The sequence below is a fragment of the Burkholderia sp. HI2500 genome (genome assembly GCF_002223055.1).
GTDB lineage: Bacteria > Pseudomonadota > Gammaproteobacteria > Burkholderiales > Burkholderiaceae > Burkholderia.
The window spans coordinates 2,572,446-2,626,542 of sequence record NZ_NKFL01000006.1; the positions used below are offsets into that span (position 1 = coordinate 2,572,446).

Here is a 54,097-nt window from a genome sequence, read left to right on the forward strand (position 1 = left end):
AGATACGCGTGCGCGCGCCGGTCGGCGTCGGCCAGCAATGCAAGTTCGTCCATGTCGGTTGCCTCGGTGTGAGTCAGAGTTGCAAAAGATCGCGGCCGAGCTGCTGCAGCGCGCCGTCGATCCGCTTGTAGTACGTGAACTTGCCGACGCGGGTCGCCTGCACGAGCCCGGCATCCGCGAGGATGCGCATGTGGCGCGTGGTCGTAGCCGGCGCGATGCCGAGCTTCTCGGTGATGTACGTGCAGCACACGCCGAGTTCGTCGACATCGCCGTGCGGCTGCGGCGGGAAATGCTTGCGCGGCTGCTTGAGCCAGCGCATCACGGCCAGACGGCTTTCGTTGGCCAGTGCGCTGATGCGGGTGACGTCGTCCATGGGAATGCGGAGCGCGATTAACGTTTCGAATATTAGCTAAATGACGAAATGTGTGCAATTGGTTCGAAGGGCGACTTGAGCTGACGCTGGGGTGTATTTGCCCGCCGTATCGGCACCGGATGCGATCGCGGCAAGCGCGCCGCTGCAACGCGTTGCACACAGCGCCGGGAACACGCTTCAGCTCGCCGTCAATGCCGAGCGGCCATTCCGCATACAAGTCGGGCCCGAAACGCATTGCGATCCGTCATGTGCGGCAGGATCGTCCCGACGCGCCTGCCTGCCGTGTGCGGCGCGCACACCACGCGCCGCGCACGGCCGAGCGAGCGGCCGCGCAATGCACTATCCGTTGGCCCGGCCCATCCGCCAGTGCGGGGGATGCAAGGGGTGCGCGGAAGCGTTACCGTGAAATGCATGCGCGGTCTGTCAACGAACCCGCGCCCGTTTCATTGTTCGAGAGGGAGGGTTCGCTAGCTCAATCCCACGGATTAACGATAGGAACGCCGGTTTCAACAAAATCGGCGACATTGCGCGTCACGACGGTCATGCCATGCACGAGCGCCGTTGCGGCAATGAGTGCGTCCCGCTCCGACCGCCGATCCGGTACATGGAGTCGTGCGCATCGTTGCGCGACCGCAGTATCAACCGGCAGCACGCGACCCGCGAACTCCGGCAGGACATGCCCGTCAAGCCATGCCCGCAGAAGCGCACCTTGAGCCGTGTCCCGGCGTTCGATTTGCAAGACGCCTGTCTCCAGCTCCATGATCGTGATTGCCGAGACAAAAAGCGTGGGTGCGTCGACGGTTGAACTCCATGCCACCAGGCCTTTGTCCGCCTTGCCGGTTCGCACCTTCCTGAGTTCCGAAACAACGTTGGTATCGAGGACGAACATCATCAAAAATCAACCTTTTTGATGCCGATCTCCGCGCGCGGAGGCTCAAACTCGATGTCCTCGACACCGGGCATGGCCAACGCGTCGGCAATGTTGCGCCGTTGCTGCGTGAGACGCTGGTATTCCTCGAAACTCAGCAGCACATGGGCAGGCCTGCCACGATCCGTAATGAACACCGGGCCATCCTTTGCTGCCTTCTTCGCTTTGGTCACATCCTGGTTAAGTTCGCGACTCGAGAGCGTTGTGATGGTCATCATGGGCTCCTCAAACCAATCAATGTAGGTATGTTACTACAATAAATGAGATTGCGCGGCCTTGCCCGCCCCGGTTGATCCGGCCCCGTGCGCGTCTTCTTCGTCGATGACTCTTGCGCCTACGTACGAGTTACGTTTCCGGCGGCAAAGTCCTCTGGCCGGAAGCGCGATACGCACCGCTACGAATCGTTTCCGTTCAATCACGCGCATCCGATTCTGAGGACAACCCATGCCGAGTTTCGCCGTTGCCGAAGCGAACTCGCCACAATGACCACCCGAAGGGCACGAAATTGGCGTCGTCACGTCGAGTCCGACGCAATTACATCCAACACGTTCACGCCGCCAGCGCCTGCGCCAGCCGTTCGATCAGCGCCCGCACGCGCCGCGGCTGCACGGCGTTGCCCGCATAGACGATCTGCAGATCGACGTCGCCCGGCGAGAACGCGCGCAGGACTTCCACGAGCGCGCCGGACGCCAGATCCTGCTCGACGTCGACCAGCGACTTCAGTGCGACGCCGTGCCCCGCGACGCACCACGCGCGCACGAGTGCGCCGTCGTTGGCCACCCGCCGGCCGCGCACCGTCACGCGCCGGGGTTCGCCGTCGATGCTGAACGGCCATTCGGCATACAGGTCCTGCCCGAAGCGCATCACGATGCAGTCGTGTGCGGCAAGATCGTCCGGATGCCGCGGCGTGCCGTGCGCCGCGAGATACGCGGGCGACGCGCACACGACGCGCCGCGCGCGGCCGAGCGACCGGCTGCGCAGCGAACTGTCGGCGAGCACCCCGCGACGGATCGCGAAATCGAGCCCCTGCCCGACGACATCCACGTAGCCGTCACCGAGATGCAGGTCGACCGTGACGCCCGGATGCTCGGCCAGAAACGCGTCGACGACGGGCACCACGCGCTCGCGCCCGAGGTCGGCCGGCGCGCTCAGGCGCACCGGCCCCGACAAGGTCTGCACGCCGAGCCGCACTCGGCCTTCGAGTTCATCGGCCTCCGCCAGCAGGCGTCGCGCACCGTCGACGAGCGTGCGGCCCTCGTCGGTCAGGCTGATCGCGCGGGTCGTGCGCGTGAGCAGCGCCGCGCCGTAGTGGCGCTCGAGCGCAGCCAGTCGCTCGGACACGGTGGCCGGCGACAGCCCGAACTCGCGGCCCGCCGCGGCCAGTCCGCCCTTCTCCACGATGCGCAGGAACAGCGCGAGATTGTCGAGCAGCATTATTCGCCCCTTCCGAACGATATTTTCGAAGTCAGCCCAATTATCCGAAATATCCGCAAGCGATACAGTGTGCCAATGCGTCGCCTCGCGGCCGCCCCTCGACCCGTCGATCACCCCAAAGGAAACCCGCCATGGAATACCGCACCCTCGGCCGCTCCGGCCTCAAGGTTCCTGCCCTGAGCTTCGGCGCCGGCACGTTCGGCGGCACCGGCCCGCTGTTTAGCGCCTGGGGCAACACGGGCGTCGATGAAGCGCGCCGCCTGATCGACATCTGCCTCGAAGCCGGCGTGAACCTGTTCGACACGGCCGACGTGTATTCGGACGGCGAATCCGAGCGCGTGCTCGGCGCCGCGATCAACGGACGTCGCGACCAGGTGCTGATCTCGACGAAAACGGGCCTGCCGACCGGAAGCGGCCCGAACGACGCGGGCACGTCGCGCGCGCGGCTCGTCCGCGCCGTCGACGATGCGCTGCGCCGCCTCGACACCGACTACATCGACCTGCTGCAACTCCACGCGTTCGATGCGAGCACGCCGGTCGAGGAAGTGATGTCGACGCTCGACGATCTCGTGCGCGCGGGCAAGCTGCGCTACATCGGCGTATCGAACTTCGCCGGGTGGCAGATCATGAAGTCGCTGGCGGTGGCCGATCGGCACGGCTGGTCGCGTTACGTGGCGAACCAGGTCTACTACTCGCTCGTCGGCCGCGATTACGAGTGGGACCTGATGCCGCTCGGCGCCGACCAGGGGCTTGGCGCGCTCGTCTGGAGCCCGCTCGGCTGGGGCCGGCTCACCGGCAAGATCCGGCGCAACGCGCCGCTGCCGGAAGGCAGCCGCCTGCATGAAACGGCCGGCTTCGGGCCGCCGGTCGACGATGCGCGCCTGTACGACGTGGTCGATGCGCTCGACGCGATCGCCGAGGAAACGGGCAAGACCGTGCCGCAGATCGCGCTGAACTGGCTGCTGCAGCGCCCGACGGTGTCGTCGGTGATCATCGGCGCGCGCAATGAGGCACAGCTGCGGCAGAACCTCGGCGCGGTCGGCTGGACGCTGACCGATGCGCAGGTCGCGAAGCTCGATGCGGCGAGCGCGGTGGTAGCACCTTATCCGTACTTCCCGTATCGCCGCCAGCAGGCGTTCGCGCAACTCAATCCGCCGCTGCGCGGGTGAGCGCCGACGGCCGGCGGAGCCTGCGAATGGGGTCATGCAGCGCTACGCCGGCACACGCGCGTCGCCGAGCCGCACGACCTTGTCGGCCGGCCCGATGACCGAGCGACGATGCGTGATCGCCACGACCGTGACGTCGCGGGCCAGCAGCCGCACGTGTTCCATGATGTCGCGCTCGGTGGCTTCGTCGAGCGCGGAACTCGCTTCGTCGAGGAACAACACGGTCGGCTCGCCATACAGCGCACGGGCAATCGCGATGCGCTGGCGCTCGCCGCCGGACAGCTTCAGCCCGCGCTCGCCCACCGTCGTGCGGAAGCCGTCCGGCAGGCTCTCGATGAACGTCAGGATCGTCGCCTTCGCCGCCGCTTCACGCAGACGCTGCGCATCGCGCGGCCGGCCGAGCAGGATGTTGTCTTCCAGGCTTTCGTTCAGCAGCACGACATCCTGCGGCACGACGGCCACCGCGCCGTACCAGTCGGCGCGATCGATCGCCGCGAGATCGACGCCGTCGACGAGAATGCGCCCGCCGGTCGGCTCGATCGACTTCAGCGCGAGCTTGAAGACGGTGGATTTCCCCGCGCCGGTTTCGCCGACGAGGAACGTGATCGCCCCCCGTTCAGCGACGAAGTCGACGTCGGTCACGCCGCGGCCGTTGTCGTACGCATAGGCGACGCGCTCGAACACGATGCGCCCGTCGCGCGGCGCGAACGCCGACGCATGCGACACCTGCCGTTCCTCGGGCGCCGTCCACAGCGCCGCGAACGGCACGAGCGCCGCGCGGGAGCGTGCGCACTCGTCGACCGCGCGCGCGATCATTTCGAACGGCTGGTTCAGTTGCAGCAGCAACGTGTTGAACAACACGATGTCGCCGATCGACAGCGCGCCCGCCGCATGGCGCGGCAGCAGCAACCAGAACGTCACCGCGAACTGGATCGCGAGGCCGAGCCCCAGCACCGCGAGATAGCGGACGTGCTGCAGCACATACGCGCGCCAGCTGTCGCGCACGACGCGCGCCTTCTCCGAGAAACGTTCGTTCATCCAGCGATGGCTGCCGAAATGCCGAAGCGTCTCCATCGCATTGATCGCGCCGCCGACGAAGCGCGCATTCTCCTGCCCGGCCTCGATCGCGCGATCGAGGAACGCGCGCGAGCGCCGCGCGCCGACGATCGCGATCGTCACCGCGACCGCACCGTAGGCGGCGGTGATCACCACGACCTCGACATTGATCAGTGCGCCGAGCGTGACGAGCGTCAGCACGATCTGCAGCGTGCCGGGGATCAGCTCCATCAGGCTCAGCAGCACGAGCACCGACAGCGCCCGGCTGCCACGCTGGTTCGCGGTCTGGATTTCGGCGGGATTGTGCTCGACGAAGAACGCCGTGGTCTTCTTCAGGATGCGCTCGAAAAAGCGCGTGCTGGTGATGAAGCCCAGGTTCTCCGAGCTCATGAACGCCAGGTACTGCACCACGCGTTGCAGCGCGCTGGACAGGCCCAGCAGCACCGCATAAAGCACGAAGCCCGGGATCAGCGCGTGGAGCACGCCGCGGTGCGACAGCGCGTCGATCAGGCGCGAGAACAGATAGGGGGCGGCAACCGCGCTCGCGCTCGACAGGATGACGACCGCCACGACCGTCAGCAACATCAGCCGATCGGCCTTCCAGTAGGCCCGCAGGACCTCGGTGATCGGATGCGACGCACGGGTGTCGTTCATGGCGGGATGACCCGGGCGCGGCGCAGCCCGGATGGCGGCGATGGGCGAAAAAGTCTAACAGAGTGAAAGGCGTGGCGTGGTGGCGTTCGGGTGGGATGGCGGCACGTGTTGGTTGCGCGGTTCCCGGAGACCCGTTCCGTTCAAAAAAACCCGTGAGCGGTTGACGACTTTCGTTCCAGAAGGCGCTTGCCATGCCGAGTGTCGTGCCTGAACCGTGCCGGCTCGACAGAACGGCGGTCGGCGCTCACATTGACATATCGGTAATTCTCGATATACTCGCTGCCCATGGAATTGCTCGACATCTTCAAAGCCCTCTCGAACCGGACTCGCCTTGAAATCCTGCAGGGTTTGAAGGACCCCGTGAAGAACTTCCCGCCGCAGGATGAAGGGGACGTTCATACGGTGGGCGTCTGCGTCAGCAGTATTCAGGAAGGTGTCGGGCTGTCGCAGTCGACGGTGTCCGATTATCTTGCGACGCTGCAACGAGCCGGCCTGGTGGAAGTCAGGCGCATCGGCCAGTGGACCTACTACAAGCGTAACGAAGCAGCCATCAGTGCGCTGGCCAAGGCCATCGGGAAAGACCTGTAATTTTTTCCCCATAATATCGACAATTCTCGATATCCCTATTTACCGAAACGAGGATGTGCAATGAAAGCGCTGTTGCTCAAGTCATTTGGCGGCCCGGAATCGTTCGAGCTACGTGACGTACCCAAGCCGGTGCCGCACGCCGGACAAGTCCTGGTTCGCGTCCATGCCACCTCCATCAATCCATTGGATTACCAGGTTCGACGGGGAGACTATCCGGACCTGGTACCCCTTCCGGCCATTACCGGACACGACGTATCGGGCGTGGTCGAAGCCGTCGGGCCCGGTGTGAAGGCCTTCTCGCCGGGGGACGAAGTCTGGTACACCCCGCAAATCTTCGACGGGCCAGGCAGTTACGCCGAGTACCACGTGGCGGCCGACAGCATCGTCGGGAAGAAGCCGCCGTCGTTGAGCCATCTCGAGGCGGCCAGCCTGACCCTGGTGGGCGGAACGGTTTGGGAAGCACTGGTCGTGCGTGCGGCGCTTCGTGTCGGGGAAAGCATTCTGGTACACGGCGGCGCAGGAGGCGTCGGCCATGTGGCGATCCAGCTCGCCAAGGCCATCGGCGCAAGGGTGTTCACGACCGTGCGCGAAGCAAACGTCGAGTTCGCCCGCAGCCTGGGGGCCGATGTGGTCATCGACTACGAACAGGACGATTACGTCGACGCAGTCATGCGGGACACCGGCGGCCGCGGCGTCGATGTCGTGTTCGACACCATCGGCGGCAACACCCTGTCGCGCAGCCCCGATGCGCTCGCCCAGCTTGGTCGCGTCGTCACGATCGTGGACATCGCCCAGCCACAAAACGTCATTCAGGCGTGGGGCAAGAACGCGAGTTATCACTTCGTCTTCACGCGACAAAACCGCGGCAAGCTGGATGAGTTGAGCGCGTTGATCGAACGCGGACAGCTGCGGCCACACGTTGGCGCCGTCTATTCCCTTGCCGACGTTCCGCTCGCGCATGCCCTGCTGGAGCGTCCCAACAACGGGGTTCGAGGAAAGATCGCGATTGCGGTCGCGCCGTCGGCGTATCCCGAACGTGTTGCCGGTACTCGAGCGGCGTGATCTTTTTCTCGCATGTGGGCCGGAGCAAGCTGTGCGTGATTCGCCGTGCGTCGCGAGCATCGGGGTTGCGCGGGGGCCGAACCTGACAGCCCGAAGCACAGCCGGCGGGATCGCAGCAGGTTCTGACGGACAGTCGACCTCGTGAGCATGATGCGGCCCGTGGCACCATGAAATGCCGTCGTCATGGGCCTACCCATGGGGCCGCGAACTTCCTATCGTAGAGACCTGCGACGCGCCTGCCGAATCGGCGGCGCGCCCTCTTCTCCTCGACAGGTCCGCCAATATGAACGCCAACGACACCGGACTGACCGTACGCGCGGTCACGGAACACGACTACGACCAGTGGCTGCCGCTGTGGGACGGCTATAACCGTTTCTACGGCCGCTTCGACGATAAGGCCCTGCCGCTGCACATCACGCAGCTCACGTGGTCGCGCTTCTTCGACGGCTACGAACCGGTGCATGCGCTCGTCGCCGAGCGCGCCGGCCGGCTCGTCGGGCTCGTGCATTTCCTGTATCACCGCAGCACGACGCATATCGGGCCGACCTGCTACCTGCAGGACCTGTTCACGCTCGACAGCGAACGCGGCAAGGGTGTCGGCCGTGCGCTGATCGAAGCCGTGTACGACGCCGCGCGTGCGCATCGCGCCGAGCGCGTGTACTGGCAGACGCACGAGACGAACCACACGGCGATGCGGCTCTACGACACCGTTGCGGCAAAGCCGGGGGCCGTGCTCTATCGGAAGGAGCTGTCGCGCTGAGCGGAGCGGCGAAACGCGAACCAATGCCCTCTCCTGAGTCGCCTCACTTGATTGCATGCCGTGGTCCCTCCTCGGAACGGCCGTCTCGGTAATTTGGTAGCCCAAGGGACACAACATTACCCTTATGATCATTTTTTGTATCCATGGGGCTACAGATGACGACATTGGCCGACGTTGGAGAGATGCTGAAACATGCTCGCCACTCAGCGGGGCTTTCACAGAAAGAGCTGGCCGAGTGCGCCGGCGTCGCACGTACCACACTCGCTCGCATGGAAACGCTTGCGCGAGGCGACATGAGCGTATCCGCGCTCGTTCGTCTCCTTGAGGCCGCCGGCTATGACCTGCGGGCGGTGACGTGCGGACACGCGCGCACGCTCGACGACGTGCTGGCCGAGCAGCGCACGATGGGAGATGCGTGACATGCGCCTTCACGTCTCTGTCAAAGGCAAGCGCGTCGCTCACCTCTATCGCCAGGCGCACGACTATGCGTTGCGCTACATCGAAGCTGCCGGATTCTCGGACGCAGATCGGGCCGATACCGCGAGACAGGTCATCGGTCGCTCGGAATTGCTGGCAGATCCCGACAAGGGGAATTGAGCCCGGCGAAATTCACACGATCGGCCGCGCCTTCATCCACAGAAACAGCGGCACGCGCGCCCACTGCTTCAACTGATCCGTATCGGCGTGGTCGGGCGGCGGCTCGCGCAGCGACACGATCGCGAACCCGGCCGCTTCCAGCGCCTCCATGTACGCCTGCAGCGGCAGCGACCAGCCGGCGAAGTGCATCGACAGCCCGTCGCGCGTTTCCACGCCATCGAAATGCTCCCGCCCGAAATAGCTGCCCTTCAGCACGAACGGCGCATCCGGTTGCGGCCCCGCGAAGCCGCCACGATCGCGGAACGGATGCACGAGCGAGATGAACAGCGTCCCGCCCGGCTTCAGCACGCGGCGCGCTTCGTTCAACGCGCGCTGCATGTCATCGAGATCCATCAGCACGTTGTACGCCATCACGAGATCGAAGCTGGCCGCGTCGAACGGCAGCGACGCCGCGTCGGCCAGCTTGTAGCGATGCGCGGAATCCGCGTGACGCGCGGCGTCGAGCATCGCGGGCACCACGTCGGTCGCCGTCACGTCGTAGCCGAGCGCCTTCAGCTCGCGGCTCACGCGGCCTTCGCCGCAGCCGATCTCCAGCGCGCGGCCGGTATCGCGGCCAATATAGGCCGCGAGCCCCGCACGGTATTTCCAGAACGCGTCGTGCCCCGGCTTGCCGGCCCAGTCGATCCATTGGTCGGCGACCTGCGTCCAGTGTTCGGTGATGGCTGTCGTGTCGGTCATGTGCGCTCCCGCCCGGTGTGCGTCGTTGGCTCAGGATGCGCATGGTAAGCCGAAGCGGCGGAACGCGTCGGCGGGGTGCGCCGCGCAACCGGATTCCGTTTCCGGCTGCGACGTTCTACAGTGACATAAAAGAATCTGCGCCGTTGCACGTCGCCGCCGCCCGACGATGCGCACCCGATTCCGAGGACATCCCATGCCGAGCATCCTGGCCGCGCCCGCCAATCTCCCCCCGAGCCCCGTCGCGGCGGAAACGCGCATGGTGCACGACGTCGCGACGCTCAAGCCGTCCGACTACCGTGGGGCGGACGGTGCGTCGTGGGTCATCGCCACCGTCACGCCGGCCGCGGACAGCGGCACGAACGTGACCGGCACGAGCTACTTCGACACCGCGAAAGGCCAGACCGTCCCGGTACCCGACGCGCGGCGCCGCTATGCGAATCGCGGCACGTGGCAGGTCGTCGCGAGTTCGAGCCCTTCCGTGCCCGCCACCGGCCGCTACGACTGGCTGACGCTCGCGTGGCTGCCGATCAACCGGCGGCCGCTGCCGCAAACGCCCGAGCACCTGTATTCGCCGTTCATTCGCGGCGGCACGATCGTGTATCGATGGAATCCGGCCGCCGAAGGCGGCGAGCAATTCGGCAACGTGCGGATGATCTTTCCGGAATGGACGCAGCAGGTGGCCGATGCGTTGCGGGCCGCTTCGGCAGCGTCGCCGGACGGGGCGAGCGCGTCGGCCGCACCGCCGCCGCTCGATCGCCTGCAAGCGGACACGAATCCGATGACCGCCGTGCTCGACTTCAGCGATGCGCTGCGCGACGAGCCGGTCGAGAAGGTCGTCGCGCGGCTGCCGGGCCTGCTACGCGTGAAGGATCTGCACGAACTGTCGGCGATCGTGTTCCTGTGCCTGTCCGGATCACGCGCAGAAGACCGGCCGCGCTTCGCGGCAATGATCAACGGCTCGATCGCGTCGACCGACGACAGCGCGCGGCTGCTCGCGATCGCCTATGGCGCGTTCGCAGCCGGCCGGGCGCGGCCTTATCCGTTCAACGATGCAGGGCAGACGGCACGTATCAACGACGTGTTCGGCGCGTTGAAGCGGCGGACGACGGCGCTCAACGTGCCGGTCGGGGAAGGGTCACCTTGGTATGAGTTCTTCACGGCATATCGGCTCGGCGACGCGGTGTCCGGCACGGGGCAATGAGTGACCGCGGCGACCCGCGCCGCGACGGCAAGACCCGATCACGGGTGTGAGAAATCTTTCGCCGCGCAGTCGCCGGCTCATTCACGCATGCCAAACGCGGCAATGAAGCCATGCCGACTCGATTTTCGATCTTTTCGACCTTTTGAATCGAATCGTCCGGTGTTAAATTCCCGCCCGGCCACAGAGCCACCTCAAATAACCCGAACTAAAAAAGACCAAATCATGAAATCTGTATTCCGTCATGCCGCTCTGGCACTGGTAACGATCGGCTTCCTGTCGGGCTGCGCGAGCAGCGTGACACGCGACGCCAGCGATCAGGCGGGGGCCATCGCAACGGCATCGACGCCCAAATTCGGCTCGAAGCCCGTGATCGTGCAAGTCACGCTCGACAATGCCGCGCAGGAAGCGCTGAAAGACAACCTGAAATTCAGCCCCGAGAACCTGAAAGGGAAAATCGAAAGTGCGCTGGCCGCACGCAAGCTGCTGGCGACGGCCGGCTCGACCGATGCGATGCACCTTAACGTGGAAGTCACCGGCATTCGCACGCGCTCGAGTTTCTCGGCCGTCATGTTCGGCTTCATGGCCGGCAACGATCATGTCGACGGGACCGTGACGCTCACCGATGCCGACAACCATCCTCTCGATCGCTTCAAGGTGTCGGCATCGTATGCGCTCGGCGGTATCGCCGGCATCGACAGCATGCGCATGGACTGGCTGTACGAGAAATTCACCGAGAAGACGCTCGCGACGCTCGATCCGGCGACCGCGGCCACGCAGGCCGACACGGCACCGGCAGCATCGAAGAAGCTGTAAGACCCGACGCCCGACGGAGCGCGGATGCGCAGCCCGTCGGGCGACGGCGGTGAATCACATGCCACCGCCAACGAATCGTTTCGCCGGTCGCGAACCGACCATCATGCAATACGCCAGTGAATGCCCGGTGCTCGCATGTGGCAGTGGTCCTATTCCGTTTGATCAGCCGACAGGAGTCGGATTGCGGCCGCGCCCACCGGCCGCCACCAGGCATTCGCGCCCGCATGCATGACAATAAAAAATCGGCCGCCCGGGGGAGAGCGGCCGTCAAGGAGAGATCCCTGTTCGGGATGCCGGCGGACACCACTCCGGACCGGCCTGCGTATTGTTGATGAACGCGATTCCGCTGACCATCAGACCGGTCTGATTTGCAACCTGACTGCGCGAAAATCACGGCGTCCTGAGCCTGCCGCCTCCATCGAATCCGCAACGCGCCATTACGTTCTCGATGGGAACCCCCATACGCGGCGACCTGTCGAATCGCCGCACGACCGTCGACGGCTTCATCGCCATGGCGGACAATCCCCTCTCCAGCCCCGCTCGATCACGTCCCGCCCTTTCATGCTGAGCATTGGTCCCTTCTCGATCCGCGTCATCGCGGTAGCCGTCGCCGCGCTGCTCGCGTGGCTCGTCGCCCGTTTCATCCAGCGTCGCCCGCCGGACGGACATCACAAGACCGCATCGAGCCTGATCCTCGATGCGTTGCTGTTCGGCCTGCTCGCCGCACGCATCGGCTACGTCGCGCAGTGGTGGCACGAATACGCCGCCGCGCCGCGCTCGATCATCGCGCTCGGCGACGGCGGCTTCGACTGGCGCATCGGCCTCGCGGCGGGAATCGTGTTCGCGGGCTGGCGCCTGCGCCGCCTGACCACGCTGCGTCGCCCGGTGATGGCCGGCATGCTCGCCGGTGTTGCCGCATGGGGCATCGCGCAGGGCACGTTCGCCACGTTGCAGCACGGCGCGCCGCCGCTTGCCGCGTTGCAGCTCGAAGCGCTCGATGCCACGCCGGTGCCGGTGCAACGCTTCGCGGGCAAGCCCGTCGTCGTGAACCTGTGGGCCACGTGGTGCCCGCCGTGCCAGCGCGAAATGCCGATCCTCGCGCAAGCGCAGCAGGAGCATCCGGGGATGACGGTGCTGATGGTCAACCAGGGCGAAGACGCGCAGGCGGTGCGCGCGTTCCTCGAACAGAAAGGGCTGCGGTTCGATCACGTGCTGCTCGATCGCACGCTGCACGCGATGAAAGCCTACGGTTCGCGCGGGCTGCCGACGACGCTCTTCTTCGACGCGAAAGGCAATCTCGTCGAATCGCATATGGGCGAGATCACCGCCGCGCGGCTGAAGGATGCCGTGGCGGACCGCTTCGGCCAGTAACGCGCGTCTCGTCCAAAGAACCGCGGCAACCGCTTCGTCACATCCGCGCCTCGACCGCGGCCAGCCGCGCCGGCAGATGTTCCAGCAGCGCATCGACGGCGGCCCGGACTTTCAGCGGAAGATGCAGCGTGTAGGGCCACACTGCGTGAATCGGAAAGATCACGCCCGGCCGATCGGGCAGCAGCTCCCGCAACCTGCCGCTGCGCAACGCGTCACGCACCAGCCAGTACGGCAACCACGCGACGCCCAGATCCGCAATGGCCGCATCCATCAGCGCGCTCAAGTCGTCGGACAGCAAACGAACGGCGGGCTGCAATTCCGCGAGCTGACCGTCGACGATGACGCGCCAGCGATGCACCTGGCCGAAACGCGTGTAGGCCAGCGCCTTGTGCCGTTCGAGCGCTTCATAGGTCGTGGGTTCGCCGCAGCGGCTCAGGTACGCCGGCGATGCGCAGAACGCCATCCGGTGCTCGCCGAGCGGACGCGCCACCAGCTCGCTGCTGTTCGGCAACGTGCCGACGCGAACCGCCAGGTCGAAACGCTCTTCGACCAGGTCGACGGAACGATCGCTGAACGACAGGTCGAGATCGAGCTCCGGATGCGCCTTCGCCAGTTCGATCAGGATCGGCGCCACACACAGATGACCGAAGAGCGTCGGCATCGACACGCGCAGGCGCCCCTTCATCTGCCATTTGCCGGTTTCCAGCAGCGCTTCGCCCGCCTGGATCTGCTCCATCGCGCGCAGGCAATGGTCGTAGAACAACGCGCCTTCGTCGGTCAGGCTCTGGCTGCGCGTCGTCCGCTGAAACAGCACGACGCCCAGCCGCTCCTCGAGGCGCGCGATGCTCTTGCCGACCGCGGACCGCGTGATGTGCAGCCTCTCCGCGGCTTCCGCAAAGCTGCTCGCTTCCGCCGCGGCGACGAACACATCGATGCCCTTCAGGTTGTTTCGCATGCGATTGGGGATAAATACGCTACACAGTGCGTCGATCTTATCGCTTTTGGAGATAAAAGGTGGCTGATAGGATCGATTCCAGTCCTCACCTTCGCAACGGAGCCCCCGCATGGCACGCATCCTCGTCCTTAAATCGAGCATCAACGGCAGCCAGTCGCAAACCGGTGCGCTGATCGACACGTTCCTGGCCGAGCGCCAGGCCAACGGCCATGCCGACGATGTGATCGTGCGCCATCTCCTCGACGCCGACCTGCCGATGCTCGACAGCGAGCTGTTTCACGCGCTGCGCGGTGCGGCCTATCCGAGCGAGCGCGCGCAACGCGCGATCGTGCTGTCCGATGAGCTGATTGCCGAGCTCAAGGGCAGCGACCTGCTGCTGATCGGCGCGCCGATGTACAACCTCAACGTGCCGACCCAGTTGAAGAACTGGTTCGACCTCGTCGCGCGGGCACGCGTGACGTTCCGGTACACGGAGACCTATCCGGTGGGACTCGTCGAAGGCATCAGCGCGATCGTGTTCAGCTCCCGCGGCGGCGTGCACGTCGGGCAGGACACGGATGCGGTCACGCCTTACCTGCGTGCCGTGCTCGGCCTGATGGGTATCTCGGACGTGGAATTCGTCTATGCCGAAGGGCTCGACATGAAGCCGCACGGCGTCGAGGCCGGGCTGGCGAATGCACGCCGGCAGATGGATGCGCTGCACGCGTAAGGCCGGATCGCGCGCGGCGGAACGTGCGACGCCGAAATCAGACTCGTCCGATTGGCCGTGCCGGATGCGATCCGTAAACTCCGGCGCATGATTTCCGCACTCCAGTCCACCTTCGACGCGCTGCGCGACACCGTCGCGCGTTGCACCCGGCGCCCCGCGTTCCTCCGCAACCTCGACATCGTGGTGCTCGCACTGATCGTCGCGAGCGTGCTCGTCGTGATGGCCGACAGCGTGCACGACCTGCACGAACGGTACGGCCACGCACTCTATGCGGCCGAATGGGCATTCACGCTGCTGTTCACGGTCGAATACGTGGTGCGACTGCTATCCGCACCCAAGCCGCTGCACTACGCGCGCAGCTTCTTCGGCATCGTCGATCTCGTGTCGATCCTGCCCACCTATCTCGCGTTCTTCTTCCCCGGCCTGCATGCGCTGATCGACGTGCTGCTGCTCCGGCTGCTGCGCGTGTTCCGCATCCTCGGGCTGTCGATCTACCTCGAGGAAGGGCAGATGCTGATGCGGGCGCTGACCCGCGCGCGGCGCAAGATCTTCGTGTTCATCGGCGGGATGTTCGTGCTGACGGTGATTCTCGGCACCGTGATCTTTCTCGTCGAAGGGCCCGAGAACGGCATCACGAGCATTCCGGTGGGCGTGTACTGGGCGGCCGTGACGATGAGCACGACCGGCTACGGCGACCTGACGCCGCATACGCCGCTCGGCCGGCTCATCACGTCGTGCGCGATCCTGCTCGGCTACGGGATCATCGCGTTTCCGACCGGGATCATGGGCGCGGAGCTGGTGGCGTCGGCGCTGGAGCGCACGCGTGCCAACGCACGGCCGGCCACGGGCGATGAACCGTGCTGCCCGCATTGCGGCGTCGCGCTGCCGGAGCGCGGTGCGAGCGACACGCCGCATCCAAAATAGGCCCCGTCCTATTCAGCTTCACCTCCTCTTGTTCGAAACTGGGTTCATCGAGCGGTTCGGTCGCTGCATCGCCGGCCATCACGACACGCGATGCGCATCTTGGATACGCCGCTCGTCTTCCAGCCATTTCGATAAGGAGTTCACATGATCATTCGATCGACCCTGGCGACGCTCGCCGCCGCTACGCTGACCACCGCCGCTTCCGCACAAGTCCTTCAGGAAAGGAATCTTTCACTGGCCCTCGCGACCGAAATCGCGCAGCAAACCATCCAGGCCTGCTCGACCAGCGGCTACAACGTGGCCGTCACCGTCGTCGACCGCAGCGGCATCGCACGCGCGATGCTGCGTGCCGACCATGCCGGCCTGCATACGGTGGATGCGTCGCAACGCAAGGCCTATACGGCGCTGTCGACGAAGACACCGACCGGCACGCTCGCCGCGAACCTGCAGAAGAACCCGGCCGCCGCGCAGATGACGGCCATCGACGGTTTCCTGGTGCTCGGCGGCGGCGTGCCGATCAAGGCAGGCGAAGAAGTGATCGGCGCGGTGGGGGTGGGCGGTGCGCCGGGCGGGCATCTCGATGAAGCCTGTGCGCAGCAGGGGATCGCGCGCGTTCAGGCGAAATTGCTGTAACGGCTATGCCCGGATCCCGGCAAGTCGAACCGACAAGGTAACGTTACGGCGTGACGACTCCGGTTCCGGGCGCCGCCGTGGAATGTCTGCCATGCCGGACCATGTGCCGCCCAGCGCCGCCAGACGTCTGGCGGCCTGGACACGCACCAGCGTGTTGATGACCTCCCGCAACAAGTCTGCTTCGTTCCCCCCTGGTCCGGTCATCTGCACCGCCTTCGCGAAGAGATCGTCGTCGATCGTCACCGTGAGCCGCATGGCCTGCCCCTCACCCCGCCTGCCCGCCCAGCGTCTGCGCGAACGCCGCCAGCCCCGTCAGCATGATCTGCACCCCCACGCACAGCAGCAGGAACGCCGACACCCGCATCGCCACTTTCGTCCCCTCGCTGCCGAGATAGCGCGCGAGCGTCGTCGCGCGGCTGTAGATCTGCCAGATCGCGAACGCCACGAGCGCCGCGACTGCAACCGACACCACGCCGGATGTCAGATAGTCAACGGCCGTACGAGCCCGGTTCGCATGCAGCGCGATGCCGGCCGCGATCGAGCCGGGGCCGATCGTCAGCGGCACCGTGAGCGGGAAGAATGCACGCGCCATCAGCTTCGGCAGATCGTCGCCATGCACGGCGCTGTCGCCGCCCGGCACGTCGGGCGCGTTGAGCATCGACCACCCGGCCACAGCCACCGCGAAGCTGCCGCCGATCCGCAGCGCTTCCATCGAAATCCCGAAGAAATTCAGCACCGGCGCACCGATGAAAAAGATCACGAGCAGCGTGAAGAACACGTTCGTCGCGAGCTGTTTCGACAGCGTCGCGCGCTCGGCCTCCGTCAGCGATTGCGTGCGCTCGAGAAACACGAACGCCATGCCGAACGGATTGATGATGCCGATCAGGCCGGTGAAGCCGAACAAGATTTCAGAGATCAGGCGGTCGACCGGCATCGCGATCGTGCTCCTCGGTAACGGACTGGAAATAAAAAAGGCGACCGGTCGAAATGACCGGCCGCCAGGAGGACACGCCTCAAAGTCCGGCGCGCGCGGGGGGCGCGCCGACCCGCAGAACCCCGATTGTCGATGAAGCGCGGTGAGCGGGAAATCAGTCAGGTCTGATTTTGCGGGACGATGTTCGATGCGATTCCCTCATGCGAATGGCGCGAAGGGTCGCACTGCATTTCGGGCGCACGCCGAAGAACACCAATCAAAAAAGCGGCGGCCAGTCGTGACGAGCAGCCGCCCAAGAAATTAGAAAATTCCACGAATCGTCGCGGCGCGTGGAGTGAACGCACCACGTGTCGGCAGCAACGTAGCGGCACCGACGTACCCCGGCGCAGCGACGGTCGCGCTTTCCGCGTCGGCATCGGCGGTCGATGCGACGCCGGTGACGATCCGCGTCAGCAATTCGGGAATCGGGACGACACCCGACCAGCTCGCGCACATATTCGAACCCTTCGCGCAAGCCGACAGGTCGATCGCGCGACGATTCGGCGGCACCGGCATCGGGCTGGCGCTGAGCCACAAGCTCGTCGAATCGATGGGCGGCAACATCGTGGTGGACAGCGTGTCGGGCGTCGGCTCGACTTTCGTCATTACGCTGCCGCTCGGTCACCGTCCGGGCGCCGCGTGCGCCGATGTGAACGCGGATGCCCCCAATGCCCGCGTGATGTTCGTCGACGCCAACCCGGTGAACCGTCCGCTGACTCACGACCAGCTCGACGTCCTAGGCTATCCGGCCGACGTCGCGTCAGCGTCGCGGCGGCGCTCGACCTCGTCGATCGACATGACTATGCGCTCGTGATGACCGACCTCAACATGCCGGGGCTCGACGGCTATGCGTTTACGCGGGTGTTGCGTGAGCGCGGCCGATTCTCGCGGTGACGGCCCATGCCGAGCCGGATGAATTGCGTTTCGCGCGGGAAGCGGGGATCGACGAGATTGTCGCGAAACCGACGTCGTTGAAGTCCCTGGAGCTGGCGATCACGAAGCACACGGGTCCATCACAGGCGCCGCATTCCTCACCGCCATCGCGCCGGTATGGGCCGCTGCCTCATGATCTGCACAAGGTGCTTCCCGACACCGCGTACCGGTCGAATGGCGCAATCGCACGGGCGCTCCAGGACGGTGACTTGAAGGCTGCCCGAGCGGAGATTCACAGCATGCGCGGCGCTTTCGCGACGATCGGCGAGCATGAGATCTCCGGTCTGCGCGCATCGATGGAAGCGTTGGCGCTGGCGGGCGACGCCGCGGCGTTCGCGCGTGAGTTCGAGCGATATCGGCACGACGCGAAAGAGATCCTCGTGCGACGTGCGGCTGGCGAGTCGCAACAGTCGGCTGACACGTTTTCTGACATATCGGCGATGAGGTGACGAAGCGGTTCGCCAGCGCAACTGCCCCGGAATCGTTGGACTTCAAGCGCGCAAGACATCGGCCGAACGGCCCATGTCGATAAAACCGTACAAGACCGATATCAGCCAGCAGTCAATCTCGGTAGAGTGGTTACACGTTCTCGCGTGGAAGGTTCATTCACTTCGACATGCCAATCATGTAACGGAATGGCGAACGAAATCCACTGTGTAAACGAGCGCGGCCCGCAGGTGACAACAACACCTGCGGGCCGCTGACCACAACCAACTTCAAAGGAGTTGACCATGGCTGGCGCGAATCATAACGCACCGACGTATTTCCGCGATTGTTTTTTCTCCCCGCAATCGTCCTCTCAATCTGGCCGGCTCGTTCCGCACGTCAGGCTGACCGACATGGCGCCGCCTGTCATGTATCTGTGGACGAAATTGTCCGGCCGGTGGATCGAAGCGGCGGGTTTCGATCCGGAGCAACGCTTGCAGATCGAGGTATCGCACAAGCGGCTGGTGATTACCCCGATCGACGATGCGGGCAGCGATTGTCGCGTAACGCACGAACGCCCCGATGGCGATCCCGCGACGGGGCAGCAACTGGAATCGGTGATGGCAGGAGAAGCACAATGAATCACGACGCCCCGAACCAATACACCGACGGCGTGCCGGCCGATTTCGACTTCTACGACGTCGGAGAACTGGCGGCTAAGTCCACGCTCGTGCTGAAGCTCAATGCGCTGATCGCGTCCCGCGGCCTGAGTGAGGAAGAGGCTGCTGCGCTGGCCGAGATGACCCGGCCGGTGGTCACCCCCGAGCAGCGCGACAGGCTTCGAAACGTTTCGCTGGAAACGCTGATGGTGACGCTCGCATCGCTCGGCCAGCATGTGGAAATCGTGGTGCGGCCCGCGACGGAATCGGGGCCGGTGGGTATCACGGTTTCGGTCTGACGGTTGGTGAAGTAGACGGAAAGTAGTGTGTGCGGTGGCCGGTTCCGGCCGCCGCCATAACAGTTTCGGCACCACACTCTTTGGATAGGTCAGTGATGAATCGCGACGAATGTCCTCAGTGCACCGACAACGTGCTTGTCGACCTGGATTTCGATGATGCCCAGGCACTGACGGCCAAGGCCGCACTCGCCCTCAAGCTCAACGAACTGATCGACTCGCGCGGCCTGACTCAAATCGAGACGACATCCATCATCAGCATGACGCAACCGAAGGTGTCCCAAGTACGTCGCTACCAACTCCGGAACATTTCTCTGGAGCGGCTGATGCAAGCGCTGGTGTCGCTGGGCCAGCATGTGGAAATCGTGGTGCAGCCTGCAAGCCGCTCGTGTTCGGCTGCTATCACTGTCGCAGCGTGACCAAGACCCCGTCCTGGAAAGGAAGTGTTTAGTACCGGAATATCCTCGGCGCTCGCATAGGGCAGCGTTAGGAGTAGCGCCATCAATGGATAGCATGACTGCGACCGGGCCCAACGGTCGCCGCCGAAGCCCCTCCGATACCACGCGTATTCAATTTAACGTGAACGATCGTTACAACCAATCGGACCAGCCTGATTCTGCAACGCTCCCCCTCCCGAACCAATCGATCCTCCGCGAGCTTGCGCGCGCAGCGCGCGTGTTGCCCACGGAATCTGATCGTCTCGCCAGCCTGCGTGACACCTTCCAGCTCGCGGTCGAATTGTTCGAATGCGAAGTGCTGGCCGCCCAATGGATAGAGTTGCCACACACTGAGCTTGCCGGGCAGAAACCGCTTGAATGTTTGGATACGGATCAGGGTCACGACCGCATACGGACGCTTCTGATACGAGCCATTCACGGAGTCTGCGCATAACCCGCGTCAGACTCACATCTGCTCGAACAGACCGAGCGGGGAATTCCACGTGAACGAAAGGCGGGCTGCCATCCTGTCTGACGGACGTCGCCAGACACACCAGGCAGCCCTTCACACACCACCAACTTACTGCTGAATCGTCGCCTGCGCCGCCAGCTTCTCGACCAGCGCAGCCATCGCCCGCTGATCCGCCTGCGCTTCGAGCTGCTGTCGCAGCACGTTCTTCGCCGCGTCGATCGTGCGCGCGGACAGGTCGTCCGTGTTCATGCGGATGCGCCCGTCGGCTTCGCGCAGGTTCTTCGTCGCAACATCGAACATCGTCTGTCCTCTCGATCGAGTCGAGGCCGACCGTCCGGCCCTGAATGTCTCGCATTAAAAACGCAGACGACATCGATCTCCATCAGACGGGTCTTACATCGCCCCCGCGATACGCCTGAATCAGACTCGGCCTACGCGCACGCGTCCAACGGGCTTCCCGGCGACTTTCGTACGAGTTACGTACCAATCAGACTACTAAATGAATCCGTTTAGGACTTGTCCGATTCAATTGCCGACGGTACCTGCATAAAGTGGAGTGCATCACGGCACCGAGCCTTCCGCCACGACCGGAACGACAGCCCGCGACGCCATCCGGCGCCATGCTTCGAATCGCGAAGTATGGCCAGCCCTCCCCGATTCACGATGCAGCCGATCGCCCCCCGACGCGCGAACGGCTTCCCGGAGAGAACTCACATGCAGATCACCCCGCACGACATGCCCACGCTTGCCGACATCCCCCGACTTCCGCTCGATTTCGCCGATCCGACGCAAACCGCTCCGATCGAAGCGAAGGCCGCGCCCGGCATGCTCGACGAATCCGTCGCCGCCGCCACGCAAACGCTAATCGAGCGCGGCGATCTCGCGCGCGCTGCCGAGCTCGCGGTCATGCACTGGCAGCAGCATCCCGCGTCGCCGGCGGCGGCGTTCAATTGCGGCTATGCACTTCAGATCGCCGGGCGGCACGCGGAAGCGATCGTTCCGTATCGCAGGACGCTCGCGCTCGCCCCCACGTGGCCGTCGCTGAAGAACAATCTCGCGCTCGCGATTCGACTGTCGGGCGACGACCCCGACCTGGAACATGCATTCATCGAAGGTGCGCTCGACGACGATCCGAACCACGCGCAGGCGTGGACCAACGCGGTCATTACGCGCCTCAACCGCTTCGACCTGGACGGCGCGCTGCGCGCGGCCACCCGTGCCGTGACGCTTGCGCCCGACAGCGCGCTCGCGGCCAACAACGCGGCAGCGGTGCTCAAGGAAGCACAACGGTGGAGCGACGCCGAGCAGTACGTGCAGCACGCGTGCGCGCTCGATCCGGACGACCTGACGCACCGCCACAACCTGTCGCTGTTACGGCTCGCGCGTGGCGACTTCGCATCGGGATGGGCCGACTACGAGGCGCGCTGGCACGGCGCAGAGGAACTGCGCGGCACGCTGCCCGGGTTTGCTCGGCCGCGCTGGTGCGGCGAATCGCCTGCCGGAAAGACGCTGCTCGTGTGGGGCGAACAAGGCATCGGCGACGTACTGCAGTTCAGCCGCTATGTGCCGCTGCTCGCGGAGCGCGTGCATCGCGAAGGTGGGCGGCTCGTGTGGAATGCGTTTCCGCAGATGGGCGCGCTGATCGAACGCAGCCTCGGCGATCACGCCGACGTGTTCGATACCCGCACCCGCGTCGAGCACCTGCCCCACTTCGACTACGAACTGCCGCTGATGAGCATTCCTTGGATGCTCGGCCTCGACGCGGACACCCTCTTCACGTCGGTGCCGTACCTCCATGCTGACGCCGGCGCCACCGACGCGTGGCGCCACGCGTTGTCCGGCGAGAAGCGACTGAAGGTCGGTCTTGCGTGGACAGGCAGCCTCAACCATCAACGCAACCGCTTCCGCCGCGTCGGGCTCGAACGCTACGCCGATGCGTTCGCCGGCCTGCAGAAGGACGTCGCGTTCTATTCGCTGCAACCGGGCGCGCAGCATGACGTCGAAGCCGCGAAAGCGGCCGGGTTCGACGTGACCGACATGACGCGCGAATGGAAGACCCTCGACGACACCGCCGCGTTCGTCGGTGCGCTCGACCTGGTGATCACCGTCTGCACGTCGGTCGCGCACCTGAGCGGCGCGCTCGGTCAGCCCACTTGGGTGCTGCTCGATGCGAACCCGCATTGGATCTGGCAGCACGACCGGCGTGACAGCCCGTTCTATCCGAGTGCGGCGCTTTATCGCCAGCGGAATTTTGCCGATTGGCAGCCCGTGCTCGACGAGCTGGCCGCGGATCTGCGGGGTCTCGTCGGCTGATAGGCGAGCACGGGCGCTGGCGTTGCCGATTTGCGGCCGACGGACATCCTACGGCTGCGAAAACACCATCACACGCCCTTGCACACGCTGGAGCTTCAGCCAGCCCATGTCGGCGGTGAAACGCAGTTGCTGCAACGGGAAGTCGAACTGCGCCTCTCCGGCGGCGCTCACGACCGCCTGGGCGATCCAGCGGATCAGCGCCTTCCCTTCGTCGGTCGTCACGCTGCCGTTCTGCACGCCGTAAAAATAGCGATTCCCGGCGTTGACCTCGTTCTGCAGTTGCATCCAGTGCCCCGGCAACCCCTGCAGGGTCCGGAACAGGTCGGCGACCCGTTGCGTCGTGAGGCCGCGCGCCCACAGCGCGCCGTTCGCAGCCGGCCGCGCCAGATTGTGGCGATCCGCTGCCTGGGCCTGCTCCTTGATCTGTCCCCGCAGGGAATCATCCTTCGACATGCCGCACTCCTCATGGTGATAGGCGCGGGAGAACAGCCTCGCGCGCGCCGCATGCACGATACGCCCATTGCGAGAAGTCATCGCCTGTCAGGTATGTCAGGCGTCAATATGGGACATCCGTCCCCATCATGCTGTCCCCTTCCCTTCAGCACGAACGCCGTTGCCGTACACCCCGCCATCGCGAACCGCATCGTGATTCCATTACCGGGCGGAAGAGGTTTCGGAGTATCCGTCGCTCAAGCATCTCGACGCGAAGACCCGCGCGTGGGTGGATTTCATGAAAGCGGAACTACGTGCCGCGCTCTCAGGATCGTGCGGCAGCAACCGCACGCACGACGATGCAGCCGCGCCGGACACCCCCGGCGCGGCCACCGTGCCCCCGCTTACGCGACAGCCTTCACCGCGGGCTGCGCAGCAAAAAACGTCGCCTGCACCGCGTCGTCCGCGCGCGCATACGCGCGGTTGATGCCGCTGATCACCGCGCGGATCGACGCGGTCGTCAGGTTCGCGTCGATGCCGACGCCGAACGCGCTGCCGCGCACGCCCGTGCCGGCCAGTTCCGCGATCGCGATCGCCTTCGCATCGGCGCCTTGCGACAACGCACGCTCCTCGTAGTGCTGGATCCGCAGCGGCGTGCGCAACGCATGCATCAGCGCATCGAGCGGGCCGTTGCCTTCACCCCGCAGCACGCGGCGCTCGCCGTGCACGTCGGCGGTCAGCACGATCGTCTCGCGGCCGTCGCGCTCGGTCAGCTCATGGCCGACATAACGCAGCGGCGCGTCGCCTTCCACGTATTCCTGCTGGAACAGCGACCAGATCTGCGCGCTCGTCACTTCGAGCCCGCTGTCGTCGGTCAGGCGCTGCACGGCCGCGCTGAAGTCGACCTGCAGGCGGCGCGGCAGCGCGACGCCGTAGCTCTGCTCGAGCAGGTACGCGATACCGCCCTTGCCCGACTGGCTGTTCACGCGAATGATCGAGTCGTACGTGCGGCCGACGTCGCTCGGATCGATCGGCAGGTACGGCATTTCCCATACGGCATCGGGGCGCTGCACCGCAAAGCCCTTCTTGATCGCGTCCTGGTGCGAGCCGGAGAACGCGGTGAACACCAGGTCGCCGACGTACGGATGGCGCGGGTGGATCGGCAGCTGCGTGCATTCCTCGGCCGTGCGCGCGACTTCGTTGATCTGCGAGAAATCGAGGCCCGGATCGACGCCCTGCGAGTACAGGTTCAGCGCGAGCGTGACGAGATCGACGTTACCGGTGCGCTCGCCGTTGCCGAACAGGCAGCCCTCGATCCGGTCCGCGCCGGCCATCACCGCGAGTTCGGCCGCCGCGACCGCGGTGCCGCGGTCGTTGTGCGGATGCACGGACACGATCAGCGCGTCACGGCGCGCGAGGTTGCGGTGCATCCATTCGATCTGGTCCGCGTAGAAGTTCGGCGTGCCGACTTCGACGGTGGCCGGCAGGTTCACGATCGCCTTGTGCTCCGGCGTCGGCTGCCACACGTCGAACACGGCGTCACAGACTTCCTTCGCGAAATCGAGCTCGGTCGCCGTGAAGGTTTCCGGGCTGTATTGCAGCGTGAAATGCGTGTCGGTCGCGGCGTCGGCGAAGCGCTTGATCGTGCGCGCGGCGTTCACCGCGAGCGTCTTCACGCCGTCGCGGTCGAGGCCGAACACGATCTTGCGGAATTCCGGCGCGGTCGCGTTGTACAGGTGCACGATCGCGCGCTTCGCGCCGCGCAGCGAGTCGAACGTGCGCTCGATCAGGTCGTCGCGCGCCTGCGTGAGCACCTCGATCGTCACGTCGTCGGGAATGTGGCCGCCTTCGATCAGCTCGCGCACGAAATTGAAATCGGTCTCGGACGCCGACGGGAACGCAACCTCGATCTCCTTGAAGCCGATCGCGACCAGCATCTTGAACATCCGCATCTTGCGCGCGGCGTCCATCGGCTCGAACAGCGACTGGTTGCCGTCGCGCAGGTCGGTGCTCATCCAGATCGGCGCCTGCGTGATCGTGCGCGTCGGCCACATCCGGTTCGGCAGGTTGACGGGCGTGAACGGTCGGTACTTCGTCGCGGGGTTCTTCAGCATCATGATGTTCGGTCCTCGGTCGGTGGGTCGGGAACCCGCGGCGCGCTGGCCATCCGTCAGGGTGGCAGGCTGCGCGCACAGCGGTGAAAACGGGTGAAAGCGGCAAGCAAACGGCACAACGGCAAAGCGGTACGGCGAGCGACAGCCTTGGCGGTTGAGCGACCGGGACGGAGCGGAGCGATTCGGAAGAAGGACGAACTCAGGCGCCGGTCGACAACCGGGGCCAGGTCGGTGATGCGGGGGAAATCTGGCGCTTCAGGAAAGAAGCAGATGGAAAGCGCGCAGCCGCAGACCCAGCCCGGAGAAACGGGCTAGTAGTCGTAGCGAGAAGAGGGGCTGGGCAGCTTGCATGGCCGAAATCAAATCACAGGGGGATGGGGGCTGTCAACGGGCTGGGCGCACATGGCGCGGAATTTGATGGCTCAGAATCAGTCCTGTCCGATAGGCGGCGCGCCGCCCCGTCGCTATGCTTCATGGGTGCGGCGCCGGTGAGGCCCCTGTTCACGTTCGGAGTGAGTTGGTCTACGTACTTCGCCGGTTGCCGCACCCCCTCCTGTTGCAAACAATCGGGTTTCGGTGTGGGCGTTCGGTGGTGGCCGGTGGGCGCGGCCACGACCGAGATGCTGATGTTGAAACCAACGCTGCCATATGCGAACGCCGAGCGTCCGCGCCGAAGCCCGATTGCCCCCGCCTCCCCAGCCCGCCCCGCCCGCGCAACCGCGCATCGTTCAGGAAATCGATACGCTAGTCGATATAGTTTCTCGAATATATCGAAATACCTTCGATTAAACGCAGTTCATTAAATCGATTAACCGCCATTTTCGGTTTGCTGAACAATGGCCATTCCCCGGCGATTATTTTTTTATTTATTTTTCGGCATGCTCGGAACGTCGCATTTCAAAGGGCAAACGTTTGCTCGACACAGCTGGAAGCCTTATCCATCATTCCTCAGGAGGAAAGCATGGCCGATTCTCAAACGTCATCCAATCGCGCCGGCGAGTTTTCGATTCCGCCGAATACCGATTTCCGCGCGATTTTCTTCGCGAATGCCGCCGAGCAGCAGCACATCAAGCTGTTTATCGGCGACAGCAAGGAGCCCGCCGCGTATCACAAGCTGACGACGCGCGACGGCACGCGCGAAGCGACGCTGAATTCCGGCAACGGCAAGATCCGCTTCGAAGTGTCGGTGAACGGCAAGCCGTCGGCCACCGACGCGCGCCTCGCACCGATCAACGGCAAGAAATCGGACGGCTCGCCGTACACGGTCAACTTCGGGATCGTCGTGTCGGAAGACGGCCACGACAGCGACTACAACGACGGCATCGTCGTGCTCCAGTGGCCGATCGGCTGACCTGACCCGCGTCTGACGACGCACCTGACGCGTCACCCCCGCCGGCCGTCTCCGGGCCGGCCGGCGGTTGCGCGCCGCCTTCAGCGGCACCGCCCCCCCTTTTGCATCGAAACCCGCCCAACCAACGGAGACATCCATGCCCCTCCTTTCGGCTTCGATCGTCAGCGCCCCCGTGGCGACCTCGGAAACCTACGTCGACATCCCGGGCCTGTACATCGACATCGCCAAGGCAGAGATTCGAGACGGGAAACTGCAGGTCATCCTCAACGTGCCGACGCCGTACGCGACCGGCAACAATTTCCCCGGCATCTATTTCGCGATCGCGACCAACAAGGGCGTCGTCGCGGACGGCTGCTTCACCTATTCGTCGAAAGTGCCCGAGGCCACCGGGCGCATGCCGTTCACGCTCGTCGCGACGATCGACGTCGGCACCGGCGTCACGTTCGTGAAGGGCCAGTGGAAAAGCGTGCGCGGCAGCGCGATGCACATCGATTCGTACGCGAGCCTGTCCGCGATCGGCGATACGGCCGCGCAATCGTCGTCGTCCGGCAGCGGAAGCGGCGAAACCGGCGCGGGCGGCAATCCGGGCGACTCGGGTAGCACGGGTAGCACGGGTAGCGGCACGATCGGCGGCAGCGGCGAGCGCGACGGCACGTTCAACCTGCCGCCGAACATCAAGTTCGGTGTCACCGCGCTCACCAATGCGGCGAACGACCAGACGATCGACATCTACATCGACGACAACCCGAAACCGGCCGCCACGTTCAAGGGCGCCGGCGTGCAGGACCAGAACCTCGGCACCAAGGTGCTCGACTCCGGCAAGGGGCGTGTGCGCGTGATCGTGATGGCGAACGGCAAGCCGTCGCGGCTCGGCTCGCGGCAGGTCGACATTTTCAAGAAGTCGTACTTCGGGATCGTCGGCTCGGAAGACGGCACCGACGACGACTACAACGACGGCATCGTGTTCCTGAACTGGCCGCTCGGCTAAGCGGTGTCACGCTGCAACCCCTCATCGCCACGCCGCCCGGCGTGGCGATCCGCGTGGACGCCCCTGCCTGCCCCCGCCCCGCAAGAACGATCAAACGCCCCCGCCGCCGATACCATATAGTCCGCCCGACACGCTCATTGGAAAGCCATGAATCCGGTAGGACAAGCACTCTGGTTTATCGAAACCAAACTGGACCGCGAACTGACGCTCGACAGGATCTCCGCCAATTGCGACATGTCGCGCTTCGGCTTCTCGCGCCTGTTCTCGATGAACACCGGCTGGCCGGTGATGCGCTATGTGCGGGCGAGGCGGCTGACGCGTGCGGCACGCACGCTGGCGCAAGGCGCGCCGGACATCCTGCAAGTGGCGCTCGATGCTGGTTATGGCTCCCATGAGGCGTTCACGCGCGCCTTCCGCGATTGCTTCGGCATCACGCCCGAAGACGTGCGGGCACGGCGCACCCTTGACGGGTTGTCTCTAGTGGAGCCGCTTCGCATGAAAGAACTGAAGATCATCGACGTCGTACCGTCACGCTTCGAAACCACCGGCAAGCGGCTGATCGCCGGCATGAGCGACCGCTACACCTTCGAAACCAACGAAGGCATTCCGGCGCTGTGGCAAGCGTTCATCCCATACATCGGTACCCTTCCAGGCCAGGTCGACGACGTGACCTACGGCGTGTGCTGCAACCCCGATGCGGATGGCAGTTTCGAATACATCGCGGGCGTGGAAGTGACGAGCCGCGAACGGTTGCCCGCACCCTTTCGCTGGATCGAACTCGAACCGCAGCGGTATGCGGTCTTCGAACACGTCGGGCATATCTCCACGCTGCACCAGACGTTCTACAGCATCTGGAACGGCTGGCTGCCGACGTCAGGGTTCAAGGCGGTCGACGCGCCCGAGTTCGAGCGCTACAGCGCGGACTACGATCCGGTGACGGGCGCCGGCGTGCTGGAAATCTGGTTGCCTGTCGAACCTGCTGCGTAAGCGGTTTGCCTTGATCGGCCGCGGCGTGGCTCGCCACGGCCGGCGGCACCTCGCCAACCATCAACCGGCCCGCGATCCGGCAGGCTCCGACATCGCCACCGGCTGCGACCACCCGGCCGAAGCCAGGCGCGTGCGTGCATCGACTACCACGCGATTGAACGCAACACGCCGTTCGCCCTTCAGCTTCGCTGCCTTGCCCGCCTGCACCAGCGCGACCGGGTCGACGAGACGGGCATGCCGCCGAACCTCGAAGTGCAGATGCGGCCCCGTGGCCGTCCCCGTGCTGCCGACCGCGCCGACACGCTGGCCGCGCGCAACCCGCATGCCGGTTCGCAGCGTCGGCTCGAATGCCGACAGGTGCGCGTAGTACGACGCATAACCGCCGTCGTGACGAATCACCACGTACTTGCCGTAGCCGCGCGGCTCGGTGCCGATGAACGAGACGACGCCGCGCTCCGACGCATGAACCGCACGCCCGGCCGGCGCCGCGAGATCGACGCCGGAATGCACGTGACGTGCGCCGGTGACCGGATGCACGCGCGTACCGAAATGCGAGCTGATCCGGTTTGCGCTGACCGGCATCGCAAACCGCGCGCCGGCAAGGGGCATGCCGTCGAGGTCGTAATAGGCGCCCGGCGAGCCGGCATCGGGCGCAAACCACACGGCCGCGACGTGCTGGCCGTGCAAGCGAAGCTCGAGCGCCATCACGCGCACGCCGCCCGGCAGTTTGGCCTCACTGTCCGGTTCGTAGGCGACGCGGAACGTATCGCCCAGCGCACCGTGCTGTTTCAGGTCGATGCGACCGGCGAGCAGGCGGGTGATCTGCGCGGCAACGCCGGCCGGCAGATCGGCGCGCGCCAGCGACGCCTGCAGGCTGCCGACGATCGCGCCGGCCCGCGCGCCGCGTTCGGCTTGCTCGAACATGAACGGCTCGGCGCCGGCAAGATCGACCGGGCGCCGTTCGAACGCGGCGGGCTCGCCCGTCGCGGGCAACGCCGACGCAAGACCGTAATCGAACCTCGACGCGTACGCGCGTTCGACCGCGCCGCGCGCCGCGTCGCACAGCACGCGGTAAGCCACGCAGGCACCGAAGCGCGCCACCGGGTCGTCGCGTTCGCCGGCCGTCGGCGCGGTCGACGCATGCGACGTGTAGGCAACGTCGAGCGGCGCGGCCGTCGATGCGTGCAAGCCGCCCCACGTCGTGCGCGCGGCATTGAAAAAGGGCACGTCGACAAGGTCGGCCGTCACGGGCGAAAACGGCGCGGCGTCGTGCGACGCATCTGCCACCGCACCCGGTGCGCCGGCCACACAGGCCGCCGCGATGACACCGCGCAGCAGCGCGCGGCGCATCGGGAAACCCTGAACGCCGCGCTGTGCGGGTTGACCTTGTTCGCGTGCGAGACGGAAACGCAGGTCTAACCGCATGACGTCGTCACTCGCTGTCTGTCAATGAATCAGTGAAAAATCGGGAAAGAACCGGGTATCGCGGAGGAACGATCGTCGCGACCCGGCAACGTGAAAACGAGTGTATCGGTGCGATCGAATCGGCTAAATAGGACTAGTCTCATTTGATGGAAAAGCCTCTTAGTACAAAAACGAAACCTCGATTTCGCGACCTGACGGCACGGCCATGCGGCATTCGACCCCACCCGTTCGGGCGAACCATTGTGTGCCGCGTACAGTCGAACGCTGCCCGGCGCGTGAGCGCAAGCCTGCCCGATTACGGCGGGCACGCCACGCGTCACGCATCGTTTCTTCAACCCGGAATCCCGTTAATGTTTCTCGATCAACTACATCCGGAACGCTGGACGTTCCTGTGGAACGCGCTGTCCACTCTTTCTCTCAAGTTGTGCGCCGGCCTGGCACTGCTCGTCGCCGGCTGGTGGCTGTCGAAACGCATCGGCAACTGGCTGAACCGCCTGCTCTCGAACAAGGAGCGCGTCGACGACACGCTGCGGCCGATCCTCTGCGACGTCGCCGTGTGGGGCATCCGCATCGTCGCGATCGTCGGCGCGCTGTCGCAACTCGGGATCGAAACCGCGAGCATCGTCGCAGTGCTCGGCGCGGCCGGCCTCGCGATCGGGCTCGCGCTGCAGGGCACGATGCAGAACATCGCGGCCGGCATCATGCTTCTGCTGCTGCGACCGTTCAAGGTCGGCGACTACATCGACGGCGGCACGGGCGTCGCGGGCACCGTCGACGAGGTCGGGCTCTTCATGACGCGGCTGACGAAGCCGGACGGCATCTGCGAATACGTGCCGAACAGCGCGCTGTGGGGCAGCTCGATCCGCAACTACACGCGCAACCCGACGCGCCGCCTCGATCTCGAAGTGGAAGTGTCGGTGCATGACGATATCGATCGCGCGCTCGACGCGCTGCGCAAGCTGGCGCTCGCCGACCCGGACGTGCTGCAGGATCCGGAGCCGAACGTGATGGTGATGCGCTTCGACGACAGCACGGTCGTCGCAAACGTTCGCGTGTGGACGCACACCGACAAGTTCTGGGACATGCGCTGGCGTCTGGCGCGGCAGGCTCGCAAGGCACTCGCGGACGCGCACTGCGCGCTGCCGATCCGCACGCGCGAGCTGCACATCGTGCATGACGCGGAGCGTCGCGCCGAACGCGCGCAAACGCACGCGCTGTAAACGGCGAAGGCCGCGACGCACTGCCTGCTTCGCGGCCTTCGCAACGTCAATGCAACTTCAACGCCGCATCACATCTTCACGATATCGAGCAGCGCCTTCTTACCGCTCCTGTACGTGAACACCGAGATCGCGCCGTGCCTCAGGTCGCCCTGCGGCGTGAAGCTCGTCTCGCCGATCACGCCCTTGTAGTCGGTCGCGGGCATCGCGGCCAGCACCTTCGCCGGATCGGTCGAGTTCGCGCGCTTCATCGCGTCGACGATGATGTACACGGCGTCGTACGAGAACGGCGCATACACCTGCATCGGCTGGTGATAACGCGCTTCGTAGCGCTTCGCGAACGCCGCGCCGCCCGGCATCTTCTCGAGCGCGATGCCGGCCTCGGAGCACACGACGTTGTCGGACGCGGGGCCCGCGAGCTTCGGCAGGTCGGTCGAGCACACGCCGTCGCCGGCGAGGATCTTCGCGCGCATGCCGAGCTGGCGCGCCTGCTTCGCGAGCGGCCCGCCCGTCGAGTCCATGCCGCCGTACATGATCGCGTCCGGGTTCGCGCCCTTGATCTTCGTGAGGATCGCGCGGAAGTCGATCGCCTTGTCGTTGGTCGCATCGCGCGACACGACCTTCATTCCGGCGGCCTTCGCGGCCTTCTCGAACTCGGTCGCGAGGCCCTGGCCGTATGCGGTCGAATCGTCGACCACCGCTACCGTCTTGATGCCCAGGTTCTTCGCCGCATACATCGCGAGCGCCGGCCCCTGCTGCGCGTCGGTCGCCACCACGCGATAGGTCGTCTTGAAGCCCTGCTGCGTGTAGGTCGGGTTGGTCGCGGCCTGCGAGATCTGCACGACGCCGCCGTCGCGATAGACGCGCGACGCCGGAATCGACGTGCCCGAGTTGTGATGGCCGACGACGCCGATGACCTTGTCGTCGACGAGCCGCTGCGCGACCTGCGTCGCCGTGCGCGGATCGCCCGCGTCGTCCTGCGCGTCGAGTTGCAGCGTGACCTTCTTGCCGCCGATCGTCAGGCCCTTCGCATTGATTTCCTCGACCGCGAGGCGCGCGCCGTTCTCGCTGTCCTTGCCGAGGTGCGCGATCGCGCCGGTCAGCGGTGCGACGTGGCCGATGCGCACGATCTCGTCCGCGTGTGCGGACAGCGCGCACGTGAGCGCCGCCGCTGCCGCGAATGCCGTCATGGAATGTCGAAGCATGTCTGTCTCCTGGTCAGTCTTGTGGGCCCCGTTCAACGCGGGACGTGTTGTGGTTCGGATGACGAATCGGTTTCGGTCAGTGATGCAGCGCGTCCTGCACCGTGGGCCGCGACCCTGTCGGCGGCACGGCTGCGGTGCCGCGCGTTACGCGCGCCCTTCGAATCCCAGCAGCACGTTGACCGCATTGATGCCGATCTCGTCGACCATGTAGCCGCCTTCCATCACGAACAGCGTCGGCACGTTCAGGCGCGCGAGCGCCGCGCCGATGCGCAGATAGTCGGGCGAGCGCAGCCGGAAATGGCTGATCGGATCGTGCTCGAACGTATCGACGCCGAGCGACACGACGAGCGCGTCGGGTGCATGCGCGGCGATCGCGGCGGCCGCGTGGTCGAGCGCCGCCGAGTAGGTGTCCCACAGCGTGCCCTTCGGCAGCGGCAGATTCAGGTTGAACCCTTCGCCCGCGCCGATGCCGCGCTCGTCCGCGTAGCCGGAGAAGTACGGATACGACACCGGCGGCTCGCCGTGGATCGACGCGAACAGCACGTCCGCGCGGTCGTAGAAGATGTCCTGCGTGCCGTTGCCGTGATGGAAATCGACGTCGAGCACCGCGACGCGCGTGGCGCCCTGTGCGACGCAGTGCTGCGCCGCGATCGCCGCGTTGTTCAGGTAGCAATAGCCGCCCATGTACTCGCGGCCCGCGTGATGGCCGGGTGGGCGGCACAGCGCGAACGCCGCGCGCGCCGCGCCGCTCGACAGCAGGTCGGCGCCGGTGAGCGCCGAGTTCGCGCTCGCGCTCACGGCATCCCACGTGCCGGCGTTGATCGGCGCGCCCGCGTCCATCGCATAGAAGCCGAGCTTGCCGTCGATGAACGCGGGCGCGGTGGCTGCGGCCGGCATCGCGCGCACCGGCCACACGAGCGGCAGCGCCTGGCAGGTGCGGTCCGTGGCGGTCCACTCGTCCCACGCGCCGGCGAGGAAATCGACGTAGCGGGCACTGTGCGCGGCCGCGTAGTGGGTGCGGTCGAACGGCTTCGGCGCGATCACGTCGCCGAGGCCGGCGGCACGCACCTGCGCGAGCACCGTTTCGGCGCGAAGGGGGTTTTCGAACGAATCGGTGATCGCACCGTCCTTCAGTTCGACGCCGCGATGCAGGTGGTGATCGCTGCTGTAGACCGTGAGCATGGTTGAGCGTTGCAGTGAGGGTGGCAACAGTTTATTGACGGCAACCGGCAATAGCTTTGCTTTCGACGCGCGCGTTTCGTACAATTTTGAGAAAACCGCCTACGGATTCCCGGAAATGAGCAAAAATCGCGCTTCGGCCGAACTGGATGGCGTCGACCGCGCCATGCTGCGCCTGCTGCAGGACGACGGCGCGCTGTCGAACGCGACGCTCGGCGAGAAGCTGTCGCTGAGCGTCACGCCGTGCTGGCGCCGCCGCAAGCGGCTCGAGGACGAAGGCGTGATCACCGGCTACCAGGCGAACCTCGACCGGCGCGCGCTCGGCATGAACGTGTTCGCGTTCGTGCAGGTGACGTTCAACATGCATTCCGGCCAGGATTCGGATCACTTCGAGGACGTGATGCGGCGTCACGACGAAGTGACGTCCTGCCACAAGATCACCGGCGCGGCCGACTACATCCTGCAGGTCGTCGCGGCCGACCTCGACGCGTACGCGGAATTCGTCGAGCACGTGCTGCGCAAGCAGGCCGGGGTGTCGTCGATCCAGTCGAGCCTCGCGTTGCGTGAAGTGAAGTTCTCGTCGCGCGTGCCGGTGCCAGGCGACTGACCGTTCATGCTGTTCCGCGCCCGTGCCCGGGCATCCGTTGTCGATCGTCATCCCATGGAGCGCTACCTGATGAAACGTCTTCTTCCGTCTGCTTCGCTGGCCGCCGCCATGGCCTGCGCGCTCGCGTTGAGCGCCTGTGCGGCGCAACCCACCGAGCCGGCCGCCGCGTCGGCGCCGGCCGAGGCTGCCGCGCCGCCCCCGCCGCCGATGCCCGGCAGCGATCGCGATCCGCACGGCTGCATCCCGTCGGCCGGCTATTCGTGGTGCGAACAAACGCAGCAATGCGAGCGCCCGTGGGAACTCGCGAAGCAGAAGGGCTTCGCGAATTCGGCGCAGGCGTACGAGCAGTTCTGCCGGAACGATTTCGCGAAGTGACGCAACATGGCATGACGTGATCGGGACGCGGTGCGACGCCGCGCCCGACACCCCCGATCCCGCGCAGTTATCCCCAGCTTTCCCGCTTCCCGCGACCGCCATTCCGGAAACCCGGACACACACAAAACCCCACAAAAACAACGGGTTTTTTCGTTTGTGACACAGCAAACGAGTTCGGTTACATTACGCGCCCCTTGCCACCCCGCCTCCGCAAAACGCGTCGCGCGCGGCCTCTTTCCACGCAGCCTGAAGCGTCTTCCGCTCAGGCTTGCCGCAAGGGCCCGGGCGCGTAGTGCGCCACTGTGACGCAGGCGCTTGCCTGCCCGCAGGCAGCCGATCCGAAGGTGTCCTTCCCGACGCCTTCGCGTGCGCAAATGCAACGGCGTGCGGCGTCGATCCGGAATTCCGGATTCGCGTGTCCGGATCTCCGGATCCGTGTTTCATCGCGATCGACACCTGCGCCGGGCGGCTTGGCAAACCGATGCATCCAAGTTGAAAAAGGGATCTGCTGTGATCAAAACGTTACGGGTAATACTGTCGGCGCTCGCGCTGTGCGTCGCGACATCGTCCGCGCATGCCACCGATACGAAGAAGGTCGACGTCCTGCTGGTGGGCGGCGGCATCATGAGCTCGACGCTGGGCGTCTGGCTGCACGAGCTTCAACCTGACTGGTCGATGACCATGGTCGAGCGCCTCGACGGCGTCGCGCTGGAAAGCTCGAACGGCTGGAACAACGCCGGCACCGGCCACTCGGCGCTCGCCGAGCTGAACTACACGCCGGAGAAGGCGGACGGCAAGATCGACATCTCGAAGGCGATCGAGATCAACGAGTCGTTCCAGATCTCGCGCCAGTTCTGGGCGTGGCAGGTCAAGCAGGGCGTGCTGAAGAACCCGCATTCGTTCATCAACTCGACGCCGCACATGAGCTTCGTGTGGGGCGACGACAACGTCCGCTTCCTGAAGAAGCGCTACGAAGCGCTGCAGGCGAGCCCGCTGTTCCGCGGCATGCAGTATTCGGAAGACTACGACCAGATCAAGCAGTGGGTGCCGCTGATGATGGAAGGCCGCGACCGCAACCAGAAGGTCGCGGCGACGTGGACGCCGATCGGCACCGACGTGAACTTCGGCGAGATCACGCGCCAGTTCGTCGGCTACCTGAAGACGCAGCCGAACTTCACGCTGTCGCTGTCGAGCGAAGTGCGCGAGATCTCGCGCAATGCCGACGGCACGTGGCACGTGAGCTGGGTCAAGCTGCACTCGGATGAACCGGCGCAGTCGGTCGACGCGAAGTTCGTGTTCATCGGCGCGGGCGGCGGTGCGCTGCACCTGCTGCAGGCATCGGGCATCCCCGAGGCGAAGGACTACGGCGCATTCCCGGTCGGCGGCTCGTTCCTCGTGACGGACAACCCCGAAGTCGTGAAGCAGCACTTGGCGAAGGCGTACGGCAAGGCGTCGGTCGGCTCGCCGCCGATGTCGGTGCCGCACCTCGACACGCGCATCATCGACGGCAAGAAGATCATCCTGTTCGGGCCGTTCGCGACGTTCTCGACCAAGTTCCTGAAGAACGGCTCGTACTTCGACCTGCTCAAGAGCACCAACACGCACAACGTCGCGCCGATGATGCGCGTGGGCGTCGACGAATTCCCGCTGGTCCAGTACCTCGCCGGCCAGCTGATGCTGTCCGACGACGACCGCTTCAACGCGCTGAAGGAGTACTTCCCGAACGCGAAGAAGGAAGACTGGCGCCTGTGGCAAGCCGGCCAGCGCGTGCAGATCATCAAGCGCGACCCGGTCAAGGGCGGCGTGCTGAAGCTCGGCACCGAGATCGTCGCATCGCAGGACGGCAGCATCGCGGGCCTGCTCGGCGCATCGCCGGGCGCGTCGACGGCCGCGCCGATCATGCTGAACCTGATGAAGAAGGTGTTCAAGGACAAGGTCGCGACGCCCGAGTGGCAGCAGAAGATCCGCCAGATCGTGCCGAGCTACGGCACGAAGCTGAACGACAGCCCGGCGAAGGTCGTCGAGGAATGGACGACCACCAGCGACGTGCTGCAGCTGTCGCCGCCGCCGAAGATCGACCTCAGCACGCCGTCGCAGGCCACCGGCACCGCGCCGGCCCGCCCGGCGAAGGCGGCGACCGACATGGCACTGTAACGCGCCGAGCGCCGCGCGACACCCTCGCGCCGCACGACACGGCCGCCCTCCGGGGCGGCCGTTTTTCTTGGCGGGTCGCGGGCGAAACCGCCCGGCGGGCCGCCCGCTTCCGCTAGAATTGCGGCACGCGCGACCCTGTCGCCGCTCGATCCATCATCCGCATCGACGCAATCCAAGCGACGCCCGGTGCGGCCCGCGCCCAAGCCGCGCGAGCGCCGCCCGCCGTTGCCGCGCCCGCCCGGGCGCGCCATCAACCGAATTCAGCTGGAGAAAGACCGTGTTTACCTGCCGAAACCAGAGCTGCGGCACGCCGTGGGAGCAGTCCGACGTCGTCATCAAGGACGAAGGCCAGGGGCTGCTGTTCCGCTGCCCGCTGTGCGGCGCGCGCAACTACCTCGAACGCTTCGAAGACGACGAAGGCAAGGTCGTCTACGAGCAGATGGAAGGCCGCCCTTACCTCGGAGACCTGGAATGACCCAGCCGACCGCCACGCCGTTCAGCGCGCTGTCGTTGACGCCCGCCACGCTCGCCAACCTCGCGCAGCTCGGCTATGTCGACATGACGCCGATCCAGGCCGCGAGCCTGCCGGTCGCGCTGGCCGGCCAGGACCTGATCGCGCAGGCGAAGACGGGCAGCGGCAAGACCGCCGCGTTCTCGCTCGCGCTGCTGGCGCGCCTCGACGCACGCCGCTTCGACGTGCAGGCGATGATCCTGTGCCCGACGCGGGAACTCGCCGACCAGGTCGCGCAGGAAGTGCGCCGCCTCGCGCGCGCCGAAGAGAACGTGAAGGTGCTGACGCTGTGCGGCGGCACGCCGATGCGCCCGCAGGCGCAGAGCCTCGAGCACGGCGCGCATATCGTCGTCGGCACGCCGGGCCGCATCATGGATCACCTCGATCGCGGCAACCTGAAGCTCGACGCGCTGAACACGCTGGTGCTCGACGAAGCCGACCGGATGCTCGACATGGGCTTCTTCGACGACATCGCGAAAGTCGCGCGGATGTGCCCGACCACGCGCCAGACGCTGCTGTTCTCCGCGACCTATCCGGACGGCATCGCGAAGCTGAGCCAGCAGTTCCTGCGCAACCCGAAGGAAATCAAGCTCGAAGAGCGCCACGACAACAGCAAGATCCGCCAGCGCTTCTACGAAGTGACGGAAGACGAGCGGCTGCACGCGGTGGGCCAGTTGCTGAACCACTACCGGCCGGTGAGCACGATCGCGTTCTGCAACACGAAGCAGCAGTGCCGCGACCTGCTCGACGTGCTGCACGCGCAGGGCTTCCACGCGCTCGCGCTGCACGGCGAGCTCGACCAGCGCGAACGCGACCAGGTGCTGATCCAGTTCGCGAACCGCAGCTGCTCGGTGCTGGTGGCCACCGACGTCGCCGCACGCGGGCTCGACATCGCGCAGCTCGAAGCGGTGATCAACGTCGACGTGACGCCCGACCCCGAAGTGCACGTGCACCGTATCGGCCGCACCGGCCGCGCGGATCAGGACGGCTGGGCGCTGAGCCTGGCGAGCATGGACGAGATGGGCCGCGTCGGTGCGATCGAGCAGGCGCAGAAGCGCGACGTCGAATGGCATCCGCTCGCGGAACTGACGCCGGCCGACGACGGCGTGCTGACGCCGCCGATGGAAACGCTGCAGATCCTCGGCGGGCGCAAGGACAAGATCCGCCCGGGCGACGTGCTCGGCGCGCTGACCGGCGACGCCGGGTTCGACGGCAAGCAGATCGGCAAGATCAACGTGACCGAGTTCTCGACCTATGTCGCGCTCGAGCGCGGTGTGGCGCGCGATGCGCTGCGCAAGCTCAATGCCGGGAAGATCAAGGGCAAGCGGGTCAAGGTCCGGTTGATGGACGAAGAATAAGCGGTAACGTGGAGGCGTCGCGGCGGCATCGCCGCGCCGTGGCGCCTAAGCCCAACCTGAATCTGCCCCTGACCTTGCGTCGCCCCGGGCAACCTGCCGTCGTCGCCCCGCTTTCGGCAATCGGCCGCCGCCCCGTCAAGCCGCCCGCATCGCCTGCTTGCTACGCGAGCGCCGGATACCCATGCGCGGCTGCCTCGCGCTCGAACCGCTCGATCGTGTCGTAATCGGCTGGCAGCCGCCGTTCGAATCGCGTCAGCCGTAGCACGCGTGCCCGTTCCGCATCGGCCGCCACCGCGACGTCCAGCGCATCCTGCAACGCAGCGACCTGCGACTCCGGCAGCGCGCGCGATGCGATGAGCGGCAAACCCGGCGCAGAGGCCGTCATCCCGACGATCCGGATGCCCTCCAGCAATTCGGGCAACGCGTCGCGCACATACGCTAACGTCACGCAATCGATCGCGGCGCAATCGGCTTCCGCTGAAGCCAGCGCACGCAGCACGTTCAGGTGCGAGCCGAGCGCTGCAACCGATCCGAAGAATCGTCCGTCGCGTGCATGCGGCGCGACCGCATGCCGGAGCGCGTTCATCCCGCTGTGCGAATCGCTACCGTTAAATGCGGCCCGCAGCCCCCGGCATGCGGCGAGCGTCGTCGCGCCGCCCGCATGCGCGCGTGCCGACACGACCAGCACACTGCTGTAGTGCGCGCCGTGGCAACCGTCCGCATCGAACACGGGGGTTGCGATCAGTCGCACGACATCGCGCAGGCCCAGCATCCGGTACGGGTAGCCGCAGGTCTGCGACAGCAGCAGATCGTCGCGCCGCCACAGCGCGTGCAGGTCGGCGAAGGGTTCGTCGGGAAGCGTGACATCGGCAGGCCCGCCCGCGTTCGCGAACGCATCGAGCGTGTCGCGCAGCAGGGCGCGCCACAGCGCATCGTGGCGCGGCGTCACGTTATACATCGGCAGGGCGGCGATCCATGAGTTCATGCGGGCATTCTACGCATCGACGCTCACGCAGCGAAACCCGATTCGATCTCTGTAAAACGGGGGCTGATCGTCGCGCGGCACGCCCGAAGCTTATCGGCCGCTCGACGATAAGCAAATGCGAATCGATTGGTTGGCCGGGCGGCGCGATCCCGGTACCGTCCTGATGCCTGCCCGAGCATCGCCATTGCACGTGATAACGGACAGGCCGACCGTGATCCGCGAGACACCTGCGCACCCGGGCCGAGCGCACCGGTTCAACCGCTCGTTCCCCGCACTGCCCGTTCAATCCGCCTCAACGCCATGGCCGAATACTTCGACGTCGACCACGCGCGTGCGATCGCCGCGCTCGACACCCGCTTCACCGCCCGCACCGAGTGGCCGACCTGGCTGCTGGTCGTCGCGATCTACGGCGGCTGGCTCGCCGTGCTGCTGCTCGTGCGCGACGGCACCCTGTCGCTCGCGGCCGCGACGCTGCCGCTGATCCTGCTCGGCGCGTGGCACCTGTCGCTACAGCACGAGCTGCTGCACGGCCACCCGACACGCTCCGCCTTCGTGAACAAGCTGCTCGGTTATCCGCCGCTGACGGTCTGGTATCCGTACACGCTGTATCGCGATACGCACCTCGACCACCACCGCGACGAAGACCTGACCGTGCCGGGCGTCGATCCCGAAACGAACTACGTCACGCGCGAACGCTGGGCGCAGCTGCCGCGCTGGCGCCGCGTGCTGACGGTCGCCCGCAAGACTTTCATCGGACGCTTCATCGCCGGGCCGCCGTTGAGCATCTTTGCGATGTGCATCGATGCATTCGCCGCGTTTCGTCGCGGCGACTTTCGCTATCTGCCGATGTGGGCGATGCATATCGCCTGCGTGGTTGCGCTGCTCGCGTGGCTGCAATGGGCGATCGGCGTGCCGTGGTGGTATTACCTGCTCGTGGTCACGTGGCCCGCGCTGTCGATCGCGATGATCCGCTCGCTGTACGAGCACCGCGCCGCGCCGCATCCGAAGGCGCGCATCGCAATCAATGAAGCCGGCTTCGCGATGCGGCTGCTGTACCTGAACAACAACTATCACCTCGTCCATCACGACCTGCCGAAGCTGCCGTGGTACGACCTGCCGCGTGCGTACCGGATGCGCCGCGACGCGTATGCGCGGAAGTGCGGCGGCTTCGTGATTCGCGGCGGGTATCGCGAACTGCTCGCGCGCCATGCGTGGACGCCGACCGATACGCCCGTGCATCCGTTCGATCAGGGCACGGCGTCGTTGTCGACGGGCAGCGGTGTGAAGGTGGCGGTGGTCGACAAGGTGCTGCAGATCAGCACGTGACGTGCGGCGGAGCCGACGATTCGTCCGCCCCGCCGCGCATTCCTTACGAAACACCAACATTCTTGCTCCCGCCCGCGCATTGCCAATTGCGTCGGCAATGCCCAGAATGGCGGCTCGTCCGGGGCTTCCAACAATCATTCGCCCCGGCTCTGCTCCCGGCCGCGCGCCGCATGCCCCCACGACGATGCAACCGAACACCCCGCCCGGCGCAATCCGCGCGATCGGCAACGACTGGTCCGTTTCCGCGATTACCGCGGGTTTTCTCGCGGTACTGATTTCCTACGCGGGCCCGCTCGCGATCTTCTTCCAGGCCGCGCAGGCCGCCCATGCGTCGAATGCGATGGTGTCGTCGTGGGTCTGGGCGATCTCGATCGGCGCGGGCATTTCGGGCCTGTTCGCGAGCTGGAAGCTGAAGGTGCCGGTCATCACCGCGTGGTCGGCGCCCGGCACCGCGCTGCTCGTCGGCCTGTTTCCGCAACTGACGCTCAACCAGGCCGTCGGCGCGTACATCACGGCCGCGCTGATCATCCTGCTGATCGGCGTGACCGGCTATTTCGACCGGCTGGTGCGCCACATTCCGCGCGGCATCGCGTGCGGGATGATGGCCGGCATCCTGCTGCCGTTCGGCACGCATGCGTTCGCCGCCGCGTCGGAGCAGCCCGCGCTCGCGTTCGGGATGATCGCCGCCTACGTGATCTTCAAGCGCCTGCTGCCGCGCTACAGCATCGTGCTCGTGCTGCTGACGGGCGCCGCGCTCGCGACGCTGCTCGGGATGACGCATCTCGGCAACGTGTCGGCGAGCCTCGCGCACCCGATCTTCATCGCGCCCGAATGGACGCTCGGCACGACGCTCAGCCTCGCGCTGCCGCTCGTGGTCGTCAGCCTCACCGGCCAGTTCCTGCCGGGCATGACGATCCTGCGCGTGTCCGGGTATCACACGCCCGCGCGGCCGATCATCACCGCGACCAGCGTGATGTCGCTCGTGGTCGCGTGCTTCGGCGGGATCACGATCGTCGTCGCGGCGATCACGGCCGCGCTCTGCACCGGCAAGGACGCGCACGAGAATCCGGACCGGCGCTACATCGCCGGGCTCGCGAACGGGGCAATCTACCTGATCGGCGGGCTCTTCGCGGGCACGATCGTCACGGTGTTCTTCGCGCTGCCGAAGGCGTTCGTCGCGATCCTCGCGGGGCTCGCGCTGATCGGCGCGATCGGCGCGAACGTGCACGGGATCTTCGAGGACGAGAGCCACCGCGAGGCGTCGCTGATCACGTTCCTCGCAACCGCGTCGGGCATGACGTGGCTCGGGCTCGGCGCCGCGTTCTGGGGGATCGTGATCGGGTCACTTTCGTATGCGGTACTGAACAAGGTTCGGCGATCGGCGTGATGCGCCACGCGCGTCGCCGCCACTGTTATCGCGCGTGCTGGCGCACCAGTTGCGCGAGCGCATCGGCCAGCGTCGTCGTGCCATACAGCCGCTCCGACACGCCCTCCTCGACGTCGATCTGCCCCGCGTTGTGCACGTCGTAGAGATCGACGATCAACTGCGCATGTCGTTCGCTGAGGCCCGCGCGCAGCAGCGTCGCGGCCCACGTCTCGCGCGGCAACTCATGCGCGACGATGGCCCGGCCGGCCGCCGCGGCGAGCGTATCGGCGATCGCCGTCACGCTCACCCGCCGCGGCCCTTCGACACTGACGATGCGCGGACCGTTGCCGCCTTCCGGCGCATCGAGCAGCAATTGCGCCGCGACGACGCCCACATCGGGCGCCCAGACCGTCGGGAACACCTTGCCGACCGGATGGTGAAAGCTCGGCAGCACGCCGGTGCCGAGCGCGACCGGCAGGATGCGCGTCCAGTTCTGCAGATGCTCAGCCGAACGCAGCAGCGTCACGTGCGTCGGGATCGCCTTCAGTTGCTCCTCGAAGTGATGAAACAGACGCGTGATGCCCGTATTGCCGTCGCGCTCCGCACCGTAGTCCGACAGCGCGAGCAGCACCGGCGGCGGGTTGGCGGCGAGCGCGGCAGCCGCGACGTCGATCGTCCGCGTCATCGTCGCGGCCGGATCGGGGTCGGCGACCGGCACCGGGCACAGGATCTGCACGGCCCGCGCGCCGTCGATCGCCGATGCGACCGCGTTCGCGTCGGTCAGCTCTGCGGTCACGACGTCGCAGCCAAGCTGCGCGAAACGTTCACGATGGCGTGCGTCGCGCAATACCGCGCGCACGGGATGGCCGGCGTTGCGTAGGGCCGTCACGGTCGACTGGCCGACGTTGCCGGATGCACCGAAGATCACGAACACGATTCGCTCCTGAGAGGATGAAAGTGCGGTGATTGTCGGTTTGCGCGACGGGAACGGCGCGCACGGAGGGATGAAACCAGCAGGAAAGGATGACGGATTGGCTGGCGGCTGTCATGCGGGCCGTCCGCTGCCTCGCCTTCCGCGTCGAATCGTACGGTCTGCCTCTAGCCGAGGAACAGTCCGGGAGCCTGTTGGACAATTGCCCCGGGATCCGGCGCGACGACTGATCTCCGGCGCGGCGCCATCGCTCCGCTACGCGTCACCCCCGCTACCTTCGCCGTCATACGCGAGCCGCAGCCCGCCCCGCGCCCCCGACCGCGCAATCTCGGTCGGCGTCGCGCCCAGCACGCGATTCATCCAGTTCGCCATGTGGCTCTGATGCGCAAACCCGGCCTCGAGCGCGATCTGGCTGATGCTGAGCCGGCCTTCGAGCAGCAACGCCTTCGCGCGCTCGACCCGGCGCCGCACGACGTACTGGTGCACCGGCATCCCGAGCGTCTCGCGGAACAGCACCTTGAAGTGCGGCACGCTGATCGACACGAGCGCCGCGAGTTCGGCCAGCGTCATGCGCCGCTCCAGGTTCGCTTCGACGTAGTCGATCACGCGCGCGGCCGCCTTCGGCGCGAGCGTGCGGCGGCGCTCGCGGAATGCCGGCTGGCCGTCGACCAGCCGCGCGACGAGCGCCGTGCACAGGCTTTCCGCATAGAGCGGATCCGACGCGTCTTCCGCTTCGAGTTCGGCGGCCATCGCCCACGCGATGTGCTGCAGGCGCGGGTCACGCACCTGCAGCCGGCGGCGGATCTGCCCCTGCGACGGCTTCAGTTCGAGCTGTTCGACGGTCCGCCGCACGAAGGTGTCGCTGAGCGCGATATGGAGGATCTGGCAGTCGGCGCTGTCGGTCCACTGGCCGGGCAGGCCGGCCGGAATCACGTCGACGTCGCCATGCGCCTGGATGCGCGACACACGCTCGCCGTCGCACACGCAATCCGCGCGAACGGGTGACCCGATATGCACGCCGATCCGGTGATGCTCGGCCGCCGGAATCCGGTAGGTGCCCGCGCGGATGGCCAGCAGCGACGCCCCGAAGCCCTGCCAGCCGAGCCCGCGGCTCGAGCGCAGGCTGACCGGGACGCCGTTGTCCGTCGGCGCCGCGAGAATCGCATCGCTCATGGCCTTCCTCCTGTGGATCGGGATGTCGAACGCGCATTGTGACGCGTTTTCGGGCCGCCTGCCGGGCCTGCCGGCGGCCCGCCCCGGTCGAGCAGAAAAAGATCATCCATTCCTGCTCAGGGCCATCCTTGTGTGCGCGCCGGCGGGCGCCGCGCCGCTTACGATGGCCCCATCCGACACCTACGGAGACCGTCATGCCCCATCAGTGCCTCGTGCAACGCGCCGCGTTCACCGTGCGCTCGCCTTCCGCCAATCGCCCCTCATCCGGCCCCCGCAACGACCGCACCGCCTTCGCCACCATCGCCGCCTGGTGCCTGCGCATCGTCGGCTGGACCCGGCTCGAACGGCTGCTCGCATCGATCCCCGACAGCAACGACGACTTCGGGCTCGTCTGACCGGCCGGTCAACGCATCCGCCTACTTGCGCCGCCGCTCGTGCGGCGCCACCGTCGCGCCGTCGATCACCGGCGCGCCCTGCTTGATCAGGAAATCGCGGAACAGCCCCGTGACCTGCGAAATGCGCCGGTCGGCGAGCGTGACCACATACCACTCGCGCTCGATCGGGTTGCCGGGGAACGGCAGTTGCCCGAGCAGCCCGGTGCGCAGTTCGAGTGCACACGCGTGCAACGACAGGAACGCCACGCCGAGCCCCGCTTCGGCCATCTGCTTGATCGCCTCGTTGCTCGACAGTTCGGAGCCCACATGGAACCGGTAACCCGCGTTCTTGAACAGGCTCTCGACGGTCGAGCGCGTCCCCGCGCCGCGTTCGCGCACGAGCAGGTGCGCGGATTCGAGATCCTTCAGCGCGACGCGCTTGCGCTGCATCAGCGGATGGCCGGGCGCCGCGACGAACACCATCGGATGCTTCGCGAACTCGACCGCATGCGTGCGCAGTTCCTTCGGCGCGCTGCCCATCACCGCGAGATCGATTTCATGCGTGGCGAGCATGCGGATGATGTCGTCGCGATTGCCCACCTTGAAATAAGTCTTCACATGCGGACGCGTCGCGGTGAATTTCACGAGCAGCGGCGGAATCAGGTACTCGGCCGTCGTGATCGCGCCGATCCGCAGCGTGCCGCCGAGATCGCCCGTCAGCGCGGCGACTTCGTCGCCGGCTTCGCTCCACAGATGCAGGATCTCGCGCGCATAGCGCGACACGATCTCGCCGGCCGCGGTCAGCTGCACGCCGCGCCCCACCCGCTGCAGCAACGCGGCGCCCACCGCCTCCTCGAGCAGGCGCACCTGCAGCGACACGGCCGGCTGCGTCAGGTTCAGTTCCTCGGCCGCCCGCGACACGCTGCCGAGCCGCGCAATCATGTCCAGCGCCTTCAGCTGCCGGAACGTCGCGGTTTTTCCTATAAGTGAATACATATGAGTCGCTTATAAACATTAAATTGTTCGAGTAGGTTCGAAACTATATCGTCGGTTCTTGAGCAATGTCATCCGAATCGTCATTAAAGCGGGAGCCCTACATGGACAACACCACGCCCAACCTTGCAACGGATCGCGCCCCGCGCCTGCCGCGCATCGTGATCGTCGGCGGCGGCGCCGGCGGCCTGCACCTCGCCACGCGTCTCGGCGATACGATCGGACGCCGCGGACAAGCCGAAGTCGTGCTCGTCGACCGCTATCCGACGCACTTCTGGAAGCCGCTGCTGCACGAAGCCGCATCGGGCCATCGCGACCCGGCCTCGCACACGATCGAATACGCGGCGCAAGCGAAGCGCCACGGGTTCCGCTTCGTGCAGGGCGCGCTACAACAGGTCGACCGCGCGGCACGCACCGCGACGATCGCGGCCGTGCAGGACGCGGACGGCACGGAAATCCTGCCGCAGCGCGAGCTCGGTTATGACGATCTCGTGCTCGCCGTCGGTAGCGTGACGAACTTCTTCAATGTGCCGGGTGCGGCGCGCCACGCACTGCCGCTCGAGAACCTCGACCAGGCCGAGGATTTCCGCCGGAAGTTCCTCGCGGCCTGCACGAAGGCGAATCACCTGGCCGAGCAGCAGCCCGCGCGGCGCGCGGCGCCGATCTGCATCAACGTGATCGGTGCGGGCGCGACGGGCGTCGAGCTGGCAGCGGCATTGCGGGATGCGATCCAGCAACTGACGACGTACCGCTTCAAGGCGCTGGTGTCCGCGCGCGACGTGCACATCCGGTTGATCGAAGGCGGCCCGCGCATCCTGCCGGCGCTCGACGAGCGGCTGTCCGGCAAGATGCACGCGCAGCTTCGCGCGCTGAACGTCGACGTGCTGACCGATACCCGCGTGGCGGAAGTCGGCGCGGACGCCGTGACGACCTCGACCGGCGAACGGCTCGCGAGCGACATCACGATCTGGGCGGCCGGCGTGGCGGGCCCCGCGTTCCTGCGGCAGATCGGCGACATCGCGCTCAACCGCTCGAACCAGGTGATCGTGACCGATACGCTGCAGACGCCGGACGATCCGCACGTGTATGCGTTCGGCGACTGTGCCGCCTGCCCGACGGGCGGCGCAAACGGCTTCCTGCCGCCGCGTGCGCAGGTCGCTTATCAGCAGGCCGTGTACCTGGTCAACGCGTTCGCGCGGCGCGTCGCCGGCAAGCCGGTGGCGGGCTTCACGTTCCGCGATGCGGGCACCGTCGTGTCGCTCGGGCATGCGGGCGCCGTGTATCAGGCCGACATCAGTGTGCGTTCGCGCTCGCTGATCGTCGACGGGCTTGCCGCGATCGGGCTGTACAAGTTCCTGTATCGCAAGCACCTGTTCAGCGTGGTCGGCGTGAAGCGCGCGCTGTTCCAGTCGCTGAGCCACTGGCTGCAAAGCCGCAACCAGCCGTCGATCAAGCTGCACTGATCACGCCTGTTCATACGCGGGATCGCAAGACGGCATATCGGGCGTGCATCGCTCGATATGCCGTTTTTTCATATGCACATGCGCAGTGCATTCACCGCGTGCGCGAATCTGGTGCATCACATCGAAGGCCGTCGATACGATGCGATTCGCGCGAAGTAGGCCGTGCGACACGCATCCCGCGTCCACATTGGCTCGACGCCCCATTCATTAGTCAAATCGTATGGGTCGGCTATAAATATTAATTGGTCGCGTTTTCCGGATCGACGCTAAGGTGTGTGGCATTCCCGTCGGCGAACGGATCATCACGTCTCTGAAGAGGAATCACCGTGGTCATCGAAGCCATCGTCACCCGTCTCGACGCAGCATTCGCGCAAATCGAAGCAACACCGGATTCGCATGAATCGCGCCATCAACGCGACGCGATCATCCAGTGGCTCGACCGAGCATCGGAAGAAGGATATCGACTCGGTCTCGTCACGACGCTGCCGGCCGCACGGCTCAGCGACATGTTCGAAGGCCAGTTCGGCCGCGCGAACCTCGACCGCTTCTCGGTCGTCGTCACGGACGCCAATCAGCAGGACTCCGGATCAAACCAGCATCCCTTCGACGTCGCGCTGCAGGCACTCGGCGTGCCGCCCGAACGCGCGGTGGCGATTGCGAGCAGCGAACCGGAGCGCCGCGAAGCCGAGCATTTCGGCCTGTCGCGCTGCGTGAACATCACCGACACCGTGCGCTCGATCGCATCGGCCGGCCTGCACTGAACGCCGGCACACGGGCCGGCGGTGGCCGGCCTTCCTCGATCCGGCGGCAATCCGACGATTGCCCGACCGAATCCTGACATTCTGCTGTCAAAGTCGCTTGCAACACTTCCGGGCTTGACCGATCACGCCCGGAGACGGGACGACGCGAACCTGCATCGTCCCGCCCGTTGCACGCCACGATGACACGCCCGATCCGCACCGCCACCGCCCTCGCGATTACCTGCCTGCTGCTCGCTGCCTGCGGCGGGGACGACTCGACACCACCCGCGGCCTCTGCCGACAACAGCGGTTCGACGCCTGCACCGCAACCGCAGCCTCAGCCCAAGCCGACACCCGCGACTTACTACCAGACGAAGACGCCGTACCGTCCGCAGCAGGACGCCGCGACGTACGAAGCGCCGCCCGCCGGCTACGCGCCCGTCTATACGGAACTCGTCGCGCGCCACGGCTCGCGTGGATTGTCGGGCTTCAAGTACGACGGCGCGATCTACGCGATGCTGGTCAAGGCCGAGGCCGACGGCGCACTGACCAGGCTCGGCGCGCAGCTCAAGGCCGACACCTACGCGATGATGAAGGCCAATGCGCTGCTCGGCTATGGCGTGGCGGGCATCTCGACGCCCGGGTACGGCAATCTCACGCAAACCGGCATCCGCGAACACCAGCGGCTCGCCGCGCGGCTCGCGCAGCGGTTGCCGGCCTTGTTCGCGGCCGGCAACCGGCAGGTCGTCGTCGTCAACTCGGGCCAGGATCGCGCGGTCGACAGCTCGACGTATTTCTCCGCGTCGCTCGTGGCCGCGCAGCCGGCGCTGGCCACGGCGATCACGCTGCCCGCCGCGCCGTCCGGCTATCCCGCGAACGCGCCGGTCGCGCAGCCGGCCGGCACCAACCGCTTCCTGCTGTATTTCCATTCGTTGAAGCCGGCCACCGATCTCGTAACCGACACCGGCAATCCGTACTATGCGACCTATCAGGCGAGCCAGGCATACCAGGCCTATGCGAACGACGCGACGGTGGCCGCAAAGCTCAACGCGATCAAGGCCGCGCCGCAGGCGGCCGACGTCGCGCAGACGGTGCTGTCCGCGCTGGTGTCGCAGGCCTTCATCGCGAAGCTCGGCACCGACGGCTACACGTTCGCGAACACGGGCACCTATGCATTCACGTCGGCGGACGGCAAGTTCACCAACACGCTGAAGGGCGACGGCAAGACGAAGATCGCAACGGCCGTCGATGCGGTGAACGTGCTGTACAACCTGCTGCAGGTCGCGCCCGCGATGACCGCGGAAACCGGCGGCGTCACGATGGAGAAGTACATCGGCGCGGAGCAGGCGCAGTATCTCGCGTATCTGCAGGATGCCGAGGACTACTACCAGAAGGGGCCGGGCATCCAGGAAGCGAACCCCGTCACGTACCGGATGGCGAAGGTGCTGCAGGACGATTTCTTCGGCGAAGTCGATGCGATCGCGCGCGGCGATCTGACCCGCGCCGCGAAGCTGCGCTTCACGCACGCGGAGATCGTGATTCCGTTCGCGTCGATCATGAACCTGAAGAACGTGTTCGTGCCGACGCCGCAGGCGCAGACTTACACGTACGCGAGCAATCCGTGGCGCGGTGATCAGGTGTCACCGATGGCCGCGAACATGCAGTGGGATGTCTACCGCAACGGCTCGCGCCTCATCGTGAAGATGCTGTACAACGAGCGCGAAACGGATTTCCAGGCCGCGTGCGACGGCGCGAAGATCGCCCCGGGCAGCCACTTCTACGACTACGCGGGGTTGAAGCAGTGTTACGGGTATCAGTGAGGTGACGCGGGCAGCGGATGACGCAACCCGCTCACCCCGCTACCCGCCGGCGCTCTCCGGCTCGACCAGCATCACCTCGATCCGCTCCTTGCCTTTCCCGGTATTCCTGCGCTTGAGCGTCAGCATGCCGATCTCGCCGGTCGACGCCGGATGCGTGCCGCCGCACGCCATCGTCGCGAAGCCGTCGACCCGCCAGAATCGGCGTTGCGCATCGACATCGCTGAAATCGGTCACGATGCGCAGGTCGCGCTTCGACAGGTCGGCCGCGGCCGATTCGATCTCGGGAAACAGCGGCGCCACGCTCGTGTCGCTCGCGAAATCGATGCGCGCCTTGTCCGGCCCGATATGCGCGCCGATGCGCTCGATGCCGGGCCTGAGCCGATAGACCAGCTGCAGCACCATTTCGGCCGCGAAGTGCAGACGCATCAGCCGGTACCGCCGCGCCCAGTCGATGCTCCAGGTCACGCGATCGCCGACGCTCAGCGCATGATCGTGCGGCAGCGTATAGACGATGTCGAGGCCCTGCTTGTCGGCCTGGATGACCGGATAGCCGCACAGCGACCCCGCGTCGCTTTCCTGCCCGCCGGAAAACGCAAAGAAGATGGTGGCGTCCACCCGCACGCGATCGCCGTCGACGTGGCTGACGACGGTATCCAGCGTCGTCCGATAGGGATCGTCCCAGAATACTTTCTTCGTCATTGCCCGCCGCGCCTTTCGCCGAGGAAAGCATGCAGGTTAGCCGGATCGCGTACCGGTGGCTTGTACGATCTTGCGCCCTGGCGCCGACGCATCCTCGTCGGGCATCGCACGCGAGGTTGTCGCCGTCTCCTCCTCGCCCTTGCGCTCGACACTCCACGTATGGATCGGCCGATGCCCCGGCCGCTCCCACTCGGGTGGCATCCACAGGTGTTTCAGCCGCTGCAGGGCGGGCCCGGGTGCGAGCACGTCACGCCACATGTCGACGAATTCGTGCAGGTTCAGCACCAGTAAGTTATACGAACGAATCTGCTGCGTGATCCCGTAGTCGACCGGCTCCGTTTCCTCGACATACGTGCCGAACAGGCGATCGAAGATGATCAGCACGCCGCCGTAGTTCCGGTCGATGTAACGCGGATTGCGGCCATGATGCGCGCGATGGTTCGACGGCGTATCGAACACGTACTCGAACCCGCGCGGCAGCCGCCCGATCGCTTCGGTATGCACGAAGTACTGGTACGCGAGATCGACCGCGAGCAGGAACAGCACGACGGCCGGCGGGATGCCGAGCCACACCGGCGGCAGGTAGAACACGAACACGCCGACGAACGCGTTCAGCAGCGACTGCCGCATCGCCGTCGTGAAGTTCATCACTTCGCCGCTGTGATGTGGCACGTGCGCGGCCCAGAACCAGCGCACGCGATGCGACGTGCGATGAAACCAGTAGTAGCAGAACTCCACGACGACGAAGATCGGCACGATCGTGAAGCCGTTCACCGGCACGTCGAACAGCCGGTGCCGGTAGACCCACGCGAAGATCGCGCCCGTGAACAGGAGCCCCATCACGGTCTCGGCCACCTGATAGCCTGCGCCGAGCGACAGGTTCGCGGCGATCTCCTTCCAGCGAAACGGCTCGCGGCGGCCGCGCCCGGTCATCACCGCATATTCGATTGCGAACGCGATCAGGAAGACCGGCGTCATGCCGATCAGGAGCACCTGCTTCCAGTCCACGTCGTTACCCAGGAACGCATGGAGCCACGTCATCAACTCGGTCGGCATGTTCGCGGCCTCGATCAAGAACTGACCGGCAGTATGGTCGCGCGCGGGTCGCCACGCGTTGACACTTGCCGACGATTACTTGACACTTTCCGCCATGCCCGCCGCCTCCCCGCTATCGACGCAGCGCGTCTACTACTCGAGCACCTACGTGCGGCTGCTGTTCGACTATCTGTCCGAGCAGGGCAAGGATGCCGCGCGCGTGCTCGGCGAGGCGCGGCCGCCCGAGGACGATCGCGGGCTCACGCTGTATGCGAGCGCTCACTGGCGGCGCCTGCTCGAATGCGCGGTGCGCGCGCTCGACGATCCGCTGCTCGGCCTGCACGTCGGCCAGCGAATCACGCCCGCCCATCTCGGTGCGCTCGGCTATGCGCTCCATGCGTGCCGCGATGCCGGCGCCGCACTCGCGCGCTGGCAGCAATACGAACACCTGATCGCGAACGTCGCGCGCATGGAGGTGCGGGTCGAGGCGACGTCGGTCGCGATCGAATGGCACGACGCGCCCGAGCCGCTCGGCCCGCTCGTCGACGAAGTGGCGCTGACGGCCATCGTCCAGTTCGCACGCAACATCACCGGCACGCATCACGGGCCCGACGAGGTCTGCTTCGTGCATCCGTCGCCCGGCGACGAGCAACCGTACATCGACTATTTCGGCTGCCCGGTGCGATTCGGCCAGCCGGTGAACCGCCTCGCGTTCCCGCTGCATCTGCTCATGCAGCCGCTGCGCCAGCCGGATGACGCACTGCTGCAGATGATGGAACGCCAGGCGAGCGCGCTGCTCGCCGAACTGCGGCAGACGGACGATCTCGAACAGTCGGTGCGCGAAGCCGTCGCGCGCCTGCTGACGCAGGGCGAAGCGAGCCTCGAACAGATCGCCGCGGGCCTGCATGTGTCGTCACGCACGCTGCATCGACGGCTTGCCGAACTCGGGCTCAACTTCCGGATACTGCGCGAGGACACGCGGCGGCGGCTCGCGATCGACCACCTGAACGATCCGCGGCTGACGCTCGCGGAAGTCGCCTGGTTGCTCGGCTATTCGGAACACAGCGCCTTTACGCGCGCCTTCCGGCGCTGGACCGGCGAATCGCCACAGCAGTGGCGCAGCCGGCAACCGGCGCGGGCAGCGAACGTCGCGCGCGGCTGAGCGCGGCGCGCAAGTGCGCCGCCGACGAACTCGCGTCCACCCGCGCGGTCGAACGAGCATCGCCGGAGAATCCCATGAAACGCGTTGCCCCTGTTGCTCTCCTGACCCTGCTGGCCGCCGTCAGCTTGCCGGCCGCCGCCGGTGCGCCGTCCGGCAGCGCCGAACCGGCGCCCGTTCAAGTGCACGCAAAAAACTGCGTGCCGTCCCGCGACGCCACGCCCGACGCGCGCTCGCCGTCAAAGGCGCCGCCGATCCGCGTATGCGTCAGCGATGCCAATACGCAACTGAACCTGCCGTGGTTCCTGACCGATGTGCTCACCGCGGTGGACACGCATCAGTCGGGCGGTGACTTGCTGCGCAAGATGCGCAACGATTTCTGAAGCGCGGCCCGCGCGACGCGCCGGCACCGTATCGTTCACTCATCTCCTGACGCCTGCAGCACCTGCACGAACGTGCCGACCATGCCGGCCCATATCGCGGGATCGGCAATGCTGCACAGCAGCGCGAGCAACTCCTTTCGTTCACCTTTCTAAAGCGGGCCACGTTCACCGCTGATGGTGTTGTAGCGCGGCGTGCCGCGCGCAGCGAGCGCGCGGTTGAGCGAGTAGTTGCCGGCTTTCCCGTTCACGGCAATCTGGATCCACAGCGAACCGCCATCGGCCGCGGCTGCGCCATCGGTCACGATGACCGTGGGCGCGGTATTTTCTTCCATCCCGAAGCTCCGGCGAGACGTGCGACCGTAGCGCGCGGCGACCGATCACAGGCCGTCGGCAGGTCGACGAAGACAGCATCCCGAAAGAATGTTTCTTGTCGAGACACAATGACAAAACTACACCAATAGTTGAATAACAATATTTCGTAATCTCTCATCACATCTTATACTTGCCGCGCACCATCCTCGTGCCAAGAGACGGTGTTTTTTTGTCCCGGCCGCAAGACCATGCGGCCGGGGTTTTTTCGGTGTGCTACGTCTATGTACAGGTGCTGCATGCACATGTTCATAAAGGCAAGCCGCCGGGATAATTGGCCGATTGCGCCGGGTCCGCCGCACATGCCCGTCGCGACCGTAGCATCGATCGCATTGCGATCCCGGCACGCACCGCGCATGGCCCGAACCCGGCATGACGCATGCGCCGGGGGTGTATCGACCGGTTCGACTCGCCTCTTCATACACACAACACCCAAGGCGACCGCGGGAATGTCAGCGTTCACGCCAGGCTCGAAGGCCGTTTTCCAGCGCAGCGGCGCATGGCCGCGGGTCGCCTTTTTCGCCGCCGTAATCGTTTGCGTGCTCGTGCCGGCATTCGCGATCGCGCTTGCCGACCGCTACGCGCGCGATACCGTCATCGAGCATGAACGCGTCATCGCGAACGACATCGTGGCCTCGGTGGACCGCATCCTGGACGGTGCGCGCCTGCGGCATGTGGACGAACTGACCGCGCTCGTCGGGCGGCCATGCCCGGCGGTATTCCGGACGCTCGCCGAGATCGGCACACGCCTGCGCTATCTGCGCGCCGTGGCGCTGGTGCACGAGGGCCGCGTCATGTGCTCGTCGGCGCTGGGGGCGATCGACCTGCCGCTCGGCGCATATACCCACGAGCCGGAACCGGGCTCGACGCTCGTCACGCTGCTGCGGCAGACGCCGTTCCAGCAAGG

At 65.9% G+C, this 54,097-nt stretch carries 60 protein-coding genes (2 of these 60 only partly in view); 37 read left to right on the forward strand and 23 right to left on the reverse strand.

The window, feature by feature from the left end; genetic code table 11:
* From CFB45_RS29240 to CFB45_RS29260, 5 genes are all read right to left on the reverse strand, one after another.
* On the reverse strand, positions 1–53 hold the 5' end (the start) of the coding sequence (locus tag CFB45_RS29240) for a pyridoxal phosphate-dependent decarboxylase family protein (RefSeq protein ID WP_089428540.1). The gene continues 1,300 nt to the left of window position 1, outside the view; 53 of the gene's 1,353 nt are visible here — the first part of the coding sequence; its start codon is at positions 51–53; the stop codon falls past the left edge of the window.
* A gap of 20 nt (positions 54–73) precedes the next feature.
* A complete protein-coding gene (locus tag CFB45_RS29245) occupies positions 74–373 on the reverse strand; it encodes an ArsR/SmtB family transcription factor (protein WP_085038359.1) in 300 nt (99 codons plus the stop codon).
* A 472-nt stretch (positions 374–845) separates the two neighbouring features.
* Positions 846–1,265: a type II toxin-antitoxin system VapC family toxin gene (locus tag CFB45_RS29250; RefSeq protein ID WP_174975468.1), complete on the reverse strand. Its 420-nt coding sequence runs from the start codon at positions 1,263–1,265 to the stop codon at positions 846–848.
* Positions 1,265–1,516, reverse strand: coding sequence for a type II toxin-antitoxin system Phd/YefM family antitoxin (locus CFB45_RS29255; RefSeq protein WP_089429196.1), 252 nt, complete (start codon positions 1,514–1,516; stop codon positions 1,265–1,267). Before CFB45_RS29255 ends, CFB45_RS29250 begins: the two co-directional genes overlap by 1 nt.
* A gap of 334 nt (positions 1,517–1,850) precedes the next feature.
* Positions 1,851–2,735 carry a LysR family transcriptional regulator gene (locus CFB45_RS29260; protein ID WP_089428542.1) on the reverse strand — a complete coding sequence of 295 codons (885 nt, stop codon included), beginning with the start codon at positions 2,733–2,735 and terminating at the stop codon, positions 1,851–1,853.
* A 131-nt stretch (positions 2,736–2,866) separates the two neighbouring features.
* Here CFB45_RS29260 and CFB45_RS29265 point away from each other — a divergent pair, with 131 nt between their 5' ends.
* Positions 2,867–3,904, forward strand: coding sequence for an aldo/keto reductase (locus CFB45_RS29265; protein ID WP_089428543.1), 1,038 nt, complete (start codon positions 2,867–2,869; stop codon positions 3,902–3,904).
* 42 nt (positions 3,905–3,946) lie between these two features.
* Here the strand turns inward: CFB45_RS29265 and CFB45_RS29270 are convergent, their stop codons facing one another.
* Complete coding sequence (locus CFB45_RS29270; protein ID WP_089428544.1) at positions 3,947–5,611, reverse strand: ABC transporter ATP-binding protein; 1,665 nt, start codon at positions 5,609–5,611, stop codon at positions 3,947–3,949.
* Positions 5,612–5,896: 285 nt separating this feature from the next.
* Here CFB45_RS29270 and CFB45_RS29275 point away from each other — a divergent pair, with 285 nt between their 5' ends.
* The 5 genes from CFB45_RS29275 to CFB45_RS39180 all read left to right on the forward strand — a co-directional run bounded on the left by CFB45_RS29275 (position 5,897) and on the right by CFB45_RS39180 (position 8,618).
* On the forward strand, positions 5,897–6,199 hold the full coding sequence (locus CFB45_RS29275; protein ID WP_089428545.1) for an ArsR/SmtB family transcription factor: 303 nt from the start codon (positions 5,897–5,899) through the stop codon (positions 6,197–6,199).
* Between the two features lie 60 nt (positions 6,200–6,259).
* Positions 6,260–7,261, forward strand: a complete 1,002-nt coding sequence (locus tag CFB45_RS29280; RefSeq protein ID WP_089428546.1) for a zinc-dependent alcohol dehydrogenase family protein — start codon at positions 6,260–6,262, stop codon at positions 7,259–7,261.
* 283 nt (positions 7,262–7,544) lie between these two features.
* Positions 7,545–8,021, forward strand: a complete 477-nt coding sequence (locus CFB45_RS29285; RefSeq protein WP_089428547.1) for a GNAT family N-acetyltransferase — start codon at positions 7,545–7,547, stop codon at positions 8,019–8,021.
* 155 nt (positions 8,022–8,176) lie between these two features.
* A complete protein-coding gene (locus CFB45_RS29290) occupies positions 8,177–8,440 on the forward strand; it encodes a helix-turn-helix domain-containing protein (RefSeq protein WP_089428548.1) in 264 nt (87 codons plus the stop codon).
* 1 nt (position 8,441) lies between these two features.
* Entirely contained in the window at positions 8,442–8,618 is a 177-nt protein-coding gene (locus CFB45_RS39180) for a hypothetical protein (RefSeq protein WP_174975413.1), read from the forward strand.
* A 12-nt stretch (positions 8,619–8,630) separates the two neighbouring features.
* On the opposite strand, the gene CFB45_RS29295 is transcribed toward CFB45_RS39180, so the two are convergent.
* Positions 8,631–9,356: a class I SAM-dependent methyltransferase gene (locus tag CFB45_RS29295; RefSeq protein WP_089428549.1), complete on the reverse strand. Its 726-nt coding sequence runs from the start codon at positions 9,354–9,356 to the stop codon at positions 8,631–8,633.
* 193 nt (positions 9,357–9,549) lie between these two features.
* Here CFB45_RS29295 and CFB45_RS29300 point away from each other — a divergent pair, with 193 nt between their 5' ends.
* The 3 genes from CFB45_RS29300 to CFB45_RS29310 all read left to right on the forward strand — a co-directional run bounded on the left by CFB45_RS29300 (position 9,550) and on the right by CFB45_RS29310 (position 12,741).
* Positions 9,550–10,557: a hypothetical protein gene (locus CFB45_RS29300; RefSeq protein WP_089428550.1), complete on the forward strand. Its 1,008-nt coding sequence runs from the start codon at positions 9,550–9,552 to the stop codon at positions 10,555–10,557.
* Positions 10,558–10,779: 222 nt separating this feature from the next.
* Positions 10,780–11,370, forward strand: coding sequence for a DUF4410 domain-containing protein (locus tag CFB45_RS29305; protein ID WP_089428551.1), 591 nt, complete (start codon positions 10,780–10,782; stop codon positions 11,368–11,370).
* 561 nt (positions 11,371–11,931) lie between these two features.
* Complete coding sequence (locus CFB45_RS29310; RefSeq protein WP_089428552.1) at positions 11,932–12,741, forward strand: TlpA disulfide reductase family protein; 810 nt, start codon at positions 11,932–11,934, stop codon at positions 12,739–12,741.
* A gap of 37 nt (positions 12,742–12,778) precedes the next feature.
* Here CFB45_RS29310 and CFB45_RS29315 read toward each other — a convergent pair whose 3' ends face one another.
* Positions 12,779–13,876 carry a LysR family transcriptional regulator gene (locus tag CFB45_RS29315; protein WP_256978403.1) on the reverse strand — a complete coding sequence of 366 codons (1,098 nt, stop codon included), beginning with the start codon at positions 13,874–13,876 and terminating at the stop codon, positions 12,779–12,781.
* On the opposite strand from CFB45_RS29315, the gene CFB45_RS29320 reads away from it, so the two are divergent.
* The 3 genes from CFB45_RS29320 to CFB45_RS29330 all read left to right on the forward strand — a co-directional run bounded on the left by CFB45_RS29320 (position 13,806) and on the right by CFB45_RS29330 (position 15,962).
* Positions 13,806–14,405, forward strand: a complete 600-nt coding sequence (locus CFB45_RS29320) for an NAD(P)H-dependent oxidoreductase (protein WP_089428554.1) — start codon at positions 13,806–13,808, stop codon at positions 14,403–14,405. The genes CFB45_RS29315 and CFB45_RS29320 overlap by 71 nt on opposite strands.
* An 87-nt stretch (positions 14,406–14,492) precedes the next feature.
* Positions 14,493–15,329 carry an ion transporter gene (locus CFB45_RS29325; RefSeq protein ID WP_089428555.1) on the forward strand — a complete coding sequence of 279 codons (837 nt, stop codon included), beginning with the start codon at positions 14,493–14,495 and terminating at the stop codon, positions 15,327–15,329.
* A 144-nt stretch (positions 15,330–15,473) separates the two neighbouring features.
* Positions 15,474–15,962, forward strand: a complete 489-nt coding sequence (locus CFB45_RS29330; RefSeq protein ID WP_089428556.1) for a GlcG/HbpS family heme-binding protein — start codon at positions 15,474–15,476, stop codon at positions 15,960–15,962.
* Between the two features lie 3 nt (positions 15,963–15,965).
* Here CFB45_RS29330 and CFB45_RS29335 read toward each other — a convergent pair whose 3' ends face one another.
* Positions 15,966–16,217: a DUF2191 domain-containing protein gene (locus CFB45_RS29335; protein ID WP_089428557.1), complete on the reverse strand. Its 252-nt coding sequence runs from the start codon at positions 16,215–16,217 to the stop codon at positions 15,966–15,968.
* 10 nt (positions 16,218–16,227) lie between these two features.
* Positions 16,228–16,896 carry a MarC family protein gene (locus CFB45_RS29340; protein ID WP_089428558.1) on the reverse strand — a complete coding sequence of 223 codons (669 nt, stop codon included), beginning with the start codon at positions 16,894–16,896 and terminating at the stop codon, positions 16,228–16,230.
* A 334-nt stretch (positions 16,897–17,230) separates the two neighbouring features.
* Between CFB45_RS29340 and CFB45_RS39620 the strand changes: the two genes are divergently transcribed.
* The 6 genes from CFB45_RS39620 (at position 17,231) to CFB45_RS29365 (ending at position 20,140) form a co-directional block, all read left to right on the forward strand.
* Positions 17,231–17,749 carry an ATP-binding protein gene (locus CFB45_RS39620; protein ID WP_254600294.1) on the forward strand — a complete coding sequence of 173 codons (519 nt, stop codon included), beginning with the start codon at positions 17,231–17,233 and terminating at the stop codon, positions 17,747–17,749.
* Between the two features lie 76 nt (positions 17,750–17,825).
* On the forward strand, positions 17,826–18,317 hold the full coding sequence (locus CFB45_RS39625; protein ID WP_241025820.1) for a hypothetical protein: 492 nt from the start codon (positions 17,826–17,828) through the stop codon (positions 18,315–18,317).
* A 282-nt stretch (positions 18,318–18,599) separates the two neighbouring features.
* The gene (locus tag CFB45_RS39630) at positions 18,600–18,935 is read left to right on the forward strand and encodes a SymE family type I addiction module toxin (protein ID WP_089428559.1); all 336 of its coding nucleotides are present in this window, start codon (positions 18,600–18,602) and stop codon (positions 18,933–18,935) included.
* On the forward strand, positions 18,932–19,252 hold the full coding sequence (locus tag CFB45_RS29355) for an XRE family transcriptional regulator (RefSeq protein WP_089428560.1): 321 nt from the start codon (positions 18,932–18,934) through the stop codon (positions 19,250–19,252). The genes CFB45_RS39630 and CFB45_RS29355 overlap by 4 nt, the downstream gene beginning before the upstream one ends.
* Before the next feature lie 95 nt (positions 19,253–19,347).
* Positions 19,348–19,668 (forward strand): helix-turn-helix domain-containing protein, encoded by a 321-nt coding sequence (locus CFB45_RS29360; protein WP_089428561.1) that lies wholly within the window; start codon positions 19,348–19,350, stop codon positions 19,666–19,668.
* An 85-nt stretch (positions 19,669–19,753) separates the two neighbouring features.
* Positions 19,754–20,140: an antitoxin Xre/MbcA/ParS toxin-binding domain-containing protein gene (locus CFB45_RS29365; protein WP_179255112.1), complete on the forward strand. Its 387-nt coding sequence runs from the start codon at positions 19,754–19,756 to the stop codon at positions 20,138–20,140.
* Between the two features lie 126 nt (positions 20,141–20,266).
* Here CFB45_RS29365 and CFB45_RS39635 read toward each other — a convergent pair whose 3' ends face one another.
* The gene (locus CFB45_RS39635; RefSeq protein WP_089428563.1) at positions 20,267–20,458 is read right to left on the reverse strand and encodes a hypothetical protein; all 192 of its coding nucleotides are present in this window, start codon (positions 20,456–20,458) and stop codon (positions 20,267–20,269) included.
* 414 nt (positions 20,459–20,872) lie between these two features.
* On the opposite strand from CFB45_RS39635, the gene CFB45_RS29375 reads away from it, so the two are divergent.
* A complete protein-coding gene (locus tag CFB45_RS29375; protein ID WP_089428564.1) occupies positions 20,873–22,471 on the forward strand; it encodes a hypothetical protein in 1,599 nt (532 codons plus the stop codon).
* Positions 22,472–22,519: 48 nt separating this feature from the next.
* Here the strand turns inward: CFB45_RS29375 and CFB45_RS29380 are convergent, their stop codons facing one another.
* Positions 22,520–22,924: a hypothetical protein gene (locus CFB45_RS29380; RefSeq protein WP_011356516.1), complete on the reverse strand. Its 405-nt coding sequence runs from the start codon at positions 22,922–22,924 to the stop codon at positions 22,520–22,522.
* A gap of 383 nt (positions 22,925–23,307) precedes the next feature.
* Positions 23,308–25,017, reverse strand: a complete 1,710-nt coding sequence (gene leuA / locus CFB45_RS29390) for a 2-isopropylmalate synthase (RefSeq protein ID WP_174975515.1) — start codon at positions 25,015–25,017, stop codon at positions 23,308–23,310.
* A gap of 961 nt (positions 25,018–25,978) precedes the next feature.
* On the opposite strand from leuA, the gene CFB45_RS29395 reads away from it, so the two are divergent.
* From CFB45_RS29395 to CFB45_RS29405, 3 genes are all read left to right on the forward strand, one after another.
* Entirely contained in the window at positions 25,979–26,368 is a 390-nt protein-coding gene (locus CFB45_RS29395; RefSeq protein WP_043178912.1) for a fucose-binding lectin II, read from the forward strand.
* A gap of 136 nt (positions 26,369–26,504) precedes the next feature.
* A complete protein-coding gene (locus tag CFB45_RS29400; protein WP_089428566.1) occupies positions 26,505–27,356 on the forward strand; it encodes a fucose-binding lectin II in 852 nt (283 codons plus the stop codon).
* A 147-nt stretch (positions 27,357–27,503) separates the two neighbouring features.
* A complete protein-coding gene (locus CFB45_RS29405) occupies positions 27,504–28,343 on the forward strand; it encodes an AraC family transcriptional regulator (protein WP_089428567.1) in 840 nt (279 codons plus the stop codon).
* Between the two features lie 60 nt (positions 28,344–28,403).
* Here the strand turns inward: CFB45_RS29405 and CFB45_RS29410 are convergent, their stop codons facing one another.
* Positions 28,404–29,768 (reverse strand): M23 family metallopeptidase, encoded by a 1,365-nt coding sequence (locus tag CFB45_RS29410; protein WP_089428568.1) that lies wholly within the window; start codon positions 29,766–29,768, stop codon positions 28,404–28,406.
* A 350-nt stretch (positions 29,769–30,118) separates the two neighbouring features.
* Between CFB45_RS29410 and CFB45_RS29415 the strand changes: the two genes are divergently transcribed.
* Positions 30,119–30,988, forward strand: a complete 870-nt coding sequence (locus CFB45_RS29415; RefSeq protein ID WP_089428569.1) for a mechanosensitive ion channel family protein — start codon at positions 30,119–30,121, stop codon at positions 30,986–30,988.
* 68 nt (positions 30,989–31,056) lie between these two features.
* Here the strand turns inward: CFB45_RS29415 and CFB45_RS29420 are convergent, their stop codons facing one another.
* Both CFB45_RS29420 and CFB45_RS29425 read right to left on the reverse strand, forming a co-directional pair.
* On the reverse strand, positions 31,057–32,190 hold the full coding sequence (locus tag CFB45_RS29420; RefSeq protein ID WP_089428570.1) for a branched-chain amino acid ABC transporter substrate-binding protein: 1,134 nt from the start codon (positions 32,188–32,190) through the stop codon (positions 31,057–31,059).
* Between the two features lie 144 nt (positions 32,191–32,334).
* The gene (locus CFB45_RS29425) at positions 32,335–33,372 is read right to left on the reverse strand and encodes a histone deacetylase family protein (RefSeq protein ID WP_089428571.1); all 1,038 of its coding nucleotides are present in this window, start codon (positions 33,370–33,372) and stop codon (positions 32,335–32,337) included.
* A gap of 115 nt (positions 33,373–33,487) precedes the next feature.
* On the opposite strand from CFB45_RS29425, the gene CFB45_RS29430 reads away from it, so the two are divergent.
* The 5 genes from CFB45_RS29430 to dbpA all read left to right on the forward strand — a co-directional run bounded on the left by CFB45_RS29430 (position 33,488) and on the right by dbpA (position 38,374).
* Entirely contained in the window at positions 33,488–33,976 is a 489-nt protein-coding gene (locus CFB45_RS29430; RefSeq protein ID WP_089428572.1) for an Lrp/AsnC family transcriptional regulator, read from the forward strand.
* A 69-nt stretch (positions 33,977–34,045) separates the two neighbouring features.
* Positions 34,046–34,351 (forward strand): hypothetical protein, encoded by a 306-nt coding sequence (locus CFB45_RS29435; protein ID WP_089429197.1) that lies wholly within the window; start codon positions 34,046–34,048, stop codon positions 34,349–34,351.
* Positions 34,352–34,861: 510 nt separating this feature from the next.
* Positions 34,862–36,505 (forward strand): malate dehydrogenase (quinone), encoded by a 1,644-nt coding sequence (mqo, locus tag CFB45_RS29440; RefSeq protein ID WP_089428573.1) that lies wholly within the window; start codon positions 34,862–34,864, stop codon positions 36,503–36,505.
* Between the two features lie 277 nt (positions 36,506–36,782).
* Positions 36,783–36,980, forward strand: coding sequence for a hypothetical protein (locus CFB45_RS29445; RefSeq protein ID WP_011356541.1), 198 nt, complete (start codon positions 36,783–36,785; stop codon positions 36,978–36,980).
* Positions 36,977–38,374 (forward strand): ATP-dependent RNA helicase DbpA, encoded by a 1,398-nt coding sequence (gene dbpA, locus CFB45_RS29450; protein ID WP_039344267.1) that lies wholly within the window; start codon positions 36,977–36,979, stop codon positions 38,372–38,374. The genes CFB45_RS29445 and dbpA overlap by 4 nt, the downstream gene beginning before the upstream one ends.
* Positions 38,375–38,534: 160 nt before the next feature.
* On the opposite strand, the gene CFB45_RS29455 is transcribed toward dbpA, so the two are convergent.
* On the reverse strand, positions 38,535–39,359 hold the full coding sequence (locus tag CFB45_RS29455) for a phosphate/phosphite/phosphonate ABC transporter substrate-binding protein (protein WP_089428574.1): 825 nt from the start codon (positions 39,357–39,359) through the stop codon (positions 38,535–38,537).
* Positions 39,360–39,659: 300 nt separating this feature from the next.
* On the opposite strand from CFB45_RS29455, the gene CFB45_RS29465 reads away from it, so the two are divergent.
* On the forward strand, positions 39,660–40,685 hold the full coding sequence (locus tag CFB45_RS29465) for a fatty acid desaturase (RefSeq protein ID WP_089428575.1): 1,026 nt from the start codon (positions 39,660–39,662) through the stop codon (positions 40,683–40,685).
* Between the two features lie 184 nt (positions 40,686–40,869).
* Complete coding sequence (locus tag CFB45_RS29470) at positions 40,870–42,072, forward strand: benzoate/H(+) symporter BenE family transporter (protein WP_089428576.1); 1,203 nt, start codon at positions 40,870–40,872, stop codon at positions 42,070–42,072.
* 25 nt (positions 42,073–42,097) lie between these two features.
* Here CFB45_RS29470 and CFB45_RS29475 read toward each other — a convergent pair whose 3' ends face one another.
* Both CFB45_RS29475 and CFB45_RS29480 read right to left on the reverse strand, forming a co-directional pair.
* Positions 42,098–42,985: an NmrA family NAD(P)-binding protein gene (locus CFB45_RS29475; RefSeq protein ID WP_089428577.1), complete on the reverse strand. Its 888-nt coding sequence runs from the start codon at positions 42,983–42,985 to the stop codon at positions 42,098–42,100.
* Positions 42,986–43,237: 252 nt separating this feature from the next.
* Positions 43,238–44,155, reverse strand: a complete 918-nt coding sequence (locus tag CFB45_RS29480) for an AraC family transcriptional regulator (RefSeq protein ID WP_089428578.1) — start codon at positions 44,153–44,155, stop codon at positions 43,238–43,240.
* Between the two features lie 194 nt (positions 44,156–44,349).
* On the opposite strand from CFB45_RS29480, the gene CFB45_RS29485 reads away from it, so the two are divergent.
* The gene (locus tag CFB45_RS29485) at positions 44,350–44,550 is read left to right on the forward strand and encodes a hypothetical protein (RefSeq protein ID WP_089428579.1); all 201 of its coding nucleotides are present in this window, start codon (positions 44,350–44,352) and stop codon (positions 44,548–44,550) included.
* A gap of 21 nt (positions 44,551–44,571) precedes the next feature.
* On the opposite strand, the gene CFB45_RS29490 is transcribed toward CFB45_RS29485, so the two are convergent.
* The gene (locus CFB45_RS29490) at positions 44,572–45,525 is read right to left on the reverse strand and encodes a LysR family transcriptional regulator (protein ID WP_046548935.1); all 954 of its coding nucleotides are present in this window, start codon (positions 45,523–45,525) and stop codon (positions 44,572–44,574) included.
* Positions 45,526–45,626: 101 nt separating this feature from the next.
* Between CFB45_RS29490 and CFB45_RS29495 the strand changes: the two genes are divergently transcribed.
* The 3 genes from CFB45_RS29495 to CFB45_RS29505 all read left to right on the forward strand — a co-directional run bounded on the left by CFB45_RS29495 (position 45,627) and on the right by CFB45_RS29505 (position 49,545).
* On the forward strand, positions 45,627–46,985 hold the full coding sequence (locus CFB45_RS29495; protein ID WP_089428580.1) for an NAD(P)/FAD-dependent oxidoreductase: 1,359 nt from the start codon (positions 45,627–45,629) through the stop codon (positions 46,983–46,985).
* Positions 46,986–47,311: 326 nt separating this feature from the next.
* Entirely contained in the window at positions 47,312–47,746 is a 435-nt protein-coding gene (locus CFB45_RS29500) for a phosphatase (protein ID WP_043178987.1), read from the forward strand.
* Positions 47,747–47,925: 179 nt separating this feature from the next.
* Entirely contained in the window at positions 47,926–49,545 is a 1,620-nt protein-coding gene (locus CFB45_RS29505; RefSeq protein ID WP_089428581.1) for a histidine-type phosphatase, read from the forward strand.
* A gap of 39 nt (positions 49,546–49,584) precedes the next feature.
* On the opposite strand, the gene CFB45_RS29510 is transcribed toward CFB45_RS29505, so the two are convergent.
* Positions 49,585–50,244, reverse strand: a complete 660-nt coding sequence (locus CFB45_RS29510; protein WP_089428582.1) for an alanyl-tRNA editing protein — start codon at positions 50,242–50,244, stop codon at positions 49,585–49,587.
* A gap of 36 nt (positions 50,245–50,280) precedes the next feature.
* Positions 50,281–51,300 carry a sterol desaturase family protein gene (locus CFB45_RS29515; protein WP_089428583.1) on the reverse strand — a complete coding sequence of 340 codons (1,020 nt, stop codon included), beginning with the start codon at positions 51,298–51,300 and terminating at the stop codon, positions 50,281–50,283.
* Positions 51,301–51,394: 94 nt separating this feature from the next.
* Between CFB45_RS29515 and CFB45_RS29520 the strand changes: the two genes are divergently transcribed.
* Positions 51,395–52,441 (forward strand): AraC family transcriptional regulator, encoded by a 1,047-nt coding sequence (locus CFB45_RS29520; protein WP_089428584.1) that lies wholly within the window; start codon positions 51,395–51,397, stop codon positions 52,439–52,441.
* 74 nt (positions 52,442–52,515) lie between these two features.
* The gene (locus CFB45_RS29525; protein ID WP_089429198.1) at positions 52,516–52,821 is read left to right on the forward strand and encodes a hypothetical protein; all 306 of its coding nucleotides are present in this window, start codon (positions 52,516–52,518) and stop codon (positions 52,819–52,821) included.
* Positions 52,822–52,970: 149 nt separating this feature from the next.
* On the opposite strand, the gene CFB45_RS39640 is transcribed toward CFB45_RS29525, so the two are convergent.
* Entirely contained in the window at positions 52,971–53,153 is a 183-nt protein-coding gene (locus CFB45_RS39640; RefSeq protein ID WP_256978408.1) for a hypothetical protein, read from the reverse strand.
* 486 nt (positions 53,154–53,639) lie between these two features.
* Here CFB45_RS39640 and CFB45_RS29535 point away from each other — a divergent pair, with 486 nt between their 5' ends.
* A protein-coding gene (locus tag CFB45_RS29535) for an EAL domain-containing protein (RefSeq protein WP_089428585.1) crosses the window boundary here: on the forward strand, positions 53,640–54,097 show its start. Its footprint extends 1,117 nt past the window's final position; only the first 458 of its 1,575 coding nucleotides appear in the window; its start codon is at positions 53,640–53,642; its stop codon lies off the right edge, out of view.

Excerpts from the sequence above, each read along its gene's own strand:
- CFB45_RS29245 (WP_085038359.1), bottom strand. The coding sequence starts at position 373 with ATGGACGACGTCACCCGCATCAGCGCACTGGCCAACGAAAGCCGTCTG.
- CFB45_RS29250 (WP_174975468.1), bottom strand. The coding sequence starts at position 1,265 with ATGATGTTCGTCCTCGATACCAACGTTGTTTCGGAACTCAGGAAGGTG.
- CFB45_RS29255 (WP_089429196.1), bottom strand. The coding sequence starts at position 1,516 with ATGACCATCACAACGCTCTCGAGTCGCGAACTTAACCAGGATGTGACC.
- CFB45_RS29260 (WP_089428542.1), bottom strand. The coding sequence starts at position 2,735 with ATGCTGCTCGACAATCTCGCGCTGTTCCTGCGCATCGTGGAGAAGGGC.
- CFB45_RS29265 (WP_089428543.1), top strand. The coding sequence starts at position 2,867 with ATGGAATACCGCACCCTCGGCCGCTCCGGCCTCAAGGTTCCTGCCCTG.
- CFB45_RS29270 (WP_089428544.1), bottom strand. The coding sequence starts at position 5,611 with ATGAACGACACCCGTGCGTCGCATCCGATCACCGAGGTCCTGCGGGCC.
- CFB45_RS29275 (WP_089428545.1), top strand. The coding sequence starts at position 5,897 with ATGGAATTGCTCGACATCTTCAAAGCCCTCTCGAACCGGACTCGCCTT.
- CFB45_RS29280 (WP_089428546.1), top strand. The coding sequence starts at position 6,260 with ATGAAAGCGCTGTTGCTCAAGTCATTTGGCGGCCCGGAATCGTTCGAG.
- CFB45_RS29285 (WP_089428547.1), top strand. The coding sequence starts at position 7,545 with ATGAACGCCAACGACACCGGACTGACCGTACGCGCGGTCACGGAACAC.
- CFB45_RS29290 (WP_089428548.1), top strand. The coding sequence starts at position 8,177 with ATGACGACATTGGCCGACGTTGGAGAGATGCTGAAACATGCTCGCCAC.
- CFB45_RS39180 (WP_174975413.1), top strand. The coding sequence starts at position 8,442 with ATGCGCCTTCACGTCTCTGTCAAAGGCAAGCGCGTCGCTCACCTCTAT.
- CFB45_RS29295 (WP_089428549.1), bottom strand. The coding sequence starts at position 9,356 with ATGACCGACACGACAGCCATCACCGAACACTGGACGCAGGTCGCCGAC.
- CFB45_RS29300 (WP_089428550.1), top strand. The coding sequence starts at position 9,550 with ATGCCGAGCATCCTGGCCGCGCCCGCCAATCTCCCCCCGAGCCCCGTC.
- CFB45_RS29305 (WP_089428551.1), top strand. The coding sequence starts at position 10,780 with ATGAAATCTGTATTCCGTCATGCCGCTCTGGCACTGGTAACGATCGGC.
- CFB45_RS29310 (WP_089428552.1), top strand. The coding sequence starts at position 11,932 with ATGCTGAGCATTGGTCCCTTCTCGATCCGCGTCATCGCGGTAGCCGTC.
- CFB45_RS29320 (WP_089428554.1), top strand. The coding sequence starts at position 13,806 with ATGGCACGCATCCTCGTCCTTAAATCGAGCATCAACGGCAGCCAGTCG.
- CFB45_RS29325 (WP_089428555.1), top strand. The coding sequence starts at position 14,493 with ATGATTTCCGCACTCCAGTCCACCTTCGACGCGCTGCGCGACACCGTC.
- CFB45_RS29330 (WP_089428556.1), top strand. The coding sequence starts at position 15,474 with ATGATCATTCGATCGACCCTGGCGACGCTCGCCGCCGCTACGCTGACC.
- CFB45_RS29335 (WP_089428557.1), bottom strand. The coding sequence starts at position 16,217 with ATGCGGCTCACGGTGACGATCGACGACGATCTCTTCGCGAAGGCGGTG.
- CFB45_RS29340 (WP_089428558.1), bottom strand. The coding sequence starts at position 16,896 with ATGCCGGTCGACCGCCTGATCTCTGAAATCTTGTTCGGCTTCACCGGC.
- CFB45_RS39630 (WP_089428559.1), top strand. The coding sequence starts at position 18,600 with ATGGCTGGCGCGAATCATAACGCACCGACGTATTTCCGCGATTGTTTT.
- CFB45_RS29355 (WP_089428560.1), top strand. The coding sequence starts at position 18,932 with ATGAATCACGACGCCCCGAACCAATACACCGACGGCGTGCCGGCCGAT.
- CFB45_RS29360 (WP_089428561.1), top strand. The coding sequence starts at position 19,348 with ATGAATCGCGACGAATGTCCTCAGTGCACCGACAACGTGCTTGTCGAC.
- CFB45_RS29365 (WP_179255112.1), top strand. The coding sequence starts at position 19,754 with ATGGATAGCATGACTGCGACCGGGCCCAACGGTCGCCGCCGAAGCCCC.
- CFB45_RS39635 (WP_089428563.1), bottom strand. The coding sequence starts at position 20,458 with ATGTTCGATGTTGCGACGAAGAACCTGCGCGAAGCCGACGGGCGCATC.
- CFB45_RS29375 (WP_089428564.1), top strand. The coding sequence starts at position 20,873 with ATGCAGATCACCCCGCACGACATGCCCACGCTTGCCGACATCCCCCGA.
- CFB45_RS29380 (WP_011356516.1), bottom strand. The coding sequence starts at position 22,924 with ATGTCGAAGGATGATTCCCTGCGGGGACAGATCAAGGAGCAGGCCCAG.
- leuA (WP_174975515.1), bottom strand. The coding sequence starts at position 25,017 with ATGCTGAAGAACCCCGCGACGAAGTACCGACCGTTCACGCCCGTCAAC.
- CFB45_RS29395 (WP_043178912.1), top strand. The coding sequence starts at position 25,979 with ATGGCCGATTCTCAAACGTCATCCAATCGCGCCGGCGAGTTTTCGATT.
- CFB45_RS29400 (WP_089428566.1), top strand. The coding sequence starts at position 26,505 with ATGCCCCTCCTTTCGGCTTCGATCGTCAGCGCCCCCGTGGCGACCTCG.
- CFB45_RS29405 (WP_089428567.1), top strand. The coding sequence starts at position 27,504 with ATGAATCCGGTAGGACAAGCACTCTGGTTTATCGAAACCAAACTGGAC.
- CFB45_RS29410 (WP_089428568.1), bottom strand. The coding sequence starts at position 29,768 with ATGCGGTTAGACCTGCGTTTCCGTCTCGCACGCGAACAAGGTCAACCC.
- CFB45_RS29415 (WP_089428569.1), top strand. The coding sequence starts at position 30,119 with ATGTTTCTCGATCAACTACATCCGGAACGCTGGACGTTCCTGTGGAAC.
- CFB45_RS29420 (WP_089428570.1), bottom strand. The coding sequence starts at position 32,190 with ATGCTTCGACATTCCATGACGGCATTCGCGGCAGCGGCGGCGCTCACG.
- CFB45_RS29425 (WP_089428571.1), bottom strand. The coding sequence starts at position 33,372 with ATGCTCACGGTCTACAGCAGCGATCACCACCTGCATCGCGGCGTCGAA.
- CFB45_RS29430 (WP_089428572.1), top strand. The coding sequence starts at position 33,488 with ATGAGCAAAAATCGCGCTTCGGCCGAACTGGATGGCGTCGACCGCGCC.
- CFB45_RS29435 (WP_089429197.1), top strand. The coding sequence starts at position 34,046 with ATGAAACGTCTTCTTCCGTCTGCTTCGCTGGCCGCCGCCATGGCCTGC.
- dbpA (WP_039344267.1), top strand. The coding sequence starts at position 36,977 with ATGACCCAGCCGACCGCCACGCCGTTCAGCGCGCTGTCGTTGACGCCC.
- CFB45_RS29455 (WP_089428574.1), bottom strand. The coding sequence starts at position 39,359 with ATGAACTCATGGATCGCCGCCCTGCCGATGTATAACGTGACGCCGCGC.
- CFB45_RS29465 (WP_089428575.1), top strand. The coding sequence starts at position 39,660 with ATGGCCGAATACTTCGACGTCGACCACGCGCGTGCGATCGCCGCGCTC.
- CFB45_RS29470 (WP_089428576.1), top strand. The coding sequence starts at position 40,870 with ATGCAACCGAACACCCCGCCCGGCGCAATCCGCGCGATCGGCAACGAC.
- CFB45_RS29480 (WP_089428578.1), bottom strand. The coding sequence starts at position 44,155 with ATGAGCGATGCGATTCTCGCGGCGCCGACGGACAACGGCGTCCCGGTC.
- CFB45_RS29485 (WP_089428579.1), top strand. The coding sequence starts at position 44,350 with ATGCCCCATCAGTGCCTCGTGCAACGCGCCGCGTTCACCGTGCGCTCG.
- CFB45_RS29490 (WP_046548935.1), bottom strand. The coding sequence starts at position 45,525 with ATGTATTCACTTATAGGAAAAACCGCGACGTTCCGGCAGCTGAAGGCG.
- CFB45_RS29495 (WP_089428580.1), top strand. The coding sequence starts at position 45,627 with ATGGACAACACCACGCCCAACCTTGCAACGGATCGCGCCCCGCGCCTG.
- CFB45_RS29505 (WP_089428581.1), top strand. The coding sequence starts at position 47,926 with ATGACACGCCCGATCCGCACCGCCACCGCCCTCGCGATTACCTGCCTG.
- CFB45_RS29510 (WP_089428582.1), bottom strand. The coding sequence starts at position 50,244 with ATGACGAAGAAAGTATTCTGGGACGATCCCTATCGGACGACGCTGGAT.
- CFB45_RS29515 (WP_089428583.1), bottom strand. The coding sequence starts at position 51,300 with ATGCCGACCGAGTTGATGACGTGGCTCCATGCGTTCCTGGGTAACGAC.
- CFB45_RS29520 (WP_089428584.1), top strand. The coding sequence starts at position 51,395 with ATGCCCGCCGCCTCCCCGCTATCGACGCAGCGCGTCTACTACTCGAGC.
- CFB45_RS29525 (WP_089429198.1), top strand. The coding sequence starts at position 52,516 with ATGAAACGCGTTGCCCCTGTTGCTCTCCTGACCCTGCTGGCCGCCGTC.
- CFB45_RS39640 (WP_256978408.1), bottom strand. The coding sequence starts at position 53,153 with ATGGAAGAAAATACCGCGCCCACGGTCATCGTGACCGATGGCGCAGCC.